Consider the following 56,110-nt stretch of genomic DNA (forward strand, 5'->3'; position numbering starts at 1 on the left):
ATCGACACCAGCAACCTCCCGACGGAGCGCCGGACGCGACACAACATCGAGGTAGCCCGTGCCCTCAGCGCACACAGCCGAGTCGATGACGCCCTGGCGATGATCCTTGAGGCCGAATCCTGGGCACCGGAGCAGGTACGGAACCACTACCTGGCCCGCGAACTCGTGCTCACGTGGGTACGCAACCAGCGCGGTCGACCGAGCCGGGCCATGGCAGATCTCGCCGATCGGCTGCACGTGGTGTAAGTGGGTACGCTCGGCTGCATGGCAGTGAACGAGCACGAAGCGAAGATGGCGCATCCGCGTATGGCAGCGGGTGCGCTCTTCTTTGATGCCGGCGGGCGCGTCCTCATGGTGGTGCCCACGTACAAGGACTACTGGGACATCCCCGGGGGCTACGTCGAGACCGGTGAATCCCCGCTCCAGGCTGCCAGCCGAGAGGTACAGGAGGAACTCGGGATCACGCCGACGCTCGGCCGTCTCCTGGCCGTCGACTGGGCGCCCAACGCCACCGAGGGCGACAAGGTCTTGTACCTGTTCGACGGCGGTGAGCTTGCCCCGGAGGCTGTAGAGGACATCCGCCCCCAGGCCGAGGAACTGAAGAGCGTCGTGTTCGTGGCCCCGAGCGAGATCACGGAGCGGACGATTCCCCGGTTGGCCCGACGCATCCTCGCGGCTATCGAGGCCCGAGCGGCAAGCGCCCCGGTGTACCTGGAGCATGGCCAGGCGCCGAGCGATGTAGCGGCGTAGCCGAGACGGAAGACCCTCATCCCAGCGGGATAAGACTTTCCCTACTTCATCAAGGCCCGCGCACGGCGCGGGCGCGCGCCGCCTCGACGGCGCGGCCTGCCTCTGTCTTCGCCCCGGCTGGCCGCGCCCGGCGGCACGCTGGCGAGCTGCGGGCATGAAGTGGGAGACACCCTCTGTGGCTGGGGCGGTCGGCTCCACGGCTTTAGGCAGCCACTTTGGGGCGAGCCTCTAAGATCATGGCCCCAACGTCGTGCTTTAACGGGCAGGTCCACAGACTGCCCGACTCGCCGGAAGCTTAAGGGGCCATGATCACTCGCCCCAAAGCAGCTCCAGCCCAAAGCCGCTCCGTAAGTTGTTTGGCGGTCCGGAAGAGTGGGGTGTGGCTCTAAAGTCGCTTGCCCAAGTGGCTCCGGTGGAGTGGCCGCCCCGCTCTTCGGGACGCCTGGCCGCTGATTGAGATGTGCGATCTGATCGCTGTTTACGGAGCTGACGGCGGGTGTTCCTCGGGCCGAACGGCACGCTGCCTGAACCGAGGAGACGCACATGGCCGAGCATCAGACTCATCTCTGGGTCGGGATCGACGCGGGCAAAGCCCATCACTGGCTGGCAGCGGTCGACGACTCCGGGGCCACGACCTGGAGCAAGAAGGTTCCCAACGACGAGAGCGCGATCCTGACCGCGCTCGGCGAGATTCTCGCCCTCGCCGACGAGGTGCACTGGGCGGTGGACATCGCCGGCACCACGTCCGCACTGTTGCTTGTCATTCTTCGTGATTACACAAGAGACTTCGAGACAGGTAAAGCGACCATGCTTGAATACCTGGAAGGATTGTGTAAGTCACCTTATAATCTTGAGCCTCCATCAGGATTCGTGGAATACGCCCTCAGCTCAGGGCGAGCTTTTGTAATCTTTGACGGCCTTGATGAGCTGATCGATACATCCCTTCGGAGGAGGGTGGTAGAGCTCGTAGAATCATTCGCGTACAAATACCCGATGACGCCGATCTTGGTGACAACGCGAAAGGTTGGATATGAGGAGGCACCGCTCGACGATACGCTCTTTAGCGCCGTCCAACTCGCTCAGTTGGGTGATTCGGGAGTGCGGTCCTACGCTGACAAATGGTTCGCTCTTGATAGCACGCTTAGTAAAGACCGTAGATCCGAACTTTCTCATAGCTTCTACCAGGACAGCAGGTTCGTTGCTGACCTAACCCGTAACCCGTTGATGCTGTCGCTCATGTGCGGCATCTACGCAAGCGAGAACTACATCCCAGCCAATCGACCTGAAGTTTACAAGAAGTGCGCGGAGCTACTCTTCGATAAGTGGGATAAGCAACGTGGAATCATTACACCCCTTCCCTTCGACGCACATGTTAAGCACGCCATTCATGCACTGGCCTTCTCGATCTACTCAAACCCTAAGAATCAGTCAGGAATTAAGCGCGACGAGCTGATCCGTTTCTTCAAAGATTTTCTTCTCACGAAGCGTTTCGAAGACGAGGATGAGGCTGAAGATGCAGCCACGCAGTTCGTGGACTTCTGCACTGGCCGCGCTTGGGTACTGTCAAATGTGGGATCGGACTCCGCGCAAGAATTGTACGGGTTCACCCATAGAACCTTCCTCGAATATTTTGCCGCTAATCAGCTAGTTCGACTAAACCCCACCCCTAAGAAGCTTTTCTCTCAGCTGTCACCTAAAATTGCGCGCGCCGAGTGGGACGTGGTGTCGCAGCTGGCATTGCAAATTATCGGAAATACGGCCGAGAATGGAACAGATGAGTTTTTGGCATACGTTATTACCGCTTCAGATAAGGCCAAGTTGGATGAAGGGGCCAACCTCGTAGCATTCGCAGCGCGAGCACTCGAGTTCGCCGTTCCGAGCCCAGGCCTTCTCCGAAAGATCACTCATGCCAGCGTAGAGCTCGCAGTCAAAGCGGACTCAACGAAGCAGGACCACTACTTCCATCTACGGGGAGTGAGGGCCCTGTTGCACTCTAATCGGGAAAACCTCCAAGCTGTTGCGAAGAATCTTCGCACTGAGCTTCACGCAGAAAAAGCCGAGCATGTGAACCGACGGGAGATCAAACTTGGATTGGCCACGAATATTTCTCTCGTCCAACATGCCGGATTTGACACCTCATATATGGACGACAAGTCCATCGACTTTTGGCGGACTTTCGAAGATGAAAACTTTGATATCTTTTCCTCAGAGTTGAAACTCATGGCAAAGGAAAGAGGTTGGGTGGCCGCGACAGCTGCCACTGCCGGTCTGATCTCGATTCGTGAAGCAATTGACAGATTTGGCCCGGAGGTGCTGTACCAGTGGCGTATGGGGCCTTTGACTCTGCGAGCTCCTATCATTCTGCGCCTAGCATATAGCGATCCAAGCATCGATGCTTCACGCAGCGATCGAGCAATGGCCCAATGTCTAACCGAGCTGTCAGACATCCTCCCTTCGTGGGAAGGGTGGTGGTTCAAGACGCCATATGACTACTCCGCTATCAGATATCCTGGATTTTTCAGCCCATGGAGGCGGCCGCTTTCCAGTCTCGATGAAACGCATCGAGACTCAATCGCTCTTATGCTCGTTGCCTGGTGCGAGTTGGTGGGTGGCAACTCCGCAGAGCGCATGCGTGAGGTCGATGACGCGCCAAACAATTCACTCGGTTCTCTAGTTAGAAAGTGGGCTAACGCGAGGTTCGATACCACTGTGCGCCAGTCGGGCTTGCGTTCAGTTCGAGCGTGTCAACTCAATCCGCAAACGATAGCGCTTCTAGCATCCTGGATTGAGGGAGAGAGGGACTTTGTCAGCCCCACTTTGGATAAGGTCCGGAAGAGCTCTTAACGCGATTTGACCGGCGACAGCCAGCCACGGAAGTACCGCAACCGCGGCAACCATCTGTCCCCTGGCGTCCCTCCAGGGCCGTACAGCGACCGGAATAGTCGCCGCTCACCGATCCGGCTAGAGCCACGGATCAAAGAGCTTCTGACATCCACGGCTGACATCAACGACGCCGGACGGAGACGCACACCAGTGGCTCTGTCCGGCTGTCGCACCAGTCAACGGCGGCAGCCGGAGCGGACCCGGATCGAACTCCTAAAGCGGGTGTCGCAGGTTCGAATCCTGCCGGGGGCACCATGCATTATCGCTCTGACCTGCATCGGAGCGTCAGAAAAGCCCCTCGGAGTTTCTCTCCGAGGGGCATTTTGACCTTCCATGGGAACGCGCCGTCAGCGAGGCAGAGCTTGCCGCCCTGCTCTGACCGAGTCTGCACACCACCGAACCGACCCGAGGTGCAGATACCTGAGGCCAGTGAGGAAAGCCTGCGGATCATCAAGGCATGGCTCGCCGAACGCCGAAGCCCGATCTGTCCTGTCGCATCGAGCTTGGCTGTGGATCTTGCGCAGAACTGCAGCGTTGCCAGGTTGATTGAGAACGCCCCGCCAGGAAGTCTCAACGAAGATGGCCTTCGCGGAATTCGAGGCGTTCTTGCGGCGGTCTCCAGGACGGCCAGCAACAGGCCGGGACGGGTGAGGAAGCCGCGTTGCCCCTTCAGGCCGTCTCCGGTGGCGGTGTACTCCTCGCAGTCATCGTGCGGGGATCGCCGTGTCGAGTGAGGCGGCGAAGGCGGCGGCGTCGGTCTCGGCGCCGAAGTGGTGGATCACGTGCTCGCGGACGTGTTCTTGTTGGGTGCGGGTGAAGGCCGCGCAGGCGTCGTGGATGACGTGGGTGGTGTAGCCGCGGTCGTGGGCCTCGCGCAGGGTGGATTCGACGCACACGTGGGTTGCGAAGCCGGCCAGCTACAGGTCGGTCACGCCGAGGCGGCGCAGGATCAGGTCGAGGTCGGAGGGTCCGGCGAAGGCGCTGGCACCGGCGCGGCCGCGCACGTTCGGTTCACCAGGGGCCGGCTGGAACGCCTCAGCGAAAACTCTACGCCGATACTGCCGTGGATCCACGTGCCGGCCTTGGGGATCGCTGCGCGCAGGCCGAGCCGCGCCGGGGTCCAGCCCTCCAGCTCCGGTACGCCGGGGGTGAGGACGAGCGGCACGTCGTGCACGACAGGGACACCGCGCGCGGGCTGCGGCGAGGGTGGGATTTCAAGGATCCTCATCAACAGGGCGTACAGCAACGGTCCCTGCCGTCAGCACCTGCGGCGGCGCGGGCATCCGGCACACAATCACGGAGAGGCCCGACAGCCGGGCCGCTCGCCTGCACACGGGATCAGGAAGCGCGGTTGAACCCGTATTGGCGGCCGATAACGACGACTGCCTTTTTGAGCTCTTCGCCGACATCGTCGAGACGATCCGCTTCTGCGGGCTCGACGGCTGCACTGATCGCCGCTATCGGACTGCCGTCGGATGCCAACAGGGGCGTGGCCACGGCAAAGGCGTCCTTGAACGTGACTCCGCGGTTGAAGGCGAGTCGGCTGGAGCGGATCTCGGGGAGCTCGGCGAGGAACTGCCGTACCTCTCCTGCCTGTCCCGCACTGGCCAGCTCCAGGAGCCGGTACATCTCCTCGTCGGGGACGTTGGCGAGCAGAGTCTTGCCGGCGGCGGTCGTGTAGAGGGGGCGGCGGGCGTGGGTGCGCGCGACGAACGTCAGGCCGGGTGACTCCTGACCCGCATGGTCGGTGTAGACGAGGGCGTCCCCGACGCGCACCCCGACGAGGACGGTGCAGCGGAGGACCTTGTTCAACTCGGCCAGGAACTGGTGATCGAGTGACAGTGCGGCCAGTTTGTTCGCGCGCGCGGCGAGGATGAACGGCCCTGGTCCGAGGTGGAACCGGCGGTCGTCCTCGATGAGGTAGCCACAGGCGAGAAGTCCGTTGGTCAGCTCCTGAACGGAGCTCTTCGCTGCGTCCAGGGCGGCTGCCAACTCAGCCAGCGTCACGCCCTGCGGGCTCAGGGCCACGGCTTCGAGGATCCCGATCACTCGGTCGACCGTGCGATGCGGGCGGACGGGCATGCGGCTGATGCTAGCACCGCCCTCCGAAAAGGTCCGTGCACGCGTCTTGTCAGAGAGACGTTGGTCACCCTAGCGTCTGCGGCATCCGGAAATCCGACTCAGCGTACGTAAATACGTACGCTCGTCGGCGACGAAAGGTCCATGAACATGACCGCACCCGTCTCTCCCGGCGTGGCCACCACCGGCAGCGGCGCCCCGCTGCCGCTGGTCGCTCTGCCGCAGGGTGAGCTCCTGACCGTCAACATCGACCAGATCCCGATGCTCAAGGATCTTGTTGCCCCCGGCATTCACATCCAGACGCTGCGCCTGGACCCCGAGCGCGGCGAGTGGGTTTTCCTGTCCACCCTGGCACCCGGTTGCGAGCTGCCGATCCACTACCACACCGGTTCGGCTCAGGTGTGGACGATCCAGGGCCGCTGGCTGTACCACGAGTACCCCGACCAGCCGCAGACCGCGGGCTCCTACCTGTACGAGCCCGGCGGCTCGGTGCACACCTTCTACTGCCCGGAGGACAACACCGAGGACACCGTTGCCCTGGCCTGGATCGACGGTGCGCAGGTCAGCTTCTACGAGGACGGCACCTTCCACTCGGTCATGGACGCGGTGACCCTCCAGCACCTGACCGAGACCGCGGCGGCCGCACAGGGTATGGAACCAGTCGGCTACATCCACGGCGGCGGCGCCGGTGTGATCAAGTCCTGATCGGTAGGTGAGCAGCCATGCGACCGGCGTTTGACGGCATCCGGGTCCTGGAACTGGGCCAGATCTACAACGGACCCTACTGCGGGCTCCTGTTCGCACAACTGGGCGCCGACGTCATCAAAGTCGAGCCACCCGGAGGTGAGAAACTGCGCTTCCGCTCGCACGAACCGACCGAGAGCCACGAGTTCGTGATGCTCAACTCCAACAAGCGCAGTGTGGTGCTGGATCTGAAGACCGACGCCGGTCGCCAGGCGCTGCTCGACCTGGCCGAGACCGCCGACGTGCTCATCGAGAACTTCGCGCCGGGCACGATGGAGCGCCTCCAGCTCGGTCCGGCGCGGCTCCTCGAACGCAACCCGCGTCTGATCGTGGCCTCCGGCAAGGGCTACGGGTCCACCGGCCCCTACGCCCACATGTCGGCCATGGACATCACCGTGCAGGCGATGTCCGGCAGCGCCTCGGCCACCGGAGTGCCCGACGGGCCACCGACCAAGGCCGGCGCCGCGTTCGTGGACTTCTCCGGCGGCATCCATCTGTTCGGCGCGATCAGCGCGGCCCTGTTCCAGCGCGAGCGCACGGGACGGGGGCAGATCGTCGAGGTCTCGATGCACGACACCGTCTACCCGATGCTGGCATCCAGCCTCGGCGGCCTGCACAACCAGCCCGACCGGCAGCTGCCCGAGCGCACCGGGAACCGGCATACGGGTATGGCGGTCACGCCATACAACATCTACCGGACCAGCGACGGATGGCTGGCAATCATCTGCGTCGCCGAGCGGCACTGGCGCGGCGTGGCCACCGCACTGGGCCGGCCCGAGTTGATCGACGACCCCAGGTTCCGCACGCAGAAGGACCGGGTCGCCCACATCGACGCGGTCGACGAACAGATCTCGTCCTGCACCAGGACCCGCACACGTGCCGAACTGGTGCGGGACCTGCAGGCCGCCGGTGTGCCCTGCGCGCCGGTCAAGACGATTCGCGAGATCGACACGGACGAGCACCTCATCCAGCGCGGCATGATCCAGTATGTCGAGCACCCGGCCAGGGGCCGGGTGCCGGTCCCAGGATGCCCCCTCAGGCTCAACGACTCACCGGTCGGCCCGCTGCGGGCCGCCCTGCCGCTGGGCCAGTCGACACAGGAGGTCCTCGCCGAACTGGCCGACCACGCGAACGCGGCCGGCGAGGCCGGCCCCCCGACCAACGGCAAGGAGCCCCGGCATGTCCTTCACCCCTGAACCCGGCACCCCGCTGGCCCAGTACTACGCCCAGACACAGCCGCGGACCGGATCGGTCCTCTCGCGCCGCAGCCTGGGCACGCTGGACGCGGTGAGCATCGGCCGCTACGCACTGACCATCGGCGCCACCGACCCGATCCACTACGACCCGGCGGCCGCACGCTCGGCCGGGTACGCCGATGTCGTGGCGCCACCGAACATGCTCGCCGCGATCGTGGAATGGGGGATCGGCACCCCCGAGGCCCAGCTCCAGGGCGACGGAACCCCCCTCGGCAGTGACACACCCCTCGGCGACGGCGACCTCGGGCTGCGCGCGATGGGCGCCGGCGAGGAGATGGAGCTGGTCACTCCCGTGACCGCGGGGACGGAGGTGGTGCTCGAGACCATCCTCGAGGCGGCCACGCCCAAACCAACCCGCGCCGGCACCTGCGTGTTCGTCACCACCCTCCACACGTTCATGTCCGCCCAGGGTGCCGTCCTCAACCGCAACCGGCGCACCGTCGTACTGCGCAACCCTTTGCAGGAGTCGTAGTGTCCATCAACTACCAGGTCGGGGACACGCTCCCGCGATTCAAGCACACGGCAACGCCCTTTCAGTTGTTCCGCTACAGCGCGGTCACCTGGAACCCTCACCGCATCCACTTCGACGAGCCCTACGCACGCCAGGAAGGCCACGCCGGTGTCGTGCTCCACTCCCACCTGCGCGCGGCGCTTGCCCTGCGCTGCGTCACCGAGGCTCTCGGCCCAGGGTGGCGCGTGGCGAAGGTCGCCTACCGCCTGCGCAAGCCCGTCTATGCGCCGACCACCCTGGCCTACACCGCCCGGGTGACCCACGTCGAGGGCGACAGCATGACCCTCGAGCTGGCCGAGGAGCACCCCTCCGGCGAGGTGGGGTTCGAAGGGACCGTACGGGTCAGCAGGACCGAGGGAGACAACACCGGCGGTCTTGGCGCCTCTACACCGGAAGAGTCAGCATGACATCAGCATCAGGACGGGGGCAGCGCCCCATCCGCGTCGGCAACTGCTCCGGCTTCTACGGCGACCGCGCCTCGGCCATGGCCGACATGGCTGAAGCGGGCGGCATCGACGTCCTCACCGGTGACTACCTCGCCGAGGTCACGATGCTGATCCTCGGCAAGGCGCGCGACAAGGACAGCACGAAGGGCTATGCGACTACCTTCCTGCAGCACCTCGACGCGGCGCTCGAGCACCTCATCGCAGGCGGGATCAGGCTCGTCGTCAACGCCGGCGGACTCAACCCCGCCGGCCTGGCCACCGCGACCCGCGAACTGATCGCACAGCGCGGATACGACCTGCGGGTCTCCCACATCGAAGGCGACGACATCTTCGGCCGCCTCGACACTCTCCACCAAGCGGGCCACTTGCTGCCGCACCTGACGACTGGCCAGCCGCTGTCGGACTGGCCGCACCAACCCCTGACGGCCAACGCCTACCTGGGCGGATTCGGCATCGCTCGCGCCCTCCACAACGGCGCCGACATCGTCGTCACCGGCCGCGTCGCCGACGCCTCCCTGGTCGTCGGCGCCGCCGCCTGGTGGTGGGGGTGGACGCCTGACGACCACGACGCCCTCGCCGGCGCGGTCGCCGCCGGACACGTCATCGAATGCGGGCCGCAGGCGACCGGCGGCAACTTCTCCGGCTTCCGTGCCATCCCCGACCTCGTGGAGCCAGGGTTCCCGATCGCCGAAATCGCCGCCGACGGCTCCTCGGTGATCACCAAGAACCCGGGCACCGGCGGCGCGGTCACAGCCGATACGGTCACCGCCCAACTGCTCTACGAGATCGGCGAACCCGCCTACCTCAACCCCGACGTGACCGCCCGCCTGGACACCGCCACCCTGACAGATCTCGGCGAGGACCGCGTCCGGATGAGCGGCGTGCGAGGCTCGGCGCCACCTGCGACGACCAAGGTCGCGATCACCGCGGTGGGAGGCTGGGCGAACAGCATGATCCTCGCGCTCACCGGCCCGGACCTCGACGCGAAGGCCGCCCTCGTCGAGCGATCCGTCCACCGCTACACCGAGGCCCTTGACGGGCTCGACGCGGTCGCCATCGAGCGAATCGGGCAGGCCCAGCACGATCCCGACACCCAGAATGCGGGAACCGAGCTGCTCAGGATCACCGTGCAGGGGACGAAGCAGGCCGCCGGGCGCGCCTTCTCCTCGCACATGGTCGAGCTGGCCCTGGCCAGCTATCCCGGGCTGTACTCCCTCGGCCCTCCGCAACCAGGGTCCGCGTTCGGTGTCTATTGGCCCGCGCTGCTCGAACAGCGCATGCTCCACCACACGGTCCACCACTACGACGGCACGACCGAGATCATCACCCCCGGCACCCCGCGCGGCGTCGCCGGGGGCGAGGGGACGCCGCAGGCCGAGCCGGCGCTCGCGCAACCGGCGCGAGCGCCGGCGGCAGACGAACTCATCGTCGCCCCGCTCGGTGAGATCGTGCATGCCCGCTCCGGCGACAAGGGTGGTGACGCGAACCTCGGCGTCTGGGTACGCGACCGTGAGGCATGGGACTGGCTCAGGTCCACCCTCACCACCGACGAACTGCGACGCCTCCTTCCCGAAACACGCGAACTGGAGATCTCCCGCTACGAACTCCCCAACCTCGGCGCGGTCAACTTCCTCATCCGAGGATTGCTCGGGACCGGCGCCACCTCGACACTGCGGCTGGACTCGCAGGCCAAAGCACTCGGCGAATGGCTGCGCTCACGCAGCACCAAGGTGCCGCGCTCCCTTGTCTAGACGTAGATCAACTGTCCCGCGCGGGAGAGCCGTTCGTGAGGTTTTGAACGGCTCTCCCGTCGCCTGATGGGGTGGGTGTGGGCAGAGTCGGCTGGTCCGCGGGCTTGGGCGTGTTGGGGTGGCGGAGTACCCAATGGAAGATGCCCAGGCCGGAGCCGTGTGGCTGTCCGCCCTCGGCCCTGACGGCGCTACATCCATCAGCCGTGGGGACTCACTGAGCAGGTTTGGCGAAGACCATGCGCACGGGTGGCGATCACCAGCCCTGGTGGTCCCTGCCCATCCGCCCCGGCGAGCGCGGCTACCAGTTCGACCCCGCCACCCCAGCCGCACCGCCGGCAGCGGACGCTCCTAACCGCACCCCTCGTCCTCCGTGGGATCGCCGCCCTCCGCGCCGCGTACGCCCAGCCCTGGAAGTGGGTTCCCTGCCCCCACGAGGTGCTACGTCGGCCAGCCCGAGATCCGCCCGAGCATCCTGTACGGACTGGCCCCGCAGATAAGCCCGAGCCGCTAGCCTGTGCCCACCGGCCATGTACGGCTCGCACAGACGATCCGAGGGCCCCGACCCCCTGATGAGGGGCGGGGCCTTTGTCGCCCCCAAGGGGTCTGCGGTGCTCACCGCTTCGACGACTGCAGCTGACCTCGGCCGACTCCCCCGCCCTCGTTCCCACGGGTTCGTGGAGCCCTCAATGGGGCCCTATGGAACGGAAGGCCGTGTAAAGGCGGGGAACGATCGAACGAGAACGGAAGGACGTACCGCTCTGACCAGCAAGAATGGCGAGCCTCGGGGAAGATCACCACAGACAGGGAAGACTATAGGGCCTCTCCTAAAGCGGGTGTCGCAGGTTCGAATCCTGCCGGGGGCACCATGTGGTACGCCGTTGACCCGGGGTTTATCTCCTGGGAGGCGCTCTCTTCGGCCTTGGGCTCCTTGTCCGGGGCCGTTTGGCGTGAGCGACGGGGTACTGCTGCATAGCGGGTCGGTCTGCGCAGGTCCCGAGTTCAGCCTCTTCCAGCGGTCGGGCCAGCGATCACGATGTCGTGGGTTCGCGGGTGGGATGCCGGCCGACTGGGAGGGTGCGTGAATGAGATCAGCGTGCCGGACGGGTGGCGGACAGTACGCTGAATCCAGCGGGATCGGGCCCGCAGCACAGTGTCCGGGAGGTGCTTCATGACGGCTGAGATGGTGGCCCCGGCGTGGATGCATGAGCAGATCACGGCGGAGGAGTACGAGTCCTGGTCCGAGGAGCAGTGCGCCGGGATCGAGATCGTGGACGGAATGGTCGTCGTGAGTCCGAGTGCGTCCAAGCGGCACAACCGGCTGGCCCGGATTCTGGCGAACGCCCTGGATGCCGCCGCGGGCCCGGAGTGGAACGCCGACACGGACTTCGACGTCCGGCTTCAGGACGTCCCACTCACCAATCGCCGCCCGGACGTCGTCGTGTACCGCGCAGACACGATCGACGTCACCCCCACCCGCCCGGAGCACCTGCTGCTGGTCGCGGAGGTGGTGTCGCCAGGCTCGGAGACCACCGACCGGATCGTGAAGGTCGACCAGTACGCCAAGGCAGGCATCGGCTTCTACTGGCGGATCGAGCAGGCCGCGACAGGCGTTCCTCTCGTGTACACCTACGTTCTCGACCCCGCGACGAAGACCTACCGGGACGGAGGCGTATTCACCGGTGTCCTCAAGGTAGCGGCCCCCTTCCCGGTGGAGATCGACCTCGGCCAGATCTGACCAGACACTGCTCGGCAGCCAAGCGTATCCGTCAGATCTCCACGTGCCATCCGGTGATCATCACAGACCGTGATCTACTTCGGGACATGGTGCCGATGAAAGAGAAGCCGAGGTCATGACCAGCCACTGCTGCGAGGCGATGGGCCGCCGTGTGAACGTGCGTTGCGACCAGCACGACGACCCCTTCGCCTGCCCGGACGCGCTGATCGACTTCAGTGCCAAGTTCCAGGAGTACGGGCTGATCATCCACGACGGCGGCACATCGAGCATCACCGTCGACTTCTGTCCCTGGTGCGGACGGCGTCTCCCCGAGTCACAGCGGGACCGATGGTTCGACGAACTCGAACGCCGTGGGATCGATCCGTGGGAGGACGAAGTCCCTGCCGAGTTCCAGGACGACCGCTGGCTCGCCGCCCTCCCCCGGGACTGACCAACCAACAGCCTCTCAGGTCACCTCTCCGATAACACGCCCTAACGCAGGCCCCCCCGAGCATGCCCGCTGGTCATGCTGGCGCACCGGGAAAGTCCGAGACCCCTCCCCACGACAGAGTCAAGCTCAGGTAGACAGCCACCCGACCGGTCACGCGCCATGCGGCATCGCCCGGTGGGCCGACGATTGACCACAAGGACGACCGGAGCGTCAGTCAGCCGACGGTCAGGCCTCCGGGCGATGCCATGGCCAGTCCTCACAGTCAGCCGAGACTGTTGCCCCACAGAGACGGGTCGGTGCTCTTGAGGCTGGGGACGCCGCCGTACGTACCGCCGTCGACGGTGACGAGCGGGGCGGAGAGCTGGTCTTCCAGAAGTCCGTCGCGGACCCGCACGATGGTGCTCTTGTGGTCGGTCTTGCCGGGCTTGAACGTCTTCCCGTCGACTGCGGCCTTCAGGTAGTACAGGGCGTACTTGGCGTAAAGGTCGACTGGCTGGGACACGGTGGCGTCGATGTTGCCGGCAGAGATGTTCTTGAGCTCCCTGGGAATGCCGTCGTTGGAGACGACGAACACGTGCTTCGGGTCACTCGGGCCGACCAACAGCCCCTGCTGCCTGAGCACGTGGAGCGTGCCGGAAAGGGCGAAGCTGGCCTGCATGTAGATGCCCTTGATGTCCGGGTGGGCGGTCAGGTCGGTCTGGAGCTTCTGCGCGGCGACGCCCCCGTCCCAGTTGGTGGCCTCTCCGAACACCTTGATGTCCGGGTATTTCGCCTTCATACATGCGTTGAACCCCTCGGTGCGGTCACGGCTGTTGATCGATGAGAGGTCGCCCTGGAGCATCACGACCTTGCCCTTGCCGCCGAGCTTGGTGCCCAGGTACTTGCATGCCTTCTCGCCGTAGGCGCGGTTGTCGGCGCGGACCACCATGTAGACCTTGCCGGTGTCGGGGCGGGTGTCGATGGTGACGACCGGGATCTTCGCCGCCTGCAATTGCGCCAGGATCGACGCGATGGCAAATGTGCTCTGCGGCGCCATCCCGATGCCCTTGGCGCCCTGGAGAATCAGTGTCTGCACATTGGAGGCGAGTTTGGCGACATCGTTCTGCGAGTTGGTGGTCTTGAGTGAAAGGCCGAGTTGCCTGGCGTACTCCGGCGTGTATTTGATGTACGCGTTCCAGAAGTCGGTGTCGGAGCGCGGGTAGTCGACGCCGACCAGCGGCCTGTCGCCGCTCGACGTGGCCGTGCTGCCGGAGCTGCCGCTGCAGGCACTGAGCAGCACCAGTGCGGAGAGGGCGGAAGCGGTGGAGCAGAGGACGGGTCTGGGCCTCATCGGTACTTCCTCGCGCTGGGTCCCGAAGCGCCTGCCGTCCACCCCTCGGAAGGGCCGGCTGTGAAATCCCGGCCCACTGGGGCCATGGGACGATGGCGGGCTCACTTGGCCGGCAGACACATGCCACCCGGCCGGCACCAAATTGCTTTATTCAATATACCTGCGACAGGATTCCATTCCTGTTCCAGTCATAGTCATTTACACGAGACCCTCCCCCGAGTTCCTCGGCAGTCTTGTGGCCCCCGCGCGCGAGGTACTGGTGCTGCCCGAGAACCGGACGCTGAAATCACCGCCCTTGGAAGTGTCAGGCGCGCCCGTGCGCCTGCTGGGTGTGTCGGGACAGTGAGTCAATGACCACCGCGGCAAAGAGCACCCCGCCCGTGATCACCAGCTGGACGGCGGTGGGCGTGTCGGTAAGGGCCATGCCCGATGCGATCGACTGGATGACCAGAATGCCGAGCACTGCGGACCAGGTCGTACCGCGTCCTCCGAACAGGCTGGTGCCGCCGATGACGGCGGCAGCGATGGCGTTGAGCAGCAGGACGCCGGAGCCGGAGTTCTGGCTCACCGACGTGATGCGCGAGGCCAGGAACAGACCGCCGGTCGCCGCCAGGGTGCCGGAGACGGCGAGTACGGCCGTCTGTACGCCGGTCACGCTGAGGCTGGCGCGACGGGCCGCCTCGACGCTGCTCCCCAGTGCGTAGACCTGCCGTCCGTAGGGCGTGCGCCGGAGGATGATGTCGAGGCCCGCCACCGTGGCGAGGAAGATCAGCAGAGCCAGCGGCAGGCCCTGGAACTGGTTCAGCAGATAGGCGGAGCCGAACGCGATCACCGCCACTGCTGCTGTGCGCGCCCCGAGGGTACGCAGCGGGCGGTGTGGCATGCCGACGGCCCTGCGGCGGCGCCTGTTCAGGTAGGAGGCGAGGAAGACCAGAGCAGTGGCGAGTGCCGCCACCGCGTAGGCGACGCCGGGGTTGGTGAAGTAGTAGCTGGTGAGGTGGGCGATGAGCCCGTTCTCGTCGAGGTTGACGGTGCCGCGGGTGCCGAGGATGGCGAGCATGAGGCCGTTCCACGTCAGCAGCCCGGCAAGGGTGACCACGAAGGCCGGCACCCGGGTCCTGGCGATGGAGTACCCCTGGAGGGTTCCCGCCACGGTACCCGTCAGCACGGCGGCGATCAGGGCGAGCCATTCCGGCACGCCGTTGTTGACGTTGAGCACCGCGAATACCGCGGCCGCGAGCCCGCTGATCGAGCCGACCGACAGGTCGAGTTCACCGAGCAGCAGCACGAAGACGATGCCGACCGCGATGAGGCCCGTGCCCACGATGTCCACGCTGAGGTTGGACAGGTTGCGGGGCGAGAGGAAGGTGGAGTTCAAGCCCTGGAAGATGATCCACACCGCGGCGAGGACGAGGGTGACGGGAAGGTAGCCCAGCTCACCGGCGCCCAGCCTGCGCCGCCGGACGGTGATCCAGCCCGCCACGGCACGGGGGACGGTCCGCCTGGCACGGCCCTGACGGGCTTTCGCCGTAGCTGCCGTGGGATCGGCCCGCGTCTCGTCCGGCATGTCACGCATCCCTTTCACCACTCGGCCTCGCGGTGGGCCGGCCGACGGGGCACGTTGTCCGTGGCGCCCGTGATGGAGGAGATGATCTGCTCCTGGGAGGTGGTGCTCACGTCGAAGAAGCCGTTGTTGCGGCCGAGCCGCAGCACGGCGGCCCGGTCAGCGAGGGCCTTCACATCGCCCATGTTGTGGCTGATGAGCAGGATCCCCAGGCCGTGGTCGCGGAGACGGTCGACGAGGTCGAGGACCTCGGTGGTCTGCTCGAACCCCAGCGCCGCGGTCGGTTCGTCCAGAAGGAGGACGCGCGGGTCACCGAGAAGCGAGCGCGCGATGGCGACGGTCTGCCGCTGGCCGCTGGACAGTGACACCAGGGGATCGCGCAGATCGGGGACGCTCCGGGTCAGGCGCTCCAGCAACCGCGTGGAGCGACGCTCCATCTCCACCTCGTCGAGGAAGCCGAACCTGCGGATCTCTCGTCCGAGGAAGAGGTTGCCGACGACGTCGAGGTTTCCGCACAGCGCCAGGTCCTGGTAGACGGTGGCGATGCCGAGGTCCCGGGCTTCTTGGGGACGCCGAATGTGAACGGGCCGGCCCTCCCACTCGATGCTCCCCTTGTCCGCGGGAGCGACCCCGGAGATCACCTTGACCAGGGTGGACTTGCCGGCCCCGTTGTCGCCGAGCAGGGCAAGGACCTCGCCGGCGTGGATCTCCAGCTCGATGTCCTGGAGGACCTCGACGACGCCGAAGCGCTTGCACACGCCGTGCAGGGCGAGCAAGGGGGGCGGCAAGGGAGTCATCTCCTTCCCGGGCCTGGGGTCGGCCGGTCCCGCCTGTCAGGTCAGCCCGGCCTTGTGGCAGTCGCCCGCGAGTGGCGGGGTGCAGATTTGTTGGAGCGTGTACACGCCGTCCTTCACCACGGTGTTCCTGATGGTGGCAAGGATCACGGGCACCGGAGTGAGCAGCACGGCCCGAACCTCCGCGCCGCTGCGGGTTTTCACCCGCCTGGTGGCCACCCCGTCGAGGCGCTGACCACGGGCGGCGGCCACGGCCAGGGCACCGCCGGCGGCAGCCTCGGGTCCGAACGGCTTGTAGACCGTCATGTACTGATCGCCGCTGACAATGCGCCGTACGGCTGTGAGTTCGGCGTCCTGCCCGGTGACAGGGGGCAGCGGCGTGACCTTGTCGGCCTTGAGGGCGGCGATACTGCCGGCGGCCAGGCCGTCGTTGGCGGCGTAGACACCGTTGATGCTGCCGGCGCCCAGGGAAGAGATGGCCCCGGACATGTTGTGGTTCGCCGCCTCCGTGCTCCACTGGGGTGTGTCGTACTCCTTGGCGATCGTCACCTTCCCCCGGAGTTCGGACAGTGCGCCCTGCTTGAACGACAGCGCGTTGGGGTCGCCGGGGTCGCCGTTCATCATCACGATCCGGCCGCTGTGCGCCTTGGCACCCATGGCCGTCAGCAGCGCCCTGCCCTGGAGCCTGCCGATCTCCTGGCCGTCGAAGGAGACGTAGCCCGAGATGGGGCCCTCGGCGAGGCGGTCGTAGGCGATGACCGGGATGTGCGCGGCAGCTGCTTTTCCGACCGAGGCGCCCATGGATCTGGCGTCGACGGCCGTCAGCACGATGGCATCGACCCCGTCGGCGATCGATGCGTCCATCTGTTCCTGCTGGATGGTCACGTCACCTTTGGCGTTGGCGCGCACGATCGTGCAGTCGCCGCAGAGTTGCCGGATCTTCCGCTCCAGCAGGGGCCTGTCCTGCGTCTCCCAGCGGGCCGTGGTGGAGTCCGGCAGCAGCACACTGATCTTCCGCGCGTCCCCTGCGTGGGAGGTGCTCCCGGGGCCCGCTCCGCAGGCAGTGAGAGACACGGCCGTCGAGACCGCGGCCAGGGCGAGGGCGCTGTCCCGAACGCGGGCTTTCATGCGCGAGACCTCCCTCGTCCCTGGAGCGCCGCGGCCGCAACCGCGGCGCGGCAGCGCGGCCCGCCGGGGCGTGGCGGAGTTCCGGCCGGCACCCGCCCGGACCAGGCGAAAGTCGCAAAACGACCACCCCGCCAGTGTGGCACCGGCCATGGTGAACTGCGAACCCGGTGCCGCGTGGCCGACTTGACGTCAACCTGTCCGGTTCATCCACCTATGCGATTCTGATAAGGGGAGTCACCAGCAGTAGCCGTGTCGGCACCCCGGCAGGGACGGGAGGTAGATGGGGACATGCCTCACGACGGCAGTGCCGGGGACGGGCTCTCGCAGGCGGTGACCGCCGAGGCCGGCGTCGCGGACAGCGGCGCACCACCGAGGCCGGAGTCCCCCGTGAGCATCCGCGCCCTGACGTTCGCCGGTGCGGCGTTGGCCGTGCTCTATGTGCCCGACGCGAGTTCTGACGACCTTCGGTCGGTGGACACGGCCGGATGCGCCCTGGCCGAGTACGGGCTGCCGGAGCGCCTGGCCCTGTCCGGCGGCTCGCCTGCGGCCCGCGCCTTCCGCGCCTCCCAGCCCGTGTGGCTGACCCCCGCGGCACTCGCCTCCTTTCCCGAGGGATCTCCGGCGCCGCCGCGAGCCCGGACGTCGCTCGGTGCGTTGCCCCTGGACGCCGAGGGCAGACGGCTCGGCTGCCTCGTCGTCGTGGGCGCCGGCGAGAACGGTTTCGAAGCCGAGCAACAGCGCTTCCTGGAGCGCTACGCCGACGCGGTCGCCGGCGTGCTGGCCACGGCCGGAGGAGGGCCGCCGCCGGCACCCCTGACTTCCGCCCTGCGCCGAATGCGCGTCGGCTCCTTCGTCCTGGTCCCGGAAACCGGCGTGATCGACGCGGACGAGACGCTGCGCGAACTGATCGGCATCGAGCCGGACGAATTCGACGGCAAGGCGGACTCCCTGCTCGCGCACGCACTGCCGGAAGACCTGCACGCGCTGATGTCGGTACTGGAGCCGTCCGCCCAGCCGTTCGGCCGACGGGAACTGGACTTCCGCGTCCGCTGCCCCACCGGTGAGATGCGCTGGCTGAGTCTGAGGTGCCGCGTGGCGGCGGGTGCCGACGACCGGCCGGAGCAGGTTCTGGGTGTGGTGACGGCGACCTCGGTCCTGCACCGGGGCACCGACGACGTCTCCCGGATCCAGTGGCTGACCGTCGCACTCGACGAGGCCACCACCGTGCGCGACGTCAGCCACGTGGTGGTCACTGCCCTGCGTGAACCCCTGAGCGCCGACCGGGTGGCGCTCGCCGAGCTGCAGCACGAACGGCTCCAGGTCACCCTGCTCGACCCGCCGCAGCCCGCTGCCTGGCCGCAGACATGGCGTCTCCAGTGGCGTTCGGAGTGGCTCGACGCACCCCTCAGCGCCCTGCCCAGCCTGCAGATGGCTCTGCGAGACGGACGTATGGACCTGTGGCCGACAGGCACCGCCCTCGAACCGGGACTCGACGGCATCGGCCCCGGAGGCCTTGCCGTCCTGCCGCTGCCCGCCAAGGGCCGGGTCGCCGGCGTGTGCCTGATCGGCTGGGACCGGCCGCACGAGTTCGTCCCCGAGGAACGTACGCTGCTGACCGCCACCGCCTCACTGGCCGGCCAGGCCCTCACCCGCGCCCACGCCTATGACACCGAACAGGAACTCGCGACCATGCTGCAGCGCAGCCTGCTGCCGCGACGTCTGCCCGAGCTTCCCGGCGGGATCGCCGTCGCCCGCTACCTGCCCGCCCGGCGAGGACTGCAGGTGGGCGGCGACTGGTACGACGTGATCGCTCTCTCCGAGGACCGGGTGGCGCTGGTCATCGGCGACGTGCAGGGCCACAGCGCCGCAGCCGCGACGATCATGGGCCAGATGCGTACCGCGGTCAGGGCGTACGCGGTGGAGGGCCACCCGCCCGACGTGGTCGTCTCGCACGCCAATCGCCTCCTCGTCGGCATGGAGACGGATCTCTTCGCCACCTGCTGCTACGCCGAACTGGACATGGACGAGGGCGACGTCCTGTTCGTCCGGGCCGGGCACGTCTCACCGCTGCTGCGGCATCCCGACGGCAGCACCGAGGAGGTCGAGGTCGAGGGAGGCCTTCCGTTGGGCATTTCCATGGAGGCGGAATTCCCGATGACCGCGATGGCACTGGCGCCCGGAACGATGCTCGCCCTCGTCACCGACGGGCTGATCGAGGCCGCCGATCTGTCCCTGGACGAGGGCATGCGCCGCACGCGCGCCACCCTCGCCGCGGCCGACCCGTCGGATCCTGGGCGGGTGGCCGACGACCTGCTGGGCGACTTCGGCCGTCGCGAGGACGACGTGGCGCTGTTGCTGCTGCGCTACGACGGCATGAAGACCCGGCCGATCCGGTCGGGCTGGCTGGTGTGGCGGCTGCCCGACGCCGTGATGCACGCACGCCGGTTCACCGCGCGCACGTTGCGCCGCTGGAAGGTCGAAGAAGCCATCGACCCGGTGCTGCTGGTGGTGTCCGAACTCGTCACCAACGCCCTGATGCACACCCAGGGCCCGGTCCGTCTCGACCTGATACTCCGCGGCGACCGGGTGCGTGTCTGCGTGAGCGACTCCTCTCCGCGGGCGCCCGCCAAGCCCGTGATCGTGGACTGGGAGTCGACCGGCGGCCGGGGTCTGCTCCTGGTCGAGGCGATGTCGGAGTCCTTCGGCACGGTGCCGGTGGCCGGCGGCAAGCAGGTGTGCAGCGAGATAGCGGTACCGCGTCGTGAACCGGCTTCGGTGGGCGCAGAACCAGGCGCAAGGAGGGGGACCGATCATGACGTGTCGTAGCAAATGCGTGACGCTCCGTGCGCGTCATGTCGTCGGGGTGCTGGTCACGGGCCTGCTGGCCATGCCCTTGGCCGCCTGCGCAGGAGACGGAAGACCTGCCACGAACGGCTTCACCGTCGGCCTGCTGCTGCCGAGCCGGGTCGTGCCACGCTGGGAGAACTCCGACAAGCCGCTGATCGAGCAACGGGTGAAACAGCTCTGCCCGCACTGCAACGTCATCTATGCCAACGCCGACGACGACTCGACGGCCCAGCGGCAACAGATGATCGCCATGATCACCAAGGGGGTCAGGGTCCTCATCCTCGGCGCCACCGACAACAGGGCGCTGCGCTCCACCGTCGAGGAGGCCCACAGCGCGGGCGTCCCCGTCATCGCCTACGACAGGCTCGTCGAGGGGCCCATCTCAGGCTACGTCAGCTTCAACGGCGTACAGGTCGGAACGCTGCAGGGCCAGGCCCTCCTCAAGGCCATACACACCGTGCACACCCCGGCCGAGGACGGGACCATCGTCATGATGAACGGCGATCCGACCAGCCCCAACGCCGCGTCGTACAAGAGGAGCGCACTGTCCGTCCTGCGGGGCAAGGTGAGGATCGGCCGTTCCTACGACACCCCGGGCTGGAGCACGAACAACGCGCATGCCAACATGTCCGCCGCCATCTCCGCTCTGGGCCCGGGCCGGATCGACGGCGTCCTGGCCGCCAACGACGCCATGGCCGCAGGCGTCATCTCCGCACTCAAGAGCGCCCACGTCAGGCCCCTTCCACCGGTCACCGGCCAGGACGCCGACCTCGACGCGGTGCAGCGCATCGTCAACGGCGAGCAGACCATGACGGTGTACAAGTCCTTCCGCGCGGAAACCGGGGCAGCCGCCGCCATGGCCGTCTCCCTGGGCCGCGGCGAGAAGCCGCACACCATCGCCACGACGACGACCGACAGTCCCACCACCCATCACATCCCGTCCGTGCTCCTCACCCCGGTCGCCGTGACAACCGCCAACATCAAGCAGACCCTCATCAAGGACGGTGTGTACACCATCGCCCAGATCTGCACACCCCAACTGCGGGCCGCTTGTGCGAAGGCAGGGCTGACTCCCTAGCGGGCTGCCGTCGGCCGAGTACGCGGAGACCGTGGCGAGTTGCTGTGCGCGTTGCACAGCGTCCAGGATGCACGGCTCAGCGCGGCGAACGACCGGTCCTCGTCACACGCGAGCACCACCCGCGCATCCCCAACAGCCGCCAGAAGCAACGCAATCACTGCAATCACTGCAATCACTGCAGGATGCGTCCCGTTCCCGACCTCAGCGCCCAAGGCGCTCCGCGCTCGAGCGCCTTCTGCGACGCACCAGCTCCCGGGAACCCCCGGTGAGTAGTCAGCGAGGTACGCAGCCGAACCAGTTCACCGTGCCGTTCTCGGACGTGTAGCCCATGCACCTGACGGTCCTGTCGTGCAGGGTCTCGGTCCGATCGACGTGTCCGTTCAGATACTCCGTTGCGTGGTGGGGCTCTACGAGGGTGTCGATCTCGACTCTGTACCAGCGGCGCTCGTTGTCCGGCAGGCTGCAGCCGTGGGCGGTCATGTTGCGACTGGGGTCGTCTATCCAGATGGGCCGTTCGGCGCGGTCGCAATGCGCTCTGCCTGCGGCGTCAGCGGTGCCGGCGCCGGTGCCGAGCAAGGCCGTGGCGCACGTGGCCACCGCCGCGGTAGCGCCGAACAGGCGCTTCAGGGTGAGGTTCATCAACTGGTCCTCCTACCGGATACGGTGACGGCTCGGAGTTGCCATGTCATCGTGGTGCGATAGTCACACTTATCCGGGATGTCCGGCTCGCCGACCGGCAGCGCATTCCCCCGACCCGGTGACGTCCGTGATGCCAATGCAGCAGTCCCCGGTCACACCCCGGCCGGCCCTGGAGCGACCCTCGGGTCGTGCCAGGGAGCGTCGCCGCATCCTGATCACCGCGGGCGGCCGACGAGCCCTCACGGATGGGAACGATGGCGGCCACGGCCGGCCGATGGGCTGCCAGTCGCCGGGTGGTCAGGGTGCGCAAGTCGACGGCGATCTCGTCACCGGGCCTGAGCACTCCCAAATCTCGTCGGATGCGGGCCTGGTCGGCGATGACGAAGGCGTCCTTCGCGTCGGTTTCCCTCGCCCCGGTAGGTGGCCGAGGCCCGGTGCACTGCCAGGCCGGTGAGGTAGGCGACAGCTGATCGTGGGCAGTGAGCAGGCCGATCAGCAGGGCGGTACCACCATGGTTGAGGTCGACGGCCAGAGCACGTCGTCGGACAGCGCCAGCACGTCGCCGAGCAGTGCGAGCAGCTCGGTAGCCATCCAGCGGCTCACCCGTGTCTGTCGTCATGATGGTGAGGAGCTGAGTGGGGCGCTGGCTTGTCGGCGGGCGTGGTTGTGGGGCCCGCCCCCGCCGACTCGTCTTGCGTCAGTTGGCAGGGCCGGGGGTGAAGGAGACGCCGCGCAGGACGTCGCCCGCGGACGCGGTCTTCAGGGTGGTGTACCGCTCGTCGGCGGGCAGGCTCGTGGCCGAGACGTTGTCGGTGATGGTGACCAGCTTGTTCGGGTCGGCGCCGTAGTCGGACACGCCGCCGACGGATGTGGTCACGCCGTAGAGGCTCACCGTGCCGTTGGGGTTGACCTTGCCTGTGAAGTTGCGGATACCGTCGGCGGCCGGGGTCCACGGGGTGCCCGTGACCGGGTTGGTGCCGGTGGGCAGGCCGGCGACGGTGTAGGGCACGCCAAGGCCGAGGCCCGCGTTGAGGGTGTAGTCGTAGGTCCAGGCGCCGTTCACCAGCGACCACTTCTGGATGCCGGCGAGGTTCTGGGCCGCGGCGGCGGTGAAGCTGCCGTCGCTGTAGGTGTCGGTGCCGTTCCCGGAGTCGGCGACGTACATCGTCGTCGGGTTGGCGAACCAGATCGCGCCGAAGTCGGCGGTGTTGCTCGAGTCGCCGGTGTCCGGGGTCTTGACGGACTTGGCCGGCGCGGTCGGGAACCCGGCCAGGATGCACATGTTGTCGGCCGGCTGACCGGTCTCGGCGTTGTACGTGTCGGCCGCGGTCGGCAGCGGCGCGCCGGGCACGGGCGTACCGACGCCATTCGGGCAGGCGGTGCCGGTGGTGTCGACGAAGTAGACGGTGTCGACGCCGTTGCTTCCGGATCCCTTGGTGTAGTACAGCACCCCGTCGTGGAGCGCGACGTCGGCGAAGTTCGTGTCCTTGCCGAGCTTGTCCGCCTTGGTGATCCCGGGCAGCTGGGTCACGCTGAACCCGCCGACCGGGGTCGGCAGGCCAGGGTTCTGCGCCTGCTCGGGCGTGTGGGCCGGGGTGACCAGCTGCGCGCCCGTGCCGTAGATCAGGCCCGGAACGGAGGTGCCGGTACCGTTGTTGGAGTTTCCGGCCGTGTAGTACTGGCCGGTGGCGTCGTCGAGGATCGCCGCGCGGCCGTTGTCGCCGCTGTAGGCGTTGGTCTCGGTGATCCGGAACTTGCCGTTGGCGTCGAGTTCGGCGACCGCGCGGTAGACGGACTGGGTGTCCGGGTTGGTCGGGTCCACCACGCCGGGGGTGTTGCCGTTGGAGGCATCGAGCGTGTTCGCCGGCGTGACGTAGCCCATGAACGTGACCGCGTCGCCGCCGGAGGAGAGATTGAGCGCCAGCTCCGACTTCGAGGAGAAGCTGCCCATCAGCAGGTCGTGCCCGCGGCTGGAGGCGCTGGGGGTGCCGTCCGGTGCGGCGATCGAGTCGACCAGAGTACCGGCCGGAGTGATCTGGTCGAGGTGGATCGGCGCGGTGATCCCGAAGTTCTCGTCGACCGAGACGTTGTCCCAGACGTGCGCGAACGAGCCGTCCGCGACTGCGGCGGCGCCGGTCGGCAGCACGGTGACGCCGGGGGTGATCATGGACGCGGTCCCGGTGTAGTGGACCCGGCTCACCAGCAGGTCGCCCGGAATCAGCGGGGTCTTGCCCCCCGCGTCGGCCTGCGCCGGGCCGGACGCGCCCACCACGCAGGCGCCGATCGCGAACGAGGCCGCCACCCCGAGCGCGCCGCGTCTGGCCCGGCGCACCGGGCGGCTGGAACGGTCGAACATACGTGTTCTCCTTCTCGCGGACCGATCCCCAAGTCGTGAGGATCGCTAAGGATCACACCATCCACACGCTGGGCGCGAGACAACCGTTGGTGAACGGCAGCCGAAGCATCAGACGATCCGGTGGGGGTGCTTGCCGAGGAAGTCGACCTCCCCGTGCCCGCGCATCGGGAGATACGGCGGCGGCACCGCCTCCGGACAGCCCATGGGCACTCACGGGCACTCATCTTTCAAGAATCCAACGCGATCAGAAAAGGACTGCCGTTACTTACTGACAAGCGTCATGCCTTTCGTAACACCTGTACTGCATTTCGCATGAAGCGCTACGGTAGGCTGGACTGGTGATCAATGGATCCGGCAGCCGGAAATTGAGCGAAAACCGGCCCGTGCAAGGTGCGGTCACAATGTCCGTTTTCGCATCGATGTGGGAAATGCTGGGGGTGTCGGGACTGATACCTCGGGTGTCCGCTCCGGCCGTGCTCTGCACAGTCGCTCTGGCGGCGGCCGCGGCGGTCACGGCGATGACCCTCACCATCCGGTTCGGCGCGCTGCCGGGCCGAAGGCCCGTGCGCCGGGTGGCACCGAACAGCTTCCGGGTTTTCGGCCAGGTGAACATCGGTCAGTCCGTGGCGGTCGTCGCGGCGATCCTGATCCTCGGCCGGCTCGATCTGTGGCTCTACGTTCCCGCCGCGGTGTGCATGATCGTCGGGCTGCACTTCCTCCCGCTCGCGTGGTCCTTCGCGCAGCCGCAGTACTGGTGGACCGGGGCACTGCTCATGGCCCTGGCGCTGACCGCGTCCCTGACGCTGGCCGGCGGCGTCGACGCCGCGCATGTCCGTGTCCTGCTGGGATTCGGGGCCGCCGCCGTTCTGTGGGCCACCGCGCTGCACGTCGCCCGCCACGGCTGAAGCGCAGGCCTGGTCCCGGACGGACGGCGTACCGGCGTTGCCGCCGGAGGCGCCCATCTCGGGCAGGGCCAATCCTATTTCGAATCTCCCGGCCGGAAACCACTGTGCGGCGCCTTTGACTGACGTTTGTCACGCGCGTGATTACTGATATCGCGGAAAGGAAATGGAATTCTTTGTTCCGTCGACCAGGGAGCGAATGCCCCCGCCGAATCGACGAGGGCATCGATCTGAATTGCTGTCCGTTCGTTCAGGTCCGGCACAGCTCCACGTCAGTTCGTCCGCCCCACGAGTTCTGCACAGTCCGGTGCGCAAGCCAGCCAGGGCTCCGCCCACGCCACGCCGTCGGGCACCGCCAAAAAGTCCGGGGTGAGCTGCACCGACCAGATCGACTACGCGGGAGACCCGAGGTCCAACGCGGAGATCAACGCCATCGGCGAGCAGACCGGCTACTGCCCGCCGGTGTCCGCCTCCGGTGGGAGCGGCGACGCGGACGCGGGTCATCTCGGCATGCCTACCCGAATTTGTCATGATCGCTACAGATCCGAGGCGGGTTTTCGGGCTCTCGGTTCGTCGCAGGGCGCCGTCGGGCACCACTGTTCGCGCGGCTCCCCTGATCGGGGGCCCGTGACGCGTGCGCGACGCGTGAGCGGACCGTCCTGGCCGGCATGCCCCGGGCCGAGGCCCGCAGGCATGCCGCCGGTCTGCTGGAGCACCGCGCGCCCGAGCCGGCCCTGCTCACCTGACGGATCCGCGTATGCCGGTCCTCGACGGCATCGCGGCCACCCGGGAGATCTGCTCCGACGAGACGCCGGCCAGTGTGTCCGGGTGCTGGCTCTGACCATGGTCGACATGGACGACTACGTCTACCCGGCCCTCCAGGCAGGCGCCAGCGGCTTCATGCTGAAGGAGGCCTCACCGTCCGACCTGGTCGACGGCATCCGGGTCATCGCCACGGGCGAGGGCGTACTGGCCCCCACGGTCACCCGGCGCCTCATCGCCGACTTCTCCCGCCGCGGCGAGACGACCCGCCCCGCCCCACGACTCGTCGGCCTCACCAAGCGGGAACAGGAAGTCCTCGTCCTGGTCGCCAACGGCCTGTCCAACGCGGAGATCTCCGAACGCCTGGTCATCAGCATGCCGACCGTGAAGACCCACGTCGGCAAGCTCCTGGCCAAGCTGCACGCCCGGGACCGCGCGCAGCTGGTCATGATCGCGTATGAGAGCGGCCTGGCCGAGCGGGGAATGCCGACGTGACCGCGGCGAGCAGGGCAGCTACGTGCCACGCCAAGAGCCCCTGGGCGCACGAGGGTTGCGTTCCTCCGGCGTCGCGCGGGGTGACCGCGGGCCCGCTCGTTTTCTTTACGCACTCCTGACGCCCGCCTCCGCATCCCGAGGTGCCCGGCCGGTGTCCTCATCCTTGTCCGGATCATTGTCCGGATCTCGTCGGAGAAGGAGTGAGTGCCGATGGACGGCGCTGTCGTAGGGGTCGTACTGGCCGTCGTGCTGGTCCTGCTCGTGCTGCGCGGTGGGATGCGGGTGGTGAACCAGGTCGAGCGCGGGGTCGTGTTCCGGTGGGGCAAGGCGCTGCCGGCGTACCGGCACCCGGGGATCACCTTCCTCATCCCCTTCGCCGACCGGATGCGCAAGGTGAACGTGCAGGTGGTCACCATGCCGGTGCCCACGCAGGAGGGCATCACCAAGGACAACGTGTCCGTGAAGGTCGATGCCGTCGTCTACTTCCGGGTCACCGACCCCATCCGCGCCGCCATCGAGGTGCAGGACTACGTCTTCGCCGTCGGGCAGGTCGCCCAGTCGTCGCTGCGGTCCATCATCGGCAAGAGCGACCTCGACGACCTGCTCACCGACCGCGAGCGGCTGCACGAGGGGCTCGCCCTGATGATCGACAGCCCGGCCGCGGAGTGGGGCATCCACATCGACCGGGTCGAGATCAAGGACGTACAGCTGCCGGAGTCGTTGAAGCGGTCCATGTCCCGGCAGGCGGAGGCCGAACGGGAGCGGCGGGCCCGGGTGATCACCGCGGACGGTGAGTTCCAGGCCGCGCAGCAGCTCGCCAACGCCTCCCGGATCATGTCCGACTCGCCCGAGGCGATGCAGCTGCGGCTGCTGCAGACCGTCGTCGAGGTCGCCGCCGAGAAGAACTCCACGCTGGTGATGCCCTTCCCGGTCGAGTTGCTGCGCTACTTCGAGCGCGCCACCAAGCGGCTCGACCAGGAGGTCGAGAAGAACGAGCGGGAGTTGGAGGCACCGGAGGGGCAGGCCGCGCTGAAGGCCGGGATCGAGCAGATCGCCGCCGTCGCCGACAGGTTCGGGCCGGTGGCCGAGGTCACCGCCCCGCCGGAACCGGCGCCGGAACCTTCCGCTCCTGCCGACCGGCAGTAGCCAGCGTCAGCGTCACCGCGAGTGACGCGAGCGCCATCAGGGTCATCGCACTGGCGGGCGAGGTGAGTTGGGCCACCGACCCCGCCAGTGCCGCACCCACGCCCTGCATGGTCAGCATGCCGGCGGAGTGCAGTCCGAGGGCGTGGCCGCTGAGTTCGTCGGGGGTCAGTGTCATCAGCCGCTCCTGCTGGACCAGGCTCGCGCCGAAGCCTGCGGAGGCGACGGTGGCACAGCCGGCGGCGAGGACCAGCGGCGGGTGCAGGAAGAAGAGCAGGTAGGGCGTGGCCAGGAGCAGCAGCAGCGGGGTGGCCATACGGGTGCGGACGGCGGGCGGGAGCAGCCGGCCGACGGTCACGTCACCGGCCAGCATGCCGAGGGCGGCGCAGGCGAAGAGGGTGCCGGCCGCGCCCGGGGCGTACGACACGTACAGCGACTCGCAGCCGACGACCAGACCGTTGGGCAGCCACAGGCCGAGATAGGTGAGGCGGCGCGGGCGGGACGACCACAGCAGGGCGTTGGTGCGCCGGGTCGCCGCGACGGAGGGGCGGCCGGCGGCCCGGGGCGGGCGGGTGGTCAGACCGAGGCGGACCACGACGGCGGACGTCAGGTAGAGGGCCGCCGCGAGCAGCAGACAGGTACGCGGGGAGACGGCGGCGAGCAGGGCGCCACCGGTGGCGTAACCGGCGATCTGCACCAGCCCGCTCATCATGTTGAACAGCGAACGCCCGGGCAGATAGCCGTCCTTGGCGAGGATCTCGTTCAGGAGCCCCCAGCGGACCCCGCCGCCGAGCGCGGCGACGAGGCCGAGCAGCAGGACGGCGGCGAGCAGCGCACCGGGCGGGAGGCCCGGCAGTGCCATGCCGGCGGTGGCGACGGCGAAGGTGAGCGAGATCGCGGCGAGGGTGGTGCGCGGGGGCAGCCGGTCGGCGCCGGAGAGCAGGAAGGTCGCGCCGAGCACCTGGGCGAGCGAGGGGCCGAACATGCTGAGCGCGGAGAGGAGGGGGGAGCCGGTGGTGCGGTAGACGAGCGTGCCGAGCGCGAGCCCGCCGACGGTACCGCCGGCGTTCTGGGCGGCCGAGCCGAGGAAAAGAGGGGTGAACTCGGGTGCGCGGAAGAGGGATCGGTAGGTGGTGGGCATGCTCGGGAGTCTCGGGGAGTGCTTATAGCGGGCGTTATTGTTTCGCGGGGGCGCGAAAGGTTCTAACAGGCGGCGCAGGCAGTGAGCCTCTCGCAGCAGCAAGAGGCTCTAACGGCCGCAGAGCACCTCACGACAGCGAGAGGCTCTAACAACAGGGAGATCCCCTTGGGTTGGTGGCAGCTCAACGCGGACACGCTCGCCCGTAGCCGCTTCCTGCTCTCCCCCCTCGCCGAGACCATCGCGAGCCTCAAGCTGCTGCACTGCGGTTCCGCCGCCCACCCCGGCGAACGGCGCTGGCTGGACGAGCATCTGCCCGGCTACCGGGCACGGCTCGCCGCCGACCCCGTCACCGCGCTGCTCGTCCGCGCCGGTCTCGGCCGCGTGTGGACCGCCGATTTCCTCACCCCCACCCCCTGGGACGGAGAGAGCGCCGAGGCCGGTATCGCGCGGGTACGGGCGGCCCGCCCCGACGACGCCCGCGCGCACCTCCGGGTCGCCCTCGCCGGTCCCCTCCCCGCCGCCCTGGACCGAGACGACCTGCCCGACCGCGCCGCCGAGCTGCTGAGGTATGTGTGGGAGGCGACCGTACGGCCGTACTGGGAGCGTCGGCGGCGGATTCTGGAGGCGGATGTGGTCGCCCGGACCGCGCAGGTCAGCCGGGGCGGCTGGGCCGAGGTGCTGGACTCGGTGCGGCCGGGGCGGACCCGCTGGCTCGGTGCCAACCGGCTCCAGGTCAATCTGTACGAATACCCGCCCCGCGAGATCTCCGGCGCCGACCTCCTCCTCGTCCCGGTCACGCCCAAGGCCGGCTGGGTCTCCTGGGAGGAGCCGGACCGGTACGCCCTGGTCTACCCGTGCGCCGGCGCGCTCTCCGACCCCACCGCGCAGGCGGTCCCGGCGGCCCTCGCGGCGCTGCTGGGCGGCGCGCGCGCCGGTGTGCTGGTGCTGCTGGACGCCCCGCTGAGCACGACCCATCTGACGGCGGTGACCGGGCAGACGCTGGGCTCGGTCGGGCGGCACCTGAGGGTCCTGCTCGACGCCGGGCTGGTGGAGCGGCGGCGGGCCGGGCGGTCGGTGCTGTACTCGCGGACGGCGGCGGGGGACGTGCTGGTGGAGGCCGGGACCCGGTCCGCCACTCAGCGGAGTTAGCATCCGCTTATGACGACTACTGAGAACAACGGGTCCGTGCTCGACATCGAGATCGGTGCTCTGCAGGGCGGTTCCGCCGACCTTCCGGGGTACACCGGCAAGGCCGTGCTCATTGTCAACGTGGCCTCCAAGTGCGGTCTGACCCCTCAGTACAGCGGCCTGGAGCGGCTCCAGGAGCGGTACGCGGCGCAGGGCTTCACCGTGCTCGGGGTGCCGTGCAACCAGTTCCTCGGGCAGGAGCCCGGCAGCGCCGAGGAGATCGCCGAGTTCTGCTCGGCGACGTACGGCGTGACCTTCCCGCTGACCGAGAAGGTCGAGGTCAACGGGGAGGGACGGCACCCGCTCTACGACCGTCTCACCCCCTTCGCCGACGGCGAGGGGCACAGCGGGGACATCCGCTGGAACTTCGAGAAGTTCCTGATCGGCCGGGACGGCCAGGTCGTCGCCCGGTTCGCGCCGCAGACCGAGCCGGAGTCGGCGGAGGTCGTGGCGGCCGTGGAGAAGGCCATCGGCTGACTTCGGCAGCCAGGTCGGCGGCGGTCACGGGAGAGGTGTCCCGTGACCGCCCTCGGCATTTCCGCTGCTGCTTGACCTTCCCCCTGGGGCAGGGACGAGCGTCGGTCGCGCCGGGCCACGGGGCTCGGTGACGGAGGATGTGGGCGTGGAGGACGAGGAACTGCTCACGATCGGGGTGTTCGCGGCGCGCTCCAGGCTCTCGGCGAAGGCCCTGCGCCTGTACGACCGGCTGGGGCTGCTGGCCCCGGCGCAGGTCGACGAGGCGACCGGCTACCGCTACTACCGGGCCGGCCAGGCGGAGCGCGCCCGGCTGGTGGCGCTGCTGCGCCAGCTGGACATGCCGCTGGCGCGGATCGCCGAGGTGGTCGAGGAGGCGGACGGCGACGCGGCCGCCGGGCTGCTCGCCGCCTACTGGGCCGATGTCGAGCGGCGGATCGCCGGGCAGCGGACCCTTGCCGCCTACCTCCGTGGACGGCTGTCCGGGAGGAGTTCGGAGATGTACGAGACGTTCGCGGTGGAGACGGTGGAGATGCCCGCGCAGGTGGTGATCACCGAGACGCGGCACAGCCTGGCGGACGAGCTGCCGTCCTGGATCGGCGCCTCGCTGGGCCGTCTGGAGGCGGCGGCCCGCGAATGCGGGGGTGTGACCGGGGCGCCGTTCGTCGTGTACTACGCGGAGGTGTCCATGGAGAGCGACGGGCCGGCCGAGGCCTGTGTCCCGGTGGCGGACGAGGCGGCGGCCCGGGCCTGGGCGGAACGGCACGGGCGGGCCTGGGAGACCAAGGTGCGCGTCGAGCCGGCGCGCACGCTGGCGTATACGCGGATCAGCAAGGCGCAGGTGGCGCATCCGCAGATCCTGGCGGCCTTCGAGGCGGTGGAGCGGTGGGTGGCCCGGCAGGGCGGTCTGGAGTACGACGGCCCGTGCCGGGAGGTCGACTTCGCGGACTGGGACGCGGCGGGGCCGGAGGACCCGGTGTGCGATGTGGCCTTCCCCGTCCGGTAGGTGACGCGGTGAGTGATCCGACGGGCGCACAAGCCGAGCCCCCTCGGCCAGGACGGCGAGCTAGTCGAGAGGGCTCTTCAGGTGACGCTTGTGCAGTTGTGATTGTCGTTGTCGGGAGCGTGGTCGGTGGGTCAGCGAATACCCTCCTACGCCTTGACCGAAGCCACGAACGCGTTCCACGCGCCGGTCGGGAACGCGAGGACCGGGCCCTCCTCGACCTTGGAGTCGCGTACGGCGAGTCCAGCGGTCGTCGGCGACTTGACCTCGACGCACGCCCCGTTCCCTGCGGAATAGGAGGACTTCGTCCACGTCTCCGTGGTGCCCTGAAGCAGTGCCATGTCCACTCCTGTAACGAGTTGCTGTAGTGCGATTCACGCCAACCTGCTTGACCGGTTGGCGTGATCGACGCTACTAGCCAACTCGCCTGCCTGGAGCACTCGTTCACTCGACCGGATGGCATATTCCAGGGGAGACTTCCGCTGGAGCGTGGCGCCGGTGTACGATCCGGCGCTCGCCGTCCGGGAAGGCCGCCGGCGGCTCCCGGAGGCTCCCTTGGGACTCCCCGAAGGCCCCCGGGAGGGCTCAGCGCGCGTACTCCTTGGCCGCGTCGGCGATGAATTGCCGGGATGCCTCGACGTTCAGCGACTGGGCCCGCAGGTGCTCGTACATCACGGCGTACTTCTGCACGTCGTGGGCCTTCTCCAGGTACAGGTCGCTGGTCACGCCCTCCAGGTAGACGACGCTGGAGTCGGCCGCGTCGGCGAACTCCAGGATCGCGTACTGGCCGTTGAGGCCGGGATGCGCGCCCACCTCGAAGGGCAGCACCTGGACGGTGATGTGCGGCTGCTGGGACATCTCGATCAGGTACTCCAGCTGCTCGCGCATCACGAGCCTGCTGCCGACGAGCCGGCGCAGCGCGGCCTCGTCGAGCACCACCCAGAGACGAAGGGGGTTGTGTTCGGCGGTGATACGTTCCTGTCGCCGCATCCGGACCTGGACCCGCTTCTCGATGTCGGCGGCGGCGGTCTCCGGCAACGCGCCCTGCACCAGGGCCTCCGCGTACGCCCGGGTCTGCAACAGCCCGGTGACCAGCTGTGGTTCGTACACCCTCAGCGACTCGGCGTCGGTCTCAAGGCCGATGTAGACGCTGTACGGGATGTCCCCGAACGCATGCCACCACCCTTGCTGCCGCGAATCCCTGGCCATCTCCATCAGGGAATCGACGACCCGCTGGTCCTCGACCTCGTAGACCCCGCACAGGTCGCGGACATCGCGCTGGCTGATACTCCGGCGCCCGTTCTCCAGCCGGCTGATCTTCGACTGGGAGACGAGCAACCGCTCCGCCACCTCCTCCGCCGTCATGCCCTTGAGCTCGCGGAGCCTGCGCAGCTCCTGGCCCAGCCGGCGCCGCCTGACGGTGGGATTGACATTGGACGCCACGGGACGTGCACCTCCGGCTGCCTGCCTGTAACTACCACTTTGCGTATCTGCTGTTGAGCAGACTGCCACCAAGGTGCTTCCTACCGCTGGGAAACTGTGGATATGCGGCGCGTACGCGTCAGTTCGGGCACGTTCCGGATTCTCCGGACGCCGGACGACGAGAACTGACGAGAACCGACGAGAACTGACGAGAACCGACGAGGACGGCGGGACGCGAAAAGCCGAGCGGGGCGGCGGGGCGCGTACCGCGTGCGCCTCACCGCCCCGCTCGGACCAGCGGCTCCCGAACCGGGTCTCAAGGGTGCTGTCCTGCTGCTGTGCTGCTGTGTTACTGCCGTGGAACTGCGGCTCAGTGCACCACGGCACGCGCCATCGCGTCCGCACCTCGGCGCGGCTGCATCGGAACACCGCGGGCGGGTTCCGGTGCACCTGACCTGGCGCCAGGTCCGGTCTGGCGCCCGGCCGGGGCGGCCGGGCTGCGGCGGGGCTGGGCGCCCGCGCCGTTCTGCACGTCCATGACGGCGTGGGCCACGAGCCCACCCATCGGGTCGTGCCGGATCAAGTCCCGCAGCCGGGAACGCGAGGACCGTCCCTCGTTCCCCGGATACAGGTGCTTGCCGAGGCCGACCGCGTGGGCCAGGGCGGCGAGCGCCGCGGTCCGCGGGTCCGGCGGTACGCCGGTGCGGATCGCCGAGTCCAGCCGGGTACGGATGTCCCGGCATATCTCGTTGTCCGTCGCCTGGTAACGCGTCGTCGGCAGCACCCCGCACATCTGGCCCGCCACGGCATGCACCATGCCGCACCGCTCCAGATGCGAGAGATACGTCTGGCGAAGTCCCAGACGTGGCCCGCCGATCCAGTGCACAGCCCGCACGGGAGCGCCACGCCTTCGCAGCAACTCCAACGCGCAGTCCAAAGTCGGATCTCCAGTCGGCCGTGGCTGCACCACGGCGATACGATCCCCGTCTGGGGCTATCCGTCCGGCCAGCGCCAGCTCCACTAGCTGTGCTCCGGCCAGACCGAGGTCGAGCGACTGCGGCTGCGCAGTGGTACCCGTGGTCGGGTCCAGTGCCAGCAGCAGAAGCTCCTCCGGAAGTGTTCTGCGGCTCCTGCCCATCCATGCCTCCCCGCGTGGATGAATGACAGGGTGACCCCTCTCACATTGGTCTGTCGAGGGCGCGTGACCGGTTTGTAAGGGAACCGGAAGGTATGTCGTTCTCGTCTACCGCAGGGGCTAAGCCCGCACACAGGACACTGGTACATGGTTCGGACAGCGCACGGCAACGTGCGAAGCGTGGAGGAGGCATCGGTGGCGGGCGAGTCCCCCGACAGGTCGAAGCAGCGCGAGTCGTCGGCGGAACCGACGTCGGGGAGCGCGGGAACGGTTCCCGAACCACGCGATCCGCGAGCGGCGGTGGCCGCTCAGGACGAGAAGGAGCCGGCCGGCGGCGACACCGAGACCCGGATCTTCTCGGTACGGGACCTGAAGACGGCCGGCGACGACGACACGAAGCTCCGCCAGGCGGTGGCGGCGTGGGTACGCACGGGCCCGCCGGCGGAGGAGTCCGAGAACTCCGGCAAGGGCGCGGAGGGGCCCGAGGAGGGCCCTGTGTACGCCGAGGAGCCCCAGGAGGCCCCCGAGCCACCGGAGAACGCCGACAAGCCCGGTACGACGCCTGAGGCAACGACCGAGGCGGCCGATCCGACAGCCGCCGCGGACAAGGGCGTTCCGGCCCAGGACGACCCGAAGGACAAGCCGAAGACCGCCGACGCCGAGCCCGATGCCGCCTCGAAGACTGCCGCCGAACCCGAGGAGGCCGAACCCGAGGACACCCCGAAGGCGACGGCCGAGCCCGAAGAAGCCGAGCCCGAAGACAAGCCCACGGCTGCCGCCGAGCCCCAGGCCGACGCCGAGCCCCAAGACGCCGAGCCCGAAGACAAGCCCGAGGCTGCCGCCGAACCGGAGGACGCCCCCCGGGCCGACGCCGAACCCGAAGACGCCACCCCCGACGACGAGCCCGCGGCCGCCGACTGCGAGGACGCCCCCCAGGGGCCACCCGCATCCGACGACGAGACCCGCATGGGTGGTGCGGGTGGGAACACCGAGACCGCACCCGACGACGAGCCCGCGGCCGCCGACGGCGAAGGCACCTCGCAGGGGCCCGCATCCGGCGACGAGACCCGCACGGGTGGTGCGGGTGGGAACACCGAGACGGCCGAAGCCGAAGCCAAGGCCGTCGCGGTCGATCAGCCCACCACCACGCTCAAGGCCCCCCGGCCCCCGCAGGTCGACCAGCCCACCACCATGCTCAAGCTGGGCTCCACGCCCAAGCCCACGCCCAAGAACCCCGAGTCCGACCCCGAGCGCACCAGCAAGTTCGTAGCCCTCAAGTCGGACCTCAAGCCGGACACCAAGCCCAAGCCGGACGCGAAGCCCGCCCCCCAGCCGGAGGCGAAGCCCAGCACCGCCTCCACCACCCGCACCACCGCCATCCCTCAGATCGGCCCCGAGCGCACCACCCAGCAGCCGCTCCCCCCGAAGCCCCCGCTGGACCTGCTCGCCGAGTTGACCAACACTCCCCCGCCGCCGCAGACCCCGGTCAGGACCCTCGTCCGGCGGGTCAAGATCTGGACGCCCCTGGTCATCGTCCTCCTGATCATCTTTGCGGTCGTACAGACTGTCCGTCCGCTCCCGCAGCCCACCCTCGACCTCACCGCGAAGGACACCTACACCTTCGACGGCAGCAAGGCCGACATCCCCTGGCCCGCCGACGGCCAGGCCGCCCTCGACGTCCAGGGCATCGGCTCGTTCGGTTCCTCCGGCGACCAGAAGCCCGTGCCGATCGCGAGCGTCGCCAAGGTGATGACCGCGTACATCATCCTGCGCGACCACCCGCTGAAGAGCGGCGCCGCCGGCCAGAAGATAAAGATCGACCAGGCGGCCCAGGACCAGGCGAACGCCGGCCAGGAGTCCACCGTCGACGTGACGGCCGGTGACTCGATCACCCAGCGCGAGGCCCTGGAGAGCATCCTCATCGCCTCCGCCAACAACGTGGCCCGGCTGCTGGCCCGCTGGGACGCCGGTTCCGAGAAGTCGTTCGTGGCGAAGATGAACGCCACGGCGAAGAAGCTCGGCATGACGAACACGACGTACACCGACCCCTCCGGCCTGACCAACTCCACGGTCTCCACGGCCGTGGACCAGGTGAAGCTGGCGAAGGCGGCGATGGCGCAGGAGCCCGCGTTCCGCGAGGTCGCCGGGATGATGTCGTACGACGACTACAAGGGCACCAACCACTCCAACTGGAACCAGCTGGTCGGCCACAACGGCGTCGTCGGCATCAAGACCGGCACCACCACCTCCGCCCTCGGCAACCTCGTGTTCGCCGCGCAGAAGACGGTCGGCGCCGAGACCCGCACGATCATCGGCGCGGTCATCCGGCAGCCCGCCGGCGGCACCGACAACACCATCCTCAGCGCCGCCCTCACCGGCGGCGACAAGCTGATCCGGGCCGCCCAGGGCGCGCTGGAGTCGGCGACGATCTACAAGAAGGGCGATGTCGTCGGCTATGTCGACGACGGCCTCGGCGGCCGTACCCCGGTCGTCGCGACCAAGGACGTGACCGCGGTCGGCTGGTCGGGCCTGAAGGTGAAGCTGACCTTCAAGGCCGAGGACGTGCCGCACACCGCGAAGGCCGGTACCGAGGTCGGCGCCCTCACCGTGGGTGACGGCTCCGGCTCCGCGGTCCAGGTTCCGGTCGCCCTGCGGAAGGACCTGGCCGAGCCCGGGTTCACGAGCAAGCTGACCCGTCTCGGCTGACCCATAACCGGCATACCGTCACCGCACCCCGCCGATGGAGCCCCACCCGAGGGGCCCCGCGGCGGGGTGCGTGCTAGCGTCACGAATCGGGGCAGGTCGTCGGCCGCCGGGACGTGGCCGCGAACTGGACGAGAAGCGGCCGGTAACACCGTGGAACGCGGCCGAGAACAGAAGACGGGACACGGGGAGTGCCTTCAGGTGGCCACAGCGGAGCCGACACGCGCCGACGACACCGATCCGGGCCCAGCGGTATCCGGCCCGCGAATAGCCGTGCCCGAAACCGGTCCGCACAGCCCGCACGACAGACCCGGCACGCAGCGTAACGGCCGGATCCGCCGGCTCCTCGACCTGGACGAACCCCCGCGCCAGTGGCCGTCGCGCCACCCGGTGCTGGCGGTCACGGCCCTCGCCGGCGTGCTGCACATCATCTGGCTGTTCACGTTCGCGAACAGTGGTGGCGATCTCGCGGCGCAGGACGCCTGGGCCGAGTTCGTCGGCCGGCACCCCGACTCGGCGTACAACCTCGCCTGGTACGGCGGTATGCACCCGGTGTCGTACAGCGTGGTGTCGCCGTACCTGATGTCGTTGCTCGGCGTCCGTACGACGATGACGATCGCCGGCACGGTCTCGGCCTGCCTGCTGACCCTGCTCCTGATTCGCAGCCGCGCGGTGAAAAACCCCCTGTGGGCCGCGCTCGCCGGGGTGTTCGCGCTGATCTGCAACGCGTTGTCGGGGCGGGTCACCTTCGGGCTCGGCACGGCGTTCGCGCTGGCCGCGGTGGGGGCGGTGTTCTGCTGGCCGTACCGCTGGCGCCACAAGCGGTGGGCGAAGGCGCTGGTCGCCGCCTCGCTGGCCGCTCTCGCCACCATGTCGTCCCCGGTCGCCGGTCTCTTCGTCGGCCTGGTCGCGGTCGCGCTGTTCCTGCAGAAGCGGCGCCCCGGCGCCTGGGCGCTCGGCCTGGCACCCGCGGCCGTGGTCGCCCTGTCCGCCTGGCTGTTCCCGTTCTCCGGCACCCAGCCGATGACCATCGGTTCGGTGATCCTGCCCCTGCTGTACGGCCTGCTCTGCCTCTTCCTCGTCCCCAAGGAGTGGAAGACGGTCCGGCTGACGGCGGCCGTGTACAGCCTCGGGGTCGTGCTGGTGTGGCTGGTCAGTTCGCAGATCGGCTCGAACATCTCGCGGCTGCCGATGCTGTTCGCGGGCGCGACGCTGATCGCGGCCCTCCCGTACACCGTGCCGCGCTCGCGCAAGTTCTACGTCACCGTCCTCGCCTTCGTCGGCTTCGTCGGCTGGATCGGCTTCAAGTCGGTCGACGACATCATCCATACGACGCCGGCCGCGTCCTGGGCCCGCGAACTCGCCCCGCTCGTCCACCAGCTCCAGCAGGTCGGCGCCGAGAAGGGCCGCGTCGAGGTGGTCCCGGCCCGCTCGCACCGGGAGGCGTCCGCGCTGGCGCCGTACGTCAACCTGGCCCGCGGCTGGAACCGTCAGGCCGACATGGAACGCAACCCGCTCTTCTACGACGACACCCTCAACTCCGCGAACTACCACGAGTGGCTGCAGCGCTGGGCCGTTCACTTCGTGGTGCTGCCGAAGGACGAGCCCGACGGCGACGGCGGCGAACGCGAGCGGGCGCTGGTCCAGCGCGGGATGCCGTATCTGAAGCAGGTCTGGGGCGACGCCAACTGGCAGCTGTTCCGGGTGACCGACGCGGCGCCGCTCGCCGAGCCCGACGCGGTGGTGGACAGCGCCGAGCAGGGCGAGCTGACCATCGAGGTCGGCAAGGCCGAGCGGGTCCTGATCCGGATCCCGTACTCGCCGTGGCTGAGCATCGTCGACGCGAACGGCAAGAGCCTGAAGCCGCCGCAGGAGACCGAGGCGTCCAAGCACCGGGCCGAGGGCACGCCGAAGACGTACACCAACGTCAACGGCTGCCTGACGGAGACGCCGGAGGACGCGAAGGGCGACAAGTGGACGATGCTGCTGGCGCCGAAGGCGGGCACCTACCGCTTGGCGGCGCCGTACCAGCTGCCCCGGGGCACCCCGTGCCCCGACGAACTCAAGTGAGCTACCTGGTCTCCCGGAGCTCCGCCACATACCGGTCCGTCCCCGGCACCGTCGGCACGAACGGTGCCACCAGCTCCACCCTCCCCAGCCCGGACCCGGCGACGTCCTCGTCCAGGCCGGTGAACCGGGCGTCCCAGCACTCCCTCGGGTCCGTCTCCAGGAACCACAGCAGCGTCAGCCGGGTGTCGACGCCCTCCACCTGCTTCACATACGTCATCCGGTCGCCGGGCAGGGGCGTCGGGCGGAACACCGTGACCATCGCCGTCGGTGAGCCCGCCAGCCGCTTCGGCAGGTGCCGGCCGCGCAGCCACTCCAGCAGTTCCGCCCGCTGCCGCGGCGACTCGCTGTCGACGACCTCCACCACCAGCCCGGCGTACGGGTGGTCGAGGGCGTGGAAGTCGCGGGGCCCGGCGGCCCCGTCCCGGTACACCGTCGTCTCGTGGTCCTGGAACGCCGTGAAGACGTGGGTGCGGTCCTGGTACACGCGCGCGTCCCGGTTCAGCCGCCTGTTGATGGCGACCGTCCACTTCATGTGGTCGGCGTGGCGGCCGTCGGTGATCCAGTAGACGGAGAGGTAGCAGCCGGTGGTGACGGGCTGGGCGATCGCCGACTTCTCGGGGTAGCGCAGCAGTTGCAGCTCGCGGGTGGCGACCCAGCGGCGGCCCGCGTACATCCAGGGCATGGCCATGGCGCCCGCGTAGTAGTGGTCGTCCTCGTACCAGCGGTTGTACGCGTACTCGTGGCCGGGGTGCGGTTCGACCATGGTGATGAGGGCGTGGCCGGGGCGGACGCCGTACGGGCCGACAGCGGCCAACTCGGCGTACACATCGCTACGCGTGTCCTCGCTCATGCGCCTTCCCTTCCTTCCGCCTGCGCTCGCCCATACTCTGACGCTCCGTCAGGTAAAGCGCCAGAGCCGGGAGGTCATCGATGTCACTGCTCATGGGCAAGACGGTCGTCGTGTCGGGGGTCGGCGCCGGGCTCGGGCATCAGGTCGCGGCGGCCGTCGTACGGGATGGCGGGAACGCCGTGCTCGGCGCGCGGACCGAGGCGAACCTCGCCAAGAGCGCGACCGGGATCGACCCGGAGGGCGGCCGGACCGCGTACCGCGCCACCGACATCACCGACGAGGACCAGTGCGAGGCGCTGGCGGCGCTGGCACGGGAGCGCTTCGGGGGTATCGACGCGGTGGTGCAGGTGGCCGCCTGGGACTCCTACTTCGGCGGGGTCGAGGACGCGGACTTCGCGACCTGGGCGTCGGTGGTCGACGTGAATCTGCTGGGGTCGCTGCGGATGACCCGGGCGTGCCTGCCGGCGCTGAAGGAGGCGGGCGGCGGCTCGGTCGTCTTCATCGGTACGCAGTCGGCCGTCGCCGCACCCTCGCAGGTGAGGCAGGCCGCGTACGCCGCCTCGAAGGGGGCGTTGACCAGCGCCATGTACTCGCTGGCACGGGAGCTGGGGCCGTACCGGATCCGGGTCAACACGGTGCTGCCGGGCTGGATGTGGGGGCCGCCGGTGCAGGCGTACGTCCAGTTCACGGCGCATACGGAGGGGGTGCCGGAGGACGAGGTGCTGGGGCGGCTGACCGGGCGGATGGCGTTGCCCGAGCTGGCGACTGACGGGGATGTGGCGGACGCGGCGGTGTTCCTGGCGTCGGACCGGGCGCGGGCCATCACGGGGCAGTCACTGCTGGTCAACGCGGGGGAGCTGATGCGCTGAGGCCTGATTCCGGCCATCGAGGCCGCGCCAGTGGGTTCATACACATGAACCAAGGTCAGCGATCAGAACGATTTTGCCGTCCCTTGACCTTACGCCCGCTTGTCGTGCCCGCGTAACCGAACCCACGATGAGCGGGCACTTCGCGGCCTTCCCCGTCCCCACTCCGCTTATGCGAAGTGCCAGCCAGCTGAGCGGAGTTCAGAAGGCGGACCCTGGAAGGGGGGCGTATGAACGGGCTCGACTGGACCGTGCTCATCGGCTACTTCGGCGTGATGGTCGCGATCGGTATCTGGTCGCACAAGCGCGTGGACAACGTCAGCGACTTCTTCACGGCCGGCGGAAAGATGCCCTGGTGGCTCTCCGGCATCTCGCACCACATGTCGGGCTACAGCGCGGTGATGTTCACCGGGTACGCGGGCATCGCCTACACCTACGGCGTGACGTCGTTCGTCACCTGGTCCTTCCCGATCGCGCTGGGCATCGCGATCGGCTCGAAACTCTTCGCACCACGCGTCAACCGCCTGCGCTCCCGCCTCCATGTGGCGTCCCCGCTGGAGTACTTGAAGAACCGCTACAACCTGACCACGCAGCAGGCGCTGGCCTGGTCCGGCATGCTGCTGAAGATCGTGGACGTGGCCGCCAAGTGGGCCGCGATCGCCACCCTGTTGTCGGTGTTCACGGGTGTGTCCCTCAACCAGGGCATCCTCATCACCGGCGCGATCACCGCGGTCTACTGCACGATCGGCGGCCTGTGGGCGGACGCGCTGACCGAACTGGGCCAGTTCATCATCCAGTTGCTGGCCGGCGTCTCGATGTTCGTCGCCGTCGTCCTCAAGCTCAACGACAAGGGCATCGGCATCTTCGACGCCTTCGACCAGCCGGCCCTGCACGGCCACGGCAAGCCGCTGGTGGGCCCCTACGGCACGGTCTTCCTGCTGGCCTTCCTCTTCATCAAGCTCTTCGAGTACAACGGCGGCATGCTCAACCAGGCCCAGCGCTACATGGCGACGGCCGGCCCGAAGGAGGCCGAGCGCAGCGCCCGTCTCTCCGCGGCGCTCTGGCTGATCTGGCCGGTGGTCCTGTTCTTCCCCATGTGGATGTCACCCCTCCTGGTCCACGCCCAGAAGCCGGACGGCTCCGACTCCTACGGCCTGATGACCGAACAGCTCCTCCCCCACGGCCTGTTGGGCCTGGTCGTCGTCGGGTTCTTCTCCCACACGATGGCCATGTGCTCCTCCGACGCCAACGCGATCGCGGCCGTCTTCACCCGTGACGTGGCGCCGGTGCTGTCGTCGAGGGCACGGTCGTGGAGCGAACGCTCCGGCCTGGTCGCGGCCCGCGTGACGACGGTGGTCTTCCTCGGCCTGTCCATGGCGGTGGCCACCCAGGTCAACTCCCCCACGTTCAAGGACATCATCACGGTGGTCATCAAGTGGGTGGCCGGTCTGATGGGCCCGATCGCGATCCCGATGATGCTGGGCCTGCTCCGCCCGTTCCGCCGCTCCGGCCCGACGGCCGCGCTCACCAGCTGGGCGGCCGGCCTGCTGGCCTTCTGGCTGGTCAACTACCCGATCAACTGGAACGTCGACGGTGGTGTACCGCTCCAGTACCAGGTCTCGGTCCCCCTGGCCGTCTCCCTGGTCCTCTACATCCTCATCGGCTACCTGAAGCCGGAGGACACCCCTGAGCGCCTCGCGATCATCGAGACCGTGAACACGGACGGGGACGGGGCTGCGGCGATCCCCGTACCGGCGCAGGCTCCGGCAGGCGGGGGCGAGGTCGTGCGGGACTGACCCTCTGCGACCGGCTCAGGCGCCCCGGGGATAGCGGGCCAGCCATCCGGGGGCCGCGCCCGCCGGGCCGTGCAGGGCCGGCCCCTGGGTCATCTCCATCGCGAAGTCGTCGGCCAGCTCCAGGATCGTAGGACGGCCCTCCAGATCGGCCACCCAGGCCGGCGGGAGGGCCGTCTCGCCGTGCAGGGCGCCGAGGAGGCCGCCGGTGAGGGCGCCGGCGACGGCGGAGGGGCCGGCATGGTTGACGGCCAGGCAGAGCCCGTGCCGTACGTCCTCGCCGACGAGGGCGCAGTAGACGGCGGCGGCGAGCATCCCGTCGGCGGCGCCGTCCCCGGTCAGCTCCTCCACGCGGGCCGGGGAGGGCATGCCCTGCCGTACGGCGCCGAGCGCGTGCTGCAACGCGTCCGAGACAGGCTGGTGCCCGGGCCGGGCGGCGAGGAGGGCGAGGGCCCGCTGGACGGCCCCGTCGAGGGAGTCGCCTCTCGCCAGCGCGTGCACGATCACCGCGTAGGCGCCCGCCGACAGACAGGCGGTCGGATGCCCGTGGGTCTGCGCCGCGCACTCCACGGCCAGCTGGATGACGAGCTGCGGCTCCCAGCCGACGAGCAGCCCGAACGGAGCGGACCGTGCGACGGCCTCCGGCCCCATGTCATCGGGATTCTTCGGCGACTCCACGGTCCCCATGGTCTCGTCCCCGAGCCCGACCAGCAGCGACCGCGTGGGATCCCGGCGCGCGTACAACCACTCCTCCCTCGCCAGCCACCCGTCCTCCTTCCGCCGCTCGTCAGGCCCCCAGTCCCGCTGGGTGGCCGCCCACCGCAGATAGGCCCGATGCAGGTCGGCAGGCGGATACCAGGCGCCGGTATCCCTCCTCACCTGAGCTCTTATCAACCCGTCCACGGTGAAGAGGGTGAGCTGGGTGTGATGGGTCACGGCACCCCGCCGCCCGTATCCGAAGGCCAGGTCAACGAGCCCTTCCGGCCCGTACGCCGCCCGGATCTCCTCAAGCGTCAGCCCGTCCACGGGCCCACCGAGGGCATCCCCGACGGCCGAACCCAGCAATGTGCCCCGCACCCGGCTCCGGAAGTCCTGCTGTTCGGCACGACCCCAGACGGCACCCGATGTCACACCCACCATGACCTCCTCACGGGCACCGTCCGTACGTGCGACAGCACAGCACTGTAATCGACCGGGAATGATCCGTTCAGGGCACAGTTAGGTATGCGAAGTGGGGGTTGTGTGCTCCCAAGTGGCTGGTTTTCGGCCAGGCCGGGGGTGTGGGCGGGGTCGGTCAGACGGCTCGGTGATCGTCAGCGGTACCAGGTGACGCTGCACACGTACACGCCTCCGCCTCGGCCGCTTCCCGGATCGCGCGGATCTCGGCGATGGCGGCCGTCGGATCCTGTTCCCCCGCGTCCACGACGCGCTCCAGCTCACGCAGGCGTGCGGCACGCTCCGGATGGCGTTGGATCGCCACGAACACGGCCCACGAGTGGACGAAGGCCCGCAACGGCGCGAGGCTCCGGGTCTGCTGTGCGTTCGTCGCCGCGTCGAAGAGGTGCTGGGTGAGGGCCGGGATCCGGCTCGGGGCGATCCGCGCGACCGCCGCCCGCAACGCGTCCGGCGTCGGCTCCGGCATGGGGATCGGCGGTCCTGAGGATTCGGTCGTCATGCCTTGGGCAGGAAGCCGTGATCCCGCAGTTCCTGGAGGGCGGCGGCGATCTCGAACTCGCTGTCCCCGAGCTGCGCCGCCAGCGCCTGGACGCTCGTGGCAGCGCCCTCGGGCAGCGTCCGGAGGTGGACGCCGACGCCCATCGCCATGAGGGACAGCCCCGGGCACCGGGCAAGGTCCTCGTGGCCGGTAAAAGTGCGCGCCTTGGCGGTGGGCCGGAACGTGTGGGTCACCGGGAAGTCTCCCTTTCCTGAAGTGGGCTCGCTGGTCAAGCGGCTCTCTCGGACCGTGCCCGGCAGTCGCGGCAGCGGCCGGGACGAGTCGACCGGAACGCCCGCTCACAGCCCTCGCACGTCTGGAACGGATCCGGGCGGGCCGGCGCGGACGTGTCCCGAGGGACCGGAACCGGGGCCGGAAGGTGGGGTGGCAGCCGGCTGGCGAGGCGATGGGCCAGGAAGGCGGCCGGGTGCTTGATCGGATCCTGGGGCAGGTCGGTCGTGAGAGCGCGTACGACAGCTGTGGGCGGCACGCCACGCTCCAGCCACTGGGAGACCGCTGGTGCCAGACGAAGTACGTCCCGCTCGCTGAGGACGAGGCGGGAGTCGTACGTACGAAGCCCGGCAAGGAGGCCGGCGTCCTTGCGGGGGGCCTTCGTAGCCCTTGGCGGGACGGGAGCCTTCGGCTGTGCGGGGGCAGCGAGTTCAGGGGCTCGGGCGGCTTCGACCACCGCACCACGGGGCCTGTTGTACGAGAACGTCCGGGTCACGACCTGGCCCGACGGAAGACGTTCCTTGGTGCGCAGGTGGAACCCGTACCTCTCCAGCTCGCGCAGGGCCGAGGCGATCCTGATCTCTCCCTCGGGCAACCGCTCGGCGAGCGCCTTGATGCTGACCGGGGAGCCCTCGGGCAGCGACTGGATGTAGCTCCCGATGCCTCTCGCCGTGGAGGACAACTCCGGGTGCTGGAGCAGTTCGTTGCTGACCACCGTGAAGTTGCCGTCAAGGCGTTCCTTCACATGGGTGACACCCGAGTGGGAATGCCGGGTCTTCACGGGCGCGGGCGCGCTAGGCTGCTGGGCAGTCATTGGGAAGGTCTCGCTTCCTCGATGATCAGGCCCTCGCAGTGGGATGGCAGTCCCGGCGAGGGCCGAAGTATGTGCGGACTTGTCGCCGCAGACGCTGCCGCACAACTGCCCCTCCGCGCCAGCTGAGTTCGGCATATTCACTCCGGCGGGTGATCGCCGGGGACGGTAGGGGAGGGTTGGGTTCTTTCCCCGGTTCTTTGGTCTTTGACGTCGGGAAAGGCCGGGTCATGGGCCCCCGCGACCCGGTGCCAACTCCGCCCATACGACCTTGCACCCGGCCGGCGCCTCGTCCACGCCCCAGCGGTCCGCGTACGCCGCCACGATCCACAACCCGCGCCCCGATTCCGCGTCGGCGCTCGCCGGATCGTGGACGCGCGGGACGCGGTCGCCCCGGGCGTCGGTCACCTCGATACGTAGGGTCCCTCCCGCGTGCAGCCGCAGCCCGAGGCTGAAGTCCCGTCCCAGCACGCGTCCGTGCAGCACGGCGTTGGATGCCAGCTCGGCCACGACCTGCACCGCCTCCTCGAACGGCAGCCCCCAGTCGTCGAGTTGGCGTTCCGCAAGCAGCCGCGCGAGTCGAGCACCTCTTCGAGTGGCGGACAACTGAACCGTGAACAGGTGCGTCGGGACGGTGACTTGCGGGAGGGAATCCTGGTTCATGTCACCCAGCGTGGTCGCCCGTTCGTACTCTGAACAGCTACGACTCCGGTACGGAGCGTCACTGTCCGGCCGCGCGAGGGAGTCGTACGGCCGGTACGTCGGGAGGGGCGGAAGTGGAAGACGAGGAAGCAGCGGCCGTACTCAGGACGGTCGGGCGGCAGATCAAGATGTGGCGCGAGGCCGCCGGGCTGACGCAGCCGGAGCTGGGGGACGCGATCGGGTACGGCGGGGAGATGGTCTCGTCGGTGGAGCGGGCCCGGCGGATTCCGAAGCCGGACTTCCTGGACAAGACCGATGAGGTACTGGGTGCGGGCGGCAAGATCTCCGCGATGAAGAGGGACGTCGAGGAGGCGCGGTATCCGAAGAAGGTCCGGGACCTGGCGAAGCTGGAGGACGAGGCGGTCGAACTGGGTGCCTACGCCAACCACAACATGCACGGCCTGCTCCAAACGCCCGAGTACGCACAGGCATTGTTCGCCATGCGGCGGCCCGCCTACCCGGAGGACGAGATCGAACGGCAGGTGGCCGCGCGCATCGCGCGACAGCGCGTCTTCGAGCGGGTGCCCCTGCCCCTGCTCACCTTCGTCCAGGAAGAGGTGACCCTACGGCGGCCGATCGGGGGCAGAATGGTGCTGCGGCAACAGCTCGAACATCTGTTGGAGATCGGTGAGTTGAGGCATGTGTCGATCCAGGTGATGCCTACGGATCGCGATGACCACGCGGGTATGGGCGGGCCGTTTCGGCTGCTCAAGCTCCGTGACGGGAAGACCCTCGGTCACTCCGAGGCCCAACTGCACAGCCGAGTGATCAGTGATCCCAAGGATGTCCAGATCCTTGAGATGCGCTATGGAATGATCCGGGCGCAGGCTCTCACTCCACGGGAGTCACTGACCTTCATCGAGAAAGTGCTGGAGTGGGAGACATGACCGCCCTCAAGTGGTTCAAGAGCAGCTACAGCAGCAACGACGGCCCTGATTGTGTCGAGGTCGCCATAGCCCCCGCCGACGCCACCGTCCACGTCCGTGACTCCAAGGACAGGGACGGCGTACGGCTCGCCTTCGCGGACGCTTCGTGGGCCGAGTTCATGGCGTTCACCAAGCGCTGAGCGTCAGTCGCCGACGCCGCCGAGGACATCTCGCCCCGTGAGGAGCCCGGTCAGGCGCTCGGCGATGTGTGCGGGCTCGGCGGCCAGAGCGGCCTCCGCCTCGTGCCGGCGCTCCCGGTGCGCGGCCAGCAGCCGCTCCAGCTCCTTGAACCGCCGTCCCTGGTCCGCGAATTGACGTGCCATCGCGGTCATGGCCTCGGACACACTCGCCGCGCCCTCGTCGACGTAAGCGGTGACCGCCCCGGCCTCCCGGGCGATCTGCTCCAACTCCCGTACCAGAAAGGTCTTCCCGACTCCCGCGTCACCGTGCACGTGGAAGAGGAAACGGTGCCGCTCGTCCTCGGCCGGCAGATCGAGGTTCCGCCGGAACGCGGCCCGCTCGTCAAGCCGCCCGACGAACCCGGCCCTCCGGCGCCGCCCGATCAGCTCCTGCATCGACGGCCGTGTCGACCCCATCCACACCACCCCGCAGCCGGCTCACGCCAAGTCTGGCAGACGTGCGAAACGGCCCAGCTCACTTGGGGAGCGTGTGAGTCGGCGAGGCGGGGAAGGACGGTGACATGTCCACCTCCCACGCGCCTCGTGCGCTCTCACTCGCCGCTGCCCTTCTCACCGGCACCGTCGCTCTCTACATCGCTCTCGTCGCCCTGGGGAACATCACCGACTTCGGTACCAACCAGGCGTTCGTCCAGCATGTGCTGGCGATGGACACGACGTTCAAGGACGACGATCTGATGTGGCGGGCCATCACCGACAAGGGGCTTGAGAACACCGCCTACATCGCCATCATCGTGTGGGAGACCGTCGCCGCGCTCGTGCTCATCGCCGGGACCGTGCTGTGGTTCCGGCGGGACAACGGGCTTGCGCGGCGCCTGTCCACCTACGGTCTGCTGATGCTCGTGCTGCTCTTCGGTGCCGGGTTCATCGCCATCGGCGGTGAGTGGTTCTCCATGTGGCAGTCCAAGACCTGGAACGGGCTGGACGCCGCGACCCGGGTACTGGTGCTCACCGGGATCGCGCTGATCGTCGTACAGCTGAGCCCTTCGCGCCGGGATCAGGACGCCTGAGCGACCGCCCGCTACTTCACGACCGTCACCTTGGTGTTCGGTTCCGTGCCGAACGTCCATAGCGCGGTGCCGTCCGCCTTGTGCATGCGGATGCCGCTGGTCTGCTTGCCCGCGGCGGGCGGCGGGGAGGAACCGTCGACCGCGTTGGAGAAGGCGATCGACAGCCCCGACTTCGCGGCGAAGTAGAGGATGTGCTCGATCTGGACGCCGTCCGAGCCGGTCGTGGACGACAGGGTCCTGGAGATCGTGTAGGTGCCGGGGTCGGGGCTCACCGTCCCCGGCCACACCGTGAACGTGCGGGTCGCCTTGTCGCTCGCGTCGACCGTCCACACCCGCTTGGCGCCGAGCGAGTAGACGATACGGCGGCCCGTGCCGGAGGCCGCCGGTATCTCGGGGGCCTTGGTCGGGCTCGGGGACACGGAGGGGTGGGCGCCCGCCGACGCGCTCGCCGACGGGCGGACCGCCGCGGCCGTGGGGTGCGGCCCCTTGTCGGCCTGTACGGCGAGGAGGACGACGGCCACCGTCGCCCCCGCCGTCAGACCGGTGACCCAGACCCAGGAGGGCAGCAGTCGGGCAGCCACGGGTACGCATCTCCTCCGTTATGAGGCCCCCTACGTATTCGCACAGGGGTCGGATCATCGTACTGTGCGCTGCCCGGCCGCTCGCCGCTCAGTCCAGCACCGGCAGCAGCTCCGGCAGGTGCCCGTCGGACGCCTCCGCCGCCCGCTGACGCTCCTCGGACACCTCGCCGTACACGGTCGTACGGGGCCTCGCCGGACGGCCGGCGGCCTCGGCCACGGCGATCAGGTCGCGGACCGACTTGTACGAGCCGTAGGAGGAGCCCGCCATACGGGAGATCGTCTCCTCCATCAGCGTGCCGCCGAGGTCGTTGGCGCCCGAGCGGAGCATCTCCGCCGCACCCTCCGTACCCAGTTTGACCCAGCTTGTCTGGATGTTCGGGATGTGCGGGTGCAGGAGGAGGCGGGCCATCGCCGTCACCGCCCGGTTGTCGCGCATGGTCGGGCCCGGGCGCGCGATGCCCGCGAGGTAGACGGGGGCGTTGGTGTGGATGAAGGGGAGGGTCACGAACTCCGTGAAGCCGCCGGTCCGCTGCTGGATGCGGGCCAGGGTGCGCAGGTGACCCAGCCAGTGGCGGGGCTGGTCGACATGGCCGTACATCATCGTGGAGGAGGAGCGGATGCCCACCTCGTGGGCGGTGGTGACGACCTCGATCCAGGTGGCGGTGGGGAGCTTGCCCTTGGTCAGGACCCACCTCACCTCGTCGTCCAGGATCTCCGCCGCCGTGCCGGGGATAGTGTCCAGGCCCGCCTCCTTCGCCGCGGTCAGCCACTCCCGGATCGACATGCCGGTGCGTGTCGCGCCGTTCACGACCTCCATCGGCGAGAAGGCGTGCACATGCATGCCGGGCACCCGTTCCTTCACCGCCTTCGCGATGTCGAAGTACGCCGTGCCGGGCAGGTCGGGGTGGATACCGCCCTGCATGCAGACCTCGACCGCGCCGACCTCCCACGCCTGCTGGGCCCGGTCGGCGACCTGGTCCAGGGAGAGGGTGTACGCGTCGGCGTCCGTGCGGCGCTGGGCGAAGGCGCAGAACCGGCAGCCGGTGTAGCAGACGTTGGTGAAGTTGATGTTGCGGGTGACGATGTAGGTGACGTCGTCACCGACCGCCGACCTGCGGACGTCGTCGGCGATCCTGGTCAGCGCGTCCAGTGCCGGGCCGTCCGCGTGGAGCAGGGCGAGGGCCTCGGTGTCCGTGAGCTTCGTGGGGTCGTCGGCCGCGGTCGCCAGGGCCTGGCGTACGTCGGTGTCGATGCGCTCGGGTGCCATGCCGGGGGCGGCCGCCTCGCGCAGGGCGCCCCAGTCGCCGTACACCTCGTCGAAGTCGTCGCGCCGGTCGGTCGTACGGCCCTCGGTGTCGATGGTGGTGTGCAGGTCGGTGCGGCCGGAGGCGGTGAAGACCTCCTCGGGCTCCTGCCACGGGTGGCCCTCGACGGCCGCGCCGGAGACCGCCAGGCCCGTCTCCGGGTCCGCCAGCGCGGCCACGTGCGGACGCAGCCGCGGGTCCAGCCAGGGCTCGCCGCGGCGCACGAACTCCGGGTACACACAGAGCCGTTCCCGCAGCTCGAAGCCCGCGGCGGCCGACTTCCGGGCCAGCTCCTCGATCTGCGGCCAGGGGCGTTCGGGGTTGACGTGGTCGATGGTCAGCGGGGAGACCCCGCCCCAGTCGTCGATGCCGGCCGCGATGAGGCGTTCGTACTCGCTGTCGACGAGGTTGGGCGGGGCCTGGATGTTGCCGGCCGGTCCCATGACGAGGCGGGCCACCGCGACCGCGGCGACCAGTTCGTCCAGTTCGGCGTCCGGCATGCCGCGCATCGCCGTGTCCGGCTTGGCGCGGAAGTTCTGGATGATCAGTTCCTGGATGCCGTGGTACGAGCGGGCCACGCGGCGCAGCGCGAAGAGGGACTCGGCCCGCTCCTCGTACGTCTCGCCGATGCCGATCAGGATGCCCGAGGTGAACGGGACCGAGGAACGGCCCGCGTCCTCCAGGACCCGCAGCCGGACGGCGGGTTCCTTGTCGGGGGAGCCGTGGTGCGGGCCGCCCGGCTCGGACCAGAGGCGGGTCGCGGTCGTCTCCAGCATCATGCCCATGGACGGGGCGACCGGCTTCAGCCGCTGGAAGTCGGTCCAGGACATCACGCCGGGGTTGAGATGTGGCAGCAGGCCGGTCTCCTCCAGGATGCGGATGGAGATGGCCCTGACGTAGGCGATCGTGTCGTCGTAACCGTGCGCGTCGAGCCACTCGCGCGCCTCCGGCCAGCGGTCCTCCGGCTTGTCGCCGAGGGTGATCAGGGCTTCCTTGCAGCCGAGGGCCGCACCCTTGCGGGCGATGTCGAGGACCTCGTCCGGGGACATGAACATCCCGTGCCCGTCCCGGCGGAGCTTGCCGGGGACGGTGACGAACGTGCAGTAGTGGCACTTGTCGCGGCACAGGCGGGTGAGGGGGATGAAGACGCTCTTCGAGTACGTGATGACACCCGGGCGGCCCGCTTGTTCCAGACCGGCGTCGCGCACCCGGGCGGCGGACGCGGCGAGGTCGTCGAGTGCCTCGCCGCGCGCCTGGAGCAGAACGGCGGCCTCGGAGACGTCGAGGGCGACACCGTCCCGGGCGCGTTTGAGGGCGCGACGCATGGAGTTCTCGGTGGGGCCGCCGGTTCCGGGGATCGCGGAAGTCGTCATTCTTTGAGCATACGTTCGGGCTGGGCGGTTTCAGTGGGGCCCGGGGGCGTGCTGCGCGTGGGCGACCGCGGGTGCGTTGTGGCTGGTCGCGCCCACGCGGCGGTGGCCGCACATCGACACGGTCCCGCGCCCCTGAAAGAAGGAGCGCCACAGTGTGCCCCTTCAGAGACGCGGGGAACCGCGCGAGCAACCACCTCCCGACCCGCGGCCGCGATGGCGTCCCGCTCGGTGTCCGCTCGGTGGTGTAGCCGATCAAGGCACCGGAATTCGCGGGCCGGGGGTGGTGACTCCGCCGAACCAGGCGTTCAACTCCCCTCAGCAGGGCGCCTCGTGGAAGGCCGTCTCCGCGGAGAGCGCCAGGGGCCTCGTACCGGAACACTTGACGCTTGATCCCCTACACCACGACGCGGGACACGACCGCGGCCGCCCACCGTCTCAGCCCGGCAGACGAGTCGGCGCCCCCCTCACAGGTACTGAGCACACGCGTCCAGCACGCCCAGCACCTCCCCCTCCCCCGCCGGCGGCAGCTGCACCACGACCTCCTCGATCCCCAGCTCGGCATAGTGCGCCAGCTTCCCCGCCGTCGGCTGCACCGCGTACGGCACCACCTGGAGCGCCCCCGGATCACGCCCCGCCTCGGCCCACACCCCCCGCAGCGCCGGCACCGACTCCGCCAGCCCGCGTCCCCCGATCGGCATCCACCCGTCGGCATACTCCGCGATGTGCGCGAACAGCTTCGGCCCCGCGGCCCCGCCGACCAGCGTGCGGGGCCCGACGACCGGCCCGCGCGGCTTCTGCGCCGGCTTGGGGAACGCGTGGCTCGCCCGTACGCCCCCGAACTCACCTTCGTAGGCGGTCGGTTCCGCCGTCCACAGCGCCCGCATCAGGGCCATCCGGTCCCGGGTCAGCTCCCGCCGGGTCCGCCACCGCACCCCGTGGTCCGCGGCCTCCTCGACGTTCCAGCCGAAGCCGACGCCGAGGGTGAAACGGCCGCCGGACAGGTGGTCGAGGGTCGCGATCTGCTTGGCGAGGTCGATCGGGTCGTGCTGGGCGACCAGGGTGATGCCGGTGCCGAGGCCGAGGCGTTCGGTGACGGCGGCGGCCTGGCCGAGGGCGACGAAGGGGTCGAGGGTGCGGCCGTACTCGCGGGGCAGGTCGCCGCCGGCCGGGTACGGGGTGGTCCGCTCGACCGGGATGTGCGTGTGCTCGGGCAGGTACAGCCCGGCGAAACCGCGGGCCTCCAGCTCACGGGCGAGCCGGACGGGGGTGATGGTCTCGTCGGTGAGGAAGATCGTGACGGCTATGCGCATGCCCCATCTGTACCGGGGGTGGCTCGACATGTCCATACCGACTGGTCGGCATCACGAGCCCCATCTTTCACACCGCTGCCCACACGGCTATGCACATGACATACGGATGCCTGTGGATTCCCTTCCCTTCCATGGGAGTTCACGTCGGGAGAGGAGAGTCGACGGCATGTGTGAGGACACGCACGGCATCGGCAGACGCGCGCTGTTCGTGACGGGCGCGGCGGCAGCCCTTACGTTGGGAACCGTGAGCTTCGCAGCGGCGGACGGTCAGGACCCGGGGACTCAGGAGACGGCGACGGTACGCGGCACGCTGCCGCCCGGCTGCCCCGACTTCGTGTACGTACCGGTCGAGGTACCCGCCGGCGTCCGGGAGATCAAGGTCTCCTACACCTACGACCGGCCGAGCGTCCCGGCCGGCACCACGGGCAACGCCCTCGACATCGGCCTCTTCGACCAGCACGGCACCGAGCTGGGCGGCAAGGGCTTCAGGGGCTGGTCGGGCGGGGCGCGCACGGAGTTCTTCGTCCGCGCCGACGACGCGACCCCCGGCTACCTTCCCGGCCCGGTCCACGCCGGCACCTGGTATGTCGCCCTCGGCCCCTACACGGTCGCCCCACAGGGCCTGGACTACGAGCTGACGATCACGCTGACGTACGGCGAACCCGGCACCCCCGTCCGGCCCGTGTACCCGCCGTCCCGTGCGAAGGGCCGGGGCCGGGACTGGTACCGGGGCGACTGCCACCTGCACTCCTGGTACTCCGACGGCCGCCGCACCCCGGCCGAGATCGCGGCGCTGGCCCGCGCGGCCGGCCTGGACTTCATCAACTCCTCCGAGCACAACACGCACGCGTCGCACGCGCACTGGGCCGACCAGGCCGGCGACGACCTGCTGATCATGCTCGGTGAGGAGATCACCACCCGCAACGGCCATGTCGTCGCCCTCGGCACCGACCCGGGCACCTTCGTCGACTGGCGCTACCGGGCCCGGGACAACCGGTTCGGCAGGTTCGCCCAGCAGATCCACAAGGCCGGCGGCCTGGTCGTACCGGCGCATCCGCACGCCACGTGTGTGGGCTGCGCCTGGAAGTTCGGGTTCGGGGACGCGGACGCGGTCGAGGTGTGGAACGGCCCCTACACCCCCGACGACGAGGTGGCCCTGAACGCCTGGGACGCCACGCTGGTCGCCTCGGTGCGTGACAACAAGGAATGGCTCCCGGCGATGGGCAACAGCGACGCGCACCGCGACCCGGACGCCGTCGGCGCGCCCCAGACGGTCGTCCTCGCCGACGACCTGACCCGCGAGGCCATCCAGGACGGCCTGCGCGCGGGCCGCTCCTACATCGCCGAGTCGAAGAACGTGTCGCTCACGTTCACGGCGACCGGCGGGCGCGGCGAGCAGGCCGGGATGGGCGAGCGGCTGAAGGTGGCCGCCGACACCCCGGTGACCGTCCGCCTGGAGGCCTCCGGCGCCCCGCGCTGCACGGTCCGCTTCATCACCGACGAGGGCGTCCTCCTCACCAGCGACCCGCTGCCGGTGGCCGGCTCGGGCGTGGTCGAGTGGCAGACGACCCCGCAGTACGCGGCCTACGTACGGGCGGAGTTGCGCCACGAGACGGCGGCGGGCCCGGTACCGGGGGCACTGGCGGCACTGACGAACCCGATCTTCCTGGGGCGTTGAGGCGGCACGTCGGCCGCGTCGGCCTCGTCCACCCCGAGGGCATGCCTTCGGCCAACGGCTACCACCACGCCGTGGTGGATCGGGCGCGCTGACCGCGATCTCCGGCCAGGTGCCGCTGGAGCAGATGATGCTGCAGCCGAGGGTGAGGAAGGCTTCGTGGACGGACGTCGTCGCGGATCTCCCAGCGGGTGCGCAGGCGACGCAACCAAGGAGCGGGAAGGTGGCTCCGTTGACGCTCCGATTTTCGCTGTTCGCCGTGCCGCTCACCGACATTCCCGCTCACGCCGCTGGTGGCCGGCCTCGCCCGAGGCCGCCCGGCTAGCTTCCTTCGGCGCCCAGCTGGCGCAAGAGACTGCGGTTGTCGGTGCGTACCCACTCCTCGATGAGGCGTCCCCGGTCGTCGAAGCGGAAGATGTTGATCAGGTCGAACACGATGCGTTTGCCGTTGGGCGGCAGCGGGCCGGCCGGTGACTGGGTGAACTCGCGGGCGAAGGTGCCTTCGATCCATGTCTGGCAAGCCAGGTGGTCACCTTCGGCCACCACGATGCCGCGCCGGATCGCCCGGTCGTCGAAGGCCTCGCGCACGGAGTCAAAGTAGGCGGTGAGCCCGGCGAAGTCGGACTCGAAGCCGTCCGGCCCGTGGAAGCGGAACTTCTCCGTGTCGAAGTACGTCGCGGCCTCGGCCGGATCCTCGCCCGACACCTCCAGCTCACCCGCGCGGATCAGTCGCGCCACGAGTTCGTTTCGATTGAATCGCTGTGTCATGTCACCAGCCTGCCCCGCCTCCAGCCATGCGGTCCAACGATGATTACGCACGATTTCCATGACGAACACGCATGTTAGATTCGCTACCATGGCCGAGTTCACCCTTGCGGGCCTCCGCGTCGTTCACCAGGTCGCCGCCGCGGGATCGTTCACTCGGGCCGCCGAGATGCTCGGCTACACACAGTCGGCCATCTCCCGCCAGGTCGCTGCCATGGAGGCGGCAGCCGGAGCACCGATCTTCGACCGCCGACGACGAGGCGCGGCGCTCACCCCGGCAGGCCAGGTGCTCGTCCGTCGCGCGACGGAGATCCTCGCCGACATTTCGGCGACCGAACTGGAACTCGCCGGTCTGCGTGACCGGCTCGCAGGCCGCCTCACGATCGGCGCCTACCCCACCGCCGCCATGGCGTTGGTCCCTCGAGCGATGGCGCAGGTGACGTCCGGTCATCCGGGTCTCGCCGTGATCCTGGCGGAGGCCTCGACGCCCGCCCTGCTCCGGCGACTGCAGATCGGCCGGCTGGACGTGGCGATCATCGGGGTCGGCCACGGCCTGCCGGACTACGACCTGAGCGAACTGAGGCAGACCACAGTGCTCCAAGGTGACCTTCTGGTGGCCGTCCCGGACACGCACCGGTTCGCGGGCCACGCCGGCATCACCGTGCCGGACCTTGCCCAGGAGCACTGGATCGCCGGGGACGAAGCGGCGGGCGAGCCGCAGTTCGGAGCCTGGCCGACCCTGCCGGACCCTCGCATCGCCCACACCGCGCGCAGCTGGTCGACACGCCTCGGCCTGGTCGCGGCCGGCCTGGGCATCACTGTCATCCCCGATGTGGCCCTACCGGCCCTGCCGACAGGTGTACGAGGCGTGGCCGTCACCGACAGCTCCTGGCCCGGACGTGCGACTGTCGCCGTGACCCGGCCACGCCCTTCCGCTCAGGCACAGGCGATGGTGACAGCCCTGCAGAATCAGGCCGCCTGTCTCCACAACGCCTGACTCCGGGCAGGAAGGGCTCGACCAGATCCAACTTCCGGGACAGCGCCTAGTCACAGGTGTCCTTCAGGCGTTTACGCGTGGTCAACGCGGGTGTATTCCACGGACGGCGGACGTCGTCGAAGCCACTGCCCTCAGCCCCGAGAAGTCCCGGGACCTGATCCACGCCATCACCCAGAACCTTTGAAGGAGCCGGTATGTCCACGCGCCGCTGGCGGAAGCCGTCGTACTGCCAGGAAGGCGAGGCCT

At 68.9% G+C, this 56,110-nt stretch carries 51 protein-coding genes and 2 pseudogenes (2 of these 53 cut by a window edge); 29 read left to right on the forward strand and 24 right to left on the reverse strand.

The features are described 5' to 3' along the window. The 4 genes and pseudogenes from ABTY98_RS10055 to ABTY98_RS42270 form a co-directional block, all read left to right on the forward strand. Window positions 1-89, forward strand: partial view of a helix-turn-helix domain-containing protein gene (locus ABTY98_RS10055; RefSeq protein WP_352220393.1) — the 3' end only. The gene continues 970 nt to the left of window position 1, outside the view; 89 of the gene's 1,059 nt are visible here — the last part of the coding sequence; its start codon lies off the left edge, out of view; the stop codon is at window positions 87-89. A gap of 175 nt (window positions 90-264) precedes the next feature. Next, the gene (locus ABTY98_RS10060; RefSeq protein ID WP_352220394.1) at window positions 265-750 is read left to right on the forward strand and encodes an NUDIX domain-containing protein; all 486 of its coding nucleotides are present in this window, start codon (window positions 265-267) and stop codon (window positions 748-750) included. A gap of 543 nt (window positions 751-1,293) precedes the next feature. Continuing rightward, window positions 1,294-1,518, forward strand: a pseudogene (locus tag ABTY98_RS10065) (IS110 family transposase); the annotation flags it as partial. A gap of 39 nt (window positions 1,519-1,557) precedes the next feature. Then, window positions 1,558-3,594 (forward strand): NACHT domain-containing protein, encoded by a 2,037-nt coding sequence (locus tag ABTY98_RS42270; protein ID WP_502994193.1) that lies wholly within the window; start codon window positions 1,558-1,560, stop codon window positions 3,592-3,594. A 743-nt stretch (window positions 3,595-4,337) separates the two neighbouring features. Here the strand turns inward: ABTY98_RS42270 and ABTY98_RS10070 are convergent. Next, a complete protein-coding gene (locus tag ABTY98_RS10070) occupies window positions 4,338-4,550 on the reverse strand; it encodes an isochorismatase family protein (RefSeq protein WP_352220500.1) in 213 nt (70 codons plus the stop codon). A gap of 421 nt (window positions 4,551-4,971) precedes the next feature. After that, window positions 4,972-5,715 carry an IclR family transcriptional regulator gene (locus tag ABTY98_RS10075; RefSeq protein ID WP_352220395.1) on the reverse strand — a complete coding sequence of 248 codons (744 nt, stop codon included), beginning with the start codon at window positions 5,713-5,715 and terminating at the stop codon, window positions 4,972-4,974. A 147-nt stretch (window positions 5,716-5,862) separates the two neighbouring features. On the opposite strand from ABTY98_RS10075, the gene ABTY98_RS10080 reads away from it, so the two are divergent. The 7 genes from ABTY98_RS10080 (at window position 5,863) to ABTY98_RS10110 (ending at window position 12,585) form a co-directional block, all read left to right on the forward strand. Next, complete coding sequence (locus ABTY98_RS10080; protein WP_352220396.1) at window positions 5,863-6,417, forward strand: 2,4'-dihydroxyacetophenone dioxygenase family protein; 555 nt, start codon at window positions 5,863-5,865, stop codon at window positions 6,415-6,417. 17 nt (window positions 6,418-6,434) lie between these two features. Continuing rightward, on the forward strand, window positions 6,435-7,652 hold the full coding sequence (locus tag ABTY98_RS10085) for a CaiB/BaiF CoA transferase family protein (RefSeq protein WP_352220397.1): 1,218 nt from the start codon (window positions 6,435-6,437) through the stop codon (window positions 7,650-7,652). Continuing rightward, window positions 7,636-8,184: an FAS1-like dehydratase domain-containing protein gene (locus ABTY98_RS10090; RefSeq protein ID WP_352220398.1), complete on the forward strand. Its 549-nt coding sequence runs from the start codon at window positions 7,636-7,638 to the stop codon at window positions 8,182-8,184. The genes ABTY98_RS10085 and ABTY98_RS10090 overlap by 17 nt, the downstream gene beginning before the upstream one ends. Continuing rightward, complete coding sequence (locus tag ABTY98_RS10095; protein WP_352220399.1) at window positions 8,184-8,630, forward strand: MaoC/PaaZ C-terminal domain-containing protein; 447 nt, start codon at window positions 8,184-8,186, stop codon at window positions 8,628-8,630. The genes ABTY98_RS10090 and ABTY98_RS10095 overlap by 1 nt, the downstream gene beginning before the upstream one ends. Continuing rightward, the gene (locus ABTY98_RS10100) at window positions 8,627-10,420 is read left to right on the forward strand and encodes an acyclic terpene utilization AtuA family protein (RefSeq protein WP_352220400.1); all 1,794 of its coding nucleotides are present in this window, start codon (window positions 8,627-8,629) and stop codon (window positions 10,418-10,420) included. The genes ABTY98_RS10095 and ABTY98_RS10100 overlap by 4 nt, the downstream gene beginning before the upstream one ends. Before the next feature lie 1,168 nt (window positions 10,421-11,588). Next, a complete protein-coding gene (locus ABTY98_RS10105) occupies window positions 11,589-12,155 on the forward strand; it encodes a Uma2 family endonuclease (protein ID WP_352220401.1) in 567 nt (188 codons plus the stop codon). Window positions 12,156-12,270: 115 nt separating this feature from the next. After that, window positions 12,271-12,585: a DUF6980 family protein gene (locus tag ABTY98_RS10110; protein ID WP_352220402.1), complete on the forward strand. Its 315-nt coding sequence runs from the start codon at window positions 12,271-12,273 to the stop codon at window positions 12,583-12,585. A gap of 262 nt (window positions 12,586-12,847) precedes the next feature. On the opposite strand, the gene ABTY98_RS10115 is transcribed toward ABTY98_RS10110, so the two are convergent. The 4 genes from ABTY98_RS10115 to ABTY98_RS10130 all read right to left on the reverse strand — a co-directional run bounded on the left by ABTY98_RS10115 (window position 12,848) and on the right by ABTY98_RS10130 (window position 17,401). Beyond that, window positions 12,848-13,915, reverse strand: coding sequence for a sugar ABC transporter substrate-binding protein (locus tag ABTY98_RS10115; RefSeq protein WP_352220403.1), 1,068 nt, complete (start codon window positions 13,913-13,915; stop codon window positions 12,848-12,850). A 304-nt stretch (window positions 13,916-14,219) separates the two neighbouring features. After that, on the reverse strand, window positions 14,220-15,491 hold the full coding sequence (locus tag ABTY98_RS10120) for a sugar ABC transporter permease (protein ID WP_352220404.1): 1,272 nt from the start codon (window positions 15,489-15,491) through the stop codon (window positions 14,220-14,222). Window positions 15,492-15,496: 5 nt separating this feature from the next. Beyond that, entirely contained in the window at window positions 15,497-16,276 is a 780-nt protein-coding gene (locus ABTY98_RS10125) for an ATP-binding cassette domain-containing protein (protein ID WP_352220405.1), read from the reverse strand. Window positions 16,277-16,312: 36 nt separating this feature from the next. Continuing rightward, on the reverse strand, window positions 16,313-17,401 hold the full coding sequence (locus tag ABTY98_RS10130; RefSeq protein ID WP_352220406.1) for a substrate-binding domain-containing protein: 1,089 nt from the start codon (window positions 17,399-17,401) through the stop codon (window positions 16,313-16,315). A gap of 288 nt (window positions 17,402-17,689) precedes the next feature. Between ABTY98_RS10130 and ABTY98_RS10135 the strand changes: the two genes are divergently transcribed. After that, window positions 17,690-20,227: a SpoIIE family protein phosphatase gene (locus ABTY98_RS10135; RefSeq protein ID WP_352220407.1), complete on the forward strand. Its 2,538-nt coding sequence runs from the start codon at window positions 17,690-17,692 to the stop codon at window positions 20,225-20,227. Further along, entirely contained in the window at window positions 20,214-21,326 is a 1,113-nt protein-coding gene (locus ABTY98_RS10140) for a sugar ABC transporter substrate-binding protein (RefSeq protein ID WP_352220408.1), read from the forward strand. Before ABTY98_RS10135 ends, ABTY98_RS10140 begins: the two co-directional genes overlap by 14 nt. Window positions 21,327-21,599: 273 nt before the next feature. On the opposite strand, the gene ABTY98_RS10145 is transcribed toward ABTY98_RS10140, so the two are convergent. The 3 genes from ABTY98_RS10145 to ABTY98_RS10155 all read right to left on the reverse strand — a co-directional run bounded on the left by ABTY98_RS10145 (window position 21,600) and on the right by ABTY98_RS10155 (window position 24,321). Next, window positions 21,600-21,965, reverse strand: coding sequence for a hypothetical protein (locus ABTY98_RS10145; protein WP_352220409.1), 366 nt, complete (start codon window positions 21,963-21,965; stop codon window positions 21,600-21,602). 46 nt (window positions 21,966-22,011) lie between these two features. After that, the gene (locus ABTY98_RS10150; RefSeq protein WP_352220501.1) at window positions 22,012-22,497 is read right to left on the reverse strand and encodes an IS110 family transposase; all 486 of its coding nucleotides are present in this window, start codon (window positions 22,495-22,497) and stop codon (window positions 22,012-22,014) included. A 165-nt stretch (window positions 22,498-22,662) separates the two neighbouring features. After that, the gene (locus tag ABTY98_RS10155; RefSeq protein ID WP_352220410.1) at window positions 22,663-24,321 is read right to left on the reverse strand and encodes a hypothetical protein; all 1,659 of its coding nucleotides are present in this window, start codon (window positions 24,319-24,321) and stop codon (window positions 22,663-22,665) included. Window positions 24,322-24,722: 401 nt separating this feature from the next. Here ABTY98_RS10155 and ABTY98_RS10160 point away from each other — a divergent pair, with 401 nt between their 5' ends. The 3 genes from ABTY98_RS10160 (at window position 24,723) to ABTY98_RS10170 (ending at window position 27,626) form a co-directional block, all read left to right on the forward strand. Further along, window positions 24,723-25,226, forward strand: a complete 504-nt coding sequence (locus ABTY98_RS10160) for a hypothetical protein (RefSeq protein ID WP_352220411.1) — start codon at window positions 24,723-24,725, stop codon at window positions 25,224-25,226. An 825-nt stretch (window positions 25,227-26,051) separates the two neighbouring features. Then, a complete protein-coding gene (locus ABTY98_RS10165) occupies window positions 26,052-26,480 on the forward strand; it encodes a LuxR C-terminal-related transcriptional regulator (RefSeq protein ID WP_352220412.1) in 429 nt (142 codons plus the stop codon). A 210-nt stretch (window positions 26,481-26,690) separates the two neighbouring features. Continuing rightward, window positions 26,691-27,626, forward strand: coding sequence for a slipin family protein (locus ABTY98_RS10170; RefSeq protein ID WP_352220413.1), 936 nt, complete (start codon window positions 26,691-26,693; stop codon window positions 27,624-27,626). Here the strand turns inward: ABTY98_RS10170 and ABTY98_RS10175 are convergent. Next, window positions 27,571-28,764 (reverse strand): MFS transporter, encoded by a 1,194-nt coding sequence (locus ABTY98_RS10175; protein WP_352220414.1) that lies wholly within the window; start codon window positions 28,762-28,764, stop codon window positions 27,571-27,573. The two genes, ABTY98_RS10170 and ABTY98_RS10175, sit on opposite strands and share 56 nt — an antisense overlap. A 165-nt stretch (window positions 28,765-28,929) precedes the next feature. On the opposite strand from ABTY98_RS10175, the gene ABTY98_RS10180 reads away from it, so the two are divergent. The 3 genes from ABTY98_RS10180 to ABTY98_RS10190 all read left to right on the forward strand — a co-directional run bounded on the left by ABTY98_RS10180 (window position 28,930) and on the right by ABTY98_RS10190 (window position 31,432). Further along, window positions 28,930-29,913 carry an ArsR/SmtB family transcription factor gene (locus ABTY98_RS10180; RefSeq protein WP_352220415.1) on the forward strand — a complete coding sequence of 328 codons (984 nt, stop codon included), beginning with the start codon at window positions 28,930-28,932 and terminating at the stop codon, window positions 29,911-29,913. 9 nt (window positions 29,914-29,922) lie between these two features. Further along, window positions 29,923-30,429: a glutathione peroxidase gene (locus tag ABTY98_RS10185; RefSeq protein ID WP_352220416.1), complete on the forward strand. Its 507-nt coding sequence runs from the start codon at window positions 29,923-29,925 to the stop codon at window positions 30,427-30,429. A gap of 127 nt (window positions 30,430-30,556) precedes the next feature. Further along, window positions 30,557-31,432 (forward strand): MerR family transcriptional regulator, encoded by an 876-nt coding sequence (locus ABTY98_RS10190; RefSeq protein WP_352220417.1) that lies wholly within the window; start codon window positions 30,557-30,559, stop codon window positions 31,430-31,432. Between the two features lie 146 nt (window positions 31,433-31,578). Here the strand turns inward: ABTY98_RS10190 and ABTY98_RS10195 are convergent, their stop codons facing one another. From ABTY98_RS10195 to ABTY98_RS10205, 3 genes are all read right to left on the reverse strand, one after another. Next, window positions 31,579-31,770 (reverse strand): DUF397 domain-containing protein, encoded by a 192-nt coding sequence (locus tag ABTY98_RS10195; protein WP_351737387.1) that lies wholly within the window; start codon window positions 31,768-31,770, stop codon window positions 31,579-31,581. Window positions 31,771-32,014: 244 nt separating this feature from the next. Further along, window positions 32,015-32,872: a helix-turn-helix domain-containing protein gene (locus ABTY98_RS10200; RefSeq protein ID WP_352220418.1), complete on the reverse strand. Its 858-nt coding sequence runs from the start codon at window positions 32,870-32,872 to the stop codon at window positions 32,015-32,017. A gap of 349 nt (window positions 32,873-33,221) precedes the next feature. Then, window positions 33,222-33,989, reverse strand: a complete 768-nt coding sequence (locus ABTY98_RS10205) for a GOLPH3/VPS74 family protein (protein ID WP_352220419.1) — start codon at window positions 33,987-33,989, stop codon at window positions 33,222-33,224. A gap of 177 nt (window positions 33,990-34,166) precedes the next feature. Here ABTY98_RS10205 and ABTY98_RS10210 point away from each other — a divergent pair, with 177 nt between their 5' ends. Together ABTY98_RS10210 and ABTY98_RS10215 are read left to right on the forward strand one after the other, a co-directional pair. Next, window positions 34,167-36,692 (forward strand): serine hydrolase, encoded by a 2,526-nt coding sequence (locus ABTY98_RS10210; protein WP_502994190.1) that lies wholly within the window; start codon window positions 34,167-34,169, stop codon window positions 36,690-36,692. A 198-nt stretch (window positions 36,693-36,890) separates the two neighbouring features. Next, entirely contained in the window at window positions 36,891-38,759 is a 1,869-nt protein-coding gene (locus ABTY98_RS10215) for a DUF8823 domain-containing protein (protein WP_352220421.1), read from the forward strand. Window position 38,760: 1 nt separating this feature from the next. Here the strand turns inward: ABTY98_RS10215 and ABTY98_RS10220 are convergent, their stop codons facing one another. Next, window positions 38,761-39,609 carry a hypothetical protein gene (locus ABTY98_RS10220; protein ID WP_352220422.1) on the reverse strand — a complete coding sequence of 283 codons (849 nt, stop codon included), beginning with the start codon at window positions 39,607-39,609 and terminating at the stop codon, window positions 38,761-38,763. Between the two features lie 80 nt (window positions 39,610-39,689). Between ABTY98_RS10220 and ABTY98_RS10225 the strand changes: the two genes are divergently transcribed. Continuing rightward, entirely contained in the window at window positions 39,690-40,478 is a 789-nt protein-coding gene (locus ABTY98_RS10225; protein ID WP_352220423.1) for an SDR family oxidoreductase, read from the forward strand. Between the two features lie 227 nt (window positions 40,479-40,705). Next, window positions 40,706-42,271, forward strand: a complete 1,566-nt coding sequence (locus ABTY98_RS10230) for a sodium:solute symporter family protein (protein ID WP_352220424.1) — start codon at window positions 40,706-40,708, stop codon at window positions 42,269-42,271. A 15-nt stretch (window positions 42,272-42,286) separates the two neighbouring features. Here the strand turns inward: ABTY98_RS10230 and ABTY98_RS10235 are convergent, their stop codons facing one another. The 5 genes from ABTY98_RS10235 to ABTY98_RS10255 form a co-directional block, all read right to left on the reverse strand. Next, entirely contained in the window at window positions 42,287-43,405 is a 1,119-nt protein-coding gene (locus ABTY98_RS10235) for an ADP-ribosylglycohydrolase family protein (protein WP_352220502.1), read from the reverse strand. A gap of 157 nt (window positions 43,406-43,562) precedes the next feature. Beyond that, a complete protein-coding gene (locus ABTY98_RS10240) occupies window positions 43,563-43,910 on the reverse strand; it encodes a DUF6247 family protein (protein ID WP_352220425.1) in 348 nt (115 codons plus the stop codon). 29 nt (window positions 43,911-43,939) lie between these two features. Beyond that, a complete protein-coding gene (locus ABTY98_RS10245; protein ID WP_352220426.1) occupies window positions 43,940-44,176 on the reverse strand; it encodes a hypothetical protein in 237 nt (78 codons plus the stop codon). A 35-nt stretch (window positions 44,177-44,211) separates the two neighbouring features. Next, window positions 44,212-44,994, reverse strand: coding sequence for a helix-turn-helix domain-containing protein (locus ABTY98_RS10250; protein WP_352220427.1), 783 nt, complete (start codon window positions 44,992-44,994; stop codon window positions 44,212-44,214). Between the two features lie 258 nt (window positions 44,995-45,252). Beyond that, the gene (locus ABTY98_RS10255) at window positions 45,253-45,687 is read right to left on the reverse strand and encodes an ATP-binding protein (RefSeq protein WP_352220428.1); all 435 of its coding nucleotides are present in this window, start codon (window positions 45,685-45,687) and stop codon (window positions 45,253-45,255) included. A 113-nt stretch (window positions 45,688-45,800) separates the two neighbouring features. On the opposite strand from ABTY98_RS10255, the gene ABTY98_RS10260 reads away from it, so the two are divergent. Further along, entirely contained in the window at window positions 45,801-46,613 is an 813-nt protein-coding gene (locus ABTY98_RS10260; RefSeq protein ID WP_352220429.1) for a helix-turn-helix domain-containing protein, read from the forward strand. Next, window positions 46,610-46,792 carry a DUF397 domain-containing protein gene (locus ABTY98_RS10265; RefSeq protein ID WP_352220430.1) on the forward strand — a complete coding sequence of 61 codons (183 nt, stop codon included), beginning with the start codon at window positions 46,610-46,612 and terminating at the stop codon, window positions 46,790-46,792. The genes ABTY98_RS10260 and ABTY98_RS10265 overlap by 4 nt, the downstream gene beginning before the upstream one ends. Before the next feature lie 9 nt (window positions 46,793-46,801). Here the strand turns inward: ABTY98_RS10265 and ABTY98_RS10270 are convergent. After that, window positions 46,802-47,248 (reverse strand): annotated as a pseudogene (locus ABTY98_RS10270) (BREX system ATP-binding domain-containing protein); the annotation flags it as partial. A gap of 104 nt (window positions 47,249-47,352) precedes the next feature. Between ABTY98_RS10270 and ABTY98_RS10275 the strand changes: the two are divergent. Beyond that, complete coding sequence (locus ABTY98_RS10275; RefSeq protein ID WP_352220432.1) at window positions 47,353-47,859, forward strand: DUF2165 domain-containing protein; 507 nt, start codon at window positions 47,353-47,355, stop codon at window positions 47,857-47,859. An 11-nt stretch (window positions 47,860-47,870) separates the two neighbouring features. On the opposite strand, the gene ABTY98_RS10280 is transcribed toward ABTY98_RS10275, so the two are convergent. The 3 genes from ABTY98_RS10280 to ABTY98_RS10290 all read right to left on the reverse strand — a co-directional run bounded on the left by ABTY98_RS10280 (window position 47,871) and on the right by ABTY98_RS10290 (window position 52,427). Further along, a complete protein-coding gene (locus ABTY98_RS10280; RefSeq protein ID WP_352220433.1) occupies window positions 47,871-48,440 on the reverse strand; it encodes a hypothetical protein in 570 nt (189 codons plus the stop codon). 88 nt (window positions 48,441-48,528) lie between these two features. Further along, window positions 48,529-51,117, reverse strand: a complete 2,589-nt coding sequence (locus ABTY98_RS10285; protein WP_352220434.1) for a bifunctional FO biosynthesis protein CofGH — start codon at window positions 51,115-51,117, stop codon at window positions 48,529-48,531. Window positions 51,118-51,581: 464 nt separating this feature from the next. Continuing rightward, on the reverse strand, window positions 51,582-52,427 hold the full coding sequence (locus ABTY98_RS10290) for an LLM class F420-dependent oxidoreductase (protein WP_352220435.1): 846 nt from the start codon (window positions 52,425-52,427) through the stop codon (window positions 51,582-51,584). Between the two features lie 166 nt (window positions 52,428-52,593). Between ABTY98_RS10290 and ABTY98_RS10295 the strand changes: the two genes are divergently transcribed. Continuing rightward, a complete protein-coding gene (locus ABTY98_RS10295) occupies window positions 52,594-54,105 on the forward strand; it encodes a CehA/McbA family metallohydrolase (RefSeq protein ID WP_352220436.1) in 1,512 nt (503 codons plus the stop codon). 318 nt (window positions 54,106-54,423) lie between these two features. On the opposite strand, the gene ABTY98_RS10300 is transcribed toward ABTY98_RS10295, so the two are convergent. Then, window positions 54,424-54,930, reverse strand: a complete 507-nt coding sequence (locus ABTY98_RS10300) for an ester cyclase (protein ID WP_352220503.1) — start codon at window positions 54,928-54,930, stop codon at window positions 54,424-54,426. A gap of 28 nt (window positions 54,931-54,958) precedes the next feature. On the opposite strand from ABTY98_RS10300, the gene ABTY98_RS10305 reads away from it, so the two are divergent. Further along, window positions 54,959-55,864, forward strand: coding sequence for a LysR family transcriptional regulator (locus ABTY98_RS10305; RefSeq protein WP_352220437.1), 906 nt, complete (start codon window positions 54,959-54,961; stop codon window positions 55,862-55,864). 194 nt (window positions 55,865-56,058) lie between these two features. After that, window positions 56,059-56,110, forward strand: partial view of a DUF397 domain-containing protein gene (locus ABTY98_RS10310; protein ID WP_352220438.1) — the 5' portion only. 140 nt of this gene lie beyond the right edge of the window; 52 of the gene's 192 nt are visible here — the first part of the coding sequence; its start codon is at window positions 56,059-56,061; its stop codon lies off the right edge, out of view.

This window comes from Streptomyces sp. NPDC096040 (assembly GCF_040303265.1).
In the GTDB taxonomy this organism is placed as follows: Bacteria; Actinomycetota; Actinomycetes; order Streptomycetales; family Streptomycetaceae; genus Streptomyces.

Coding starts and splice junctions, on each gene's coding strand:
- ABTY98_RS10060 (WP_352220394.1), top strand. CDS start 265: ATGGCAGTGAACGAGCACGAAGCGAAGATGGCGCATCCGCGTATGGCA.
- ABTY98_RS42270 (WP_502994193.1), top strand. CDS start 1,558: ATGCTTGAATACCTGGAAGGATTGTGTAAGTCACCTTATAATCTTGAG.
- ABTY98_RS10075 (WP_352220395.1), bottom strand. CDS start 5,715: ATGCCCGTCCGCCCGCATCGCACGGTCGACCGAGTGATCGGGATCCTC.
- ABTY98_RS10080 (WP_352220396.1), top strand. CDS start 5,863: ATGACCGCACCCGTCTCTCCCGGCGTGGCCACCACCGGCAGCGGCGCC.
- ABTY98_RS10085 (WP_352220397.1), top strand. CDS start 6,435: ATGCGACCGGCGTTTGACGGCATCCGGGTCCTGGAACTGGGCCAGATC.
- ABTY98_RS10090 (WP_352220398.1), top strand. CDS start 7,636: ATGTCCTTCACCCCTGAACCCGGCACCCCGCTGGCCCAGTACTACGCC.
- ABTY98_RS10100 (WP_352220400.1), top strand. CDS start 8,627: ATGACATCAGCATCAGGACGGGGGCAGCGCCCCATCCGCGTCGGCAAC.
- ABTY98_RS10105 (WP_352220401.1), top strand. CDS start 11,589: ATGACGGCTGAGATGGTGGCCCCGGCGTGGATGCATGAGCAGATCACG.
- ABTY98_RS10110 (WP_352220402.1), top strand. CDS start 12,271: ATGACCAGCCACTGCTGCGAGGCGATGGGCCGCCGTGTGAACGTGCGT.
- ABTY98_RS10115 (WP_352220403.1), bottom strand. CDS start 13,915: ATGAGGCCCAGACCCGTCCTCTGCTCCACCGCTTCCGCCCTCTCCGCA.
- ABTY98_RS10120 (WP_352220404.1), bottom strand. CDS start 15,491: ATGCGTGACATGCCGGACGAGACGCGGGCCGATCCCACGGCAGCTACG.
- ABTY98_RS10125 (WP_352220405.1), bottom strand. CDS start 16,276: ATGACTCCCTTGCCGCCCCCCTTGCTCGCCCTGCACGGCGTGTGCAAG.
- ABTY98_RS10130 (WP_352220406.1), bottom strand. CDS start 17,401: ATGAAAGCCCGCGTTCGGGACAGCGCCCTCGCCCTGGCCGCGGTCTCG.
- ABTY98_RS10135 (WP_352220407.1), top strand. CDS start 17,690: ATGCCTCACGACGGCAGTGCCGGGGACGGGCTCTCGCAGGCGGTGACC.
- ABTY98_RS10140 (WP_352220408.1), top strand. CDS start 20,214: ATGACGTGTCGTAGCAAATGCGTGACGCTCCGTGCGCGTCATGTCGTC.
- ABTY98_RS10145 (WP_352220409.1), bottom strand. CDS start 21,965: ATGAACCTCACCCTGAAGCGCCTGTTCGGCGCTACCGCGGCGGTGGCC.
- ABTY98_RS10155 (WP_352220410.1), bottom strand. CDS start 24,321: ATGTTCGACCGTTCCAGCCGCCCGGTGCGCCGGGCCAGACGCGGCGCG.
- ABTY98_RS10160 (WP_352220411.1), top strand. CDS start 24,723: ATGTCCGTTTTCGCATCGATGTGGGAAATGCTGGGGGTGTCGGGACTG.
- ABTY98_RS10170 (WP_352220413.1), top strand. CDS start 26,691: ATGGACGGCGCTGTCGTAGGGGTCGTACTGGCCGTCGTGCTGGTCCTG.
- ABTY98_RS10175 (WP_352220414.1), bottom strand. CDS start 28,764: ATGCCCACCACCTACCGATCCCTCTTCCGCGCACCCGAGTTCACCCCT.
- ABTY98_RS10185 (WP_352220416.1), top strand. CDS start 29,923: ATGACGACTACTGAGAACAACGGGTCCGTGCTCGACATCGAGATCGGT.
- ABTY98_RS10195 (WP_351737387.1), bottom strand. CDS start 31,770: ATGGCACTGCTTCAGGGCACCACGGAGACGTGGACGAAGTCCTCCTAT.
- ABTY98_RS10205 (WP_352220419.1), bottom strand. CDS start 33,989: ATGGGCAGGAGCCGCAGAACACTTCCGGAGGAGCTTCTGCTGCTGGCA.
- ABTY98_RS10220 (WP_352220422.1), bottom strand. CDS start 39,609: ATGAGCGAGGACACGCGTAGCGATGTGTACGCCGAGTTGGCCGCTGTC.
- ABTY98_RS10225 (WP_352220423.1), top strand. CDS start 39,690: ATGTCACTGCTCATGGGCAAGACGGTCGTCGTGTCGGGGGTCGGCGCC.
- ABTY98_RS10230 (WP_352220424.1), top strand. CDS start 40,706: ATGAACGGGCTCGACTGGACCGTGCTCATCGGCTACTTCGGCGTGATG.
- ABTY98_RS10240 (WP_352220425.1), bottom strand. CDS start 43,910: ATGCCGGAGCCGACGCCGGACGCGTTGCGGGCGGCGGTCGCGCGGATC.
- ABTY98_RS10255 (WP_352220428.1), bottom strand. CDS start 45,687: ATGAACCAGGATTCCCTCCCGCAAGTCACCGTCCCGACGCACCTGTTC.
- ABTY98_RS10265 (WP_352220430.1), top strand. CDS start 46,610: ATGACCGCCCTCAAGTGGTTCAAGAGCAGCTACAGCAGCAACGACGGC.
- ABTY98_RS10275 (WP_352220432.1), top strand. CDS start 47,353: ATGTCCACCTCCCACGCGCCTCGTGCGCTCTCACTCGCCGCTGCCCTT.
- ABTY98_RS10285 (WP_352220434.1), bottom strand. CDS start 51,117: ATGACGACTTCCGCGATCCCCGGAACCGGCGGCCCCACCGAGAACTCC.
- ABTY98_RS10290 (WP_352220435.1), bottom strand. CDS start 52,427: ATGCGCATAGCCGTCACGATCTTCCTCACCGACGAGACCATCACCCCC.
- ABTY98_RS10295 (WP_352220436.1), top strand. CDS start 52,594: ATGTGTGAGGACACGCACGGCATCGGCAGACGCGCGCTGTTCGTGACG.
- ABTY98_RS10300 (WP_352220503.1), bottom strand. CDS start 54,930: ATGGAAATCGTGCGTAATCATCGTTGGACCGCATGGCTGGAGGCGGGG.
- ABTY98_RS10305 (WP_352220437.1), top strand. CDS start 54,959: ATGGCCGAGTTCACCCTTGCGGGCCTCCGCGTCGTTCACCAGGTCGCC.